The sequence below is a fragment of the Mesorhizobium sp. P170090 genome, from assembly GCF_057786115.1.
This window is the reverse complement of record NZ_JBYNWH010000001.1, coordinates 63,397-118,090: the sequence shown is the minus strand read 5'-3', so window position 1 is coordinate 118,090 and position 54,694 is coordinate 63,397. Positions and strand designations below refer to the sequence as shown.

Annotated in this window: 55 protein-coding genes and 1 riboswitch (2 of these 56 running past the window's edge); of the genes, 29 read left to right on the top strand and 26 right to left on the bottom strand. The window is 64.0% G+C overall.

All coding sequences use genetic code 11. From position 1 onward, the window contains the following. The 3 genes in view from cobS to AC3EML_RS00570 are tightly spaced (at most 11 nt apart) and all read left to right on the top strand, a layout consistent with a single transcriptional unit that may run on beyond the window. Nucleotides 1-548 carry the 3' portion of a cobaltochelatase subunit CobS gene (gene cobS / locus AC3EML_RS00580; RefSeq protein ID WP_023670677.1) on the top strand. It extends 439 nt beyond the left edge of the window, so 548 of the gene's 987 nt are visible here — the last part of the coding sequence; its start codon lies beyond the left edge, outside the window; its stop codon occupies nt 546-548. Between the two features lie 11 nt (nt 549-559). Continuing rightward, nucleotides 560-2,458: a cobaltochelatase subunit CobT gene (gene cobT, locus AC3EML_RS00575; protein WP_023706318.1), complete on the top strand. Its 1,899-nt coding sequence runs from the start codon at nt 560-562 to the stop codon at nt 2,456-2,458. Continuing rightward, complete coding sequence (locus tag AC3EML_RS00570) at nt 2,455-3,480, top strand: esterase-like activity of phytase family protein (RefSeq protein ID WP_023685362.1); 1,026 nt, start codon at nt 2,455-2,457, stop codon at nt 3,478-3,480. The genes cobT and AC3EML_RS00570 overlap by 4 nt, the downstream gene beginning before the upstream one ends. Nucleotides 3,481-3,485: 5 nt before the next feature. Here AC3EML_RS00570 and AC3EML_RS00565 read toward each other — a convergent pair whose 3' ends face one another. From AC3EML_RS00565 to rpmB, 3 genes are all read right to left on the bottom strand, one after another. Next, a complete protein-coding gene (locus AC3EML_RS00565) occupies nt 3,486-4,157 on the bottom strand; it encodes a polyamine aminopropyltransferase (protein WP_352521783.1) in 672 nt (223 codons plus the stop codon). 3 nt (nt 4,158-4,160) lie between these two features. After that, nucleotides 4,161-4,841: a queuosine precursor transporter gene (locus AC3EML_RS00560; protein WP_023694048.1), complete on the bottom strand. Its 681-nt coding sequence runs from the start codon at nt 4,839-4,841 to the stop codon at nt 4,161-4,163. 162 nt (nt 4,842-5,003) lie between these two features. After that, a complete protein-coding gene (gene rpmB / locus AC3EML_RS00555; RefSeq protein WP_023670682.1) occupies nt 5,004-5,300 on the bottom strand; it encodes a 50S ribosomal protein L28 in 297 nt (98 codons plus the stop codon). A gap of 259 nt (nt 5,301-5,559) precedes the next feature. Here rpmB and AC3EML_RS00550 point away from each other — a divergent pair, with 259 nt between their 5' ends. From AC3EML_RS00550 to AC3EML_RS00540, 3 genes are read left to right on the top strand one after another with little or no spacing between them, the layout of a single operon-like run. Then, the gene (locus AC3EML_RS00550; protein WP_023685359.1) at nt 5,560-6,360 is read left to right on the top strand and encodes a DUF3108 domain-containing protein; all 801 of its coding nucleotides are present in this window, start codon (nt 5,560-5,562) and stop codon (nt 6,358-6,360) included. A gap of 44 nt (nt 6,361-6,404) precedes the next feature. Further along, nucleotides 6,405-7,292: an aromatic amino acid exporter YddG gene (gene yddG / locus AC3EML_RS00545; RefSeq protein WP_023824974.1), complete on the top strand. Its 888-nt coding sequence runs from the start codon at nt 6,405-6,407 to the stop codon at nt 7,290-7,292. Next, a complete protein-coding gene (locus tag AC3EML_RS00540) occupies nt 7,289-7,963 on the top strand; it encodes a lysoplasmalogenase (protein WP_023824973.1) in 675 nt (224 codons plus the stop codon). The genes yddG and AC3EML_RS00540 overlap by 4 nt, the downstream gene beginning before the upstream one ends. Here the strand turns inward: AC3EML_RS00540 and AC3EML_RS00535 are convergent. Together AC3EML_RS00535 and gloB are read right to left on the bottom strand one after the other, a co-directional pair. Further along, on the bottom strand, nt 7,960-8,385 hold the full coding sequence (locus AC3EML_RS00535) for a cupin domain-containing protein (protein WP_023701384.1): 426 nt from the start codon (nt 8,383-8,385) through the stop codon (nt 7,960-7,962). The genes AC3EML_RS00540 and AC3EML_RS00535 overlap by 4 nt on opposite strands. Before the next feature lie 20 nt (nt 8,386-8,405). Then, on the bottom strand, nt 8,406-9,173 hold the full coding sequence (gloB, locus tag AC3EML_RS00530; RefSeq protein ID WP_023694044.1) for a hydroxyacylglutathione hydrolase: 768 nt from the start codon (nt 9,171-9,173) through the stop codon (nt 8,406-8,408). Nucleotides 9,174-9,291: 118 nt separating this feature from the next. Here gloB and AC3EML_RS00525 point away from each other — a divergent pair, with 118 nt between their 5' ends. The 3 genes from AC3EML_RS00525 (at nt 9,292) to AC3EML_RS00515 (ending at nt 12,885) form a co-directional block, all read left to right on the top strand. After that, nucleotides 9,292-10,074 carry a class I SAM-dependent methyltransferase gene (locus AC3EML_RS00525; RefSeq protein ID WP_023670688.1) on the top strand — a complete coding sequence of 261 codons (783 nt, stop codon included), beginning with the start codon at nt 9,292-9,294 and terminating at the stop codon, nt 10,072-10,074. Between the two features lie 137 nt (nt 10,075-10,211). Continuing rightward, entirely contained in the window at nt 10,212-12,032 is a 1,821-nt protein-coding gene (locus tag AC3EML_RS00520) for an ABC transporter ATP-binding protein/permease (RefSeq protein WP_023731080.1), read from the top strand. A gap of 64 nt (nt 12,033-12,096) precedes the next feature. Continuing rightward, on the top strand, nt 12,097-12,885 hold the full coding sequence (locus AC3EML_RS00515) for a DUF1194 domain-containing protein (protein ID WP_023673296.1): 789 nt from the start codon (nt 12,097-12,099) through the stop codon (nt 12,883-12,885). A 51-nt stretch (nt 12,886-12,936) separates the two neighbouring features. Here the strand turns inward: AC3EML_RS00515 and AC3EML_RS00510 are convergent, their stop codons facing one another. Then, entirely contained in the window at nt 12,937-13,872 is a 936-nt protein-coding gene (locus AC3EML_RS00510; RefSeq protein WP_023673297.1) for a glycosyltransferase family 2 protein, read from the bottom strand. Between the two features lie 247 nt (nt 13,873-14,119). On the opposite strand from AC3EML_RS00510, the gene AC3EML_RS00505 reads away from it, so the two are divergent. Further along, a complete protein-coding gene (locus tag AC3EML_RS00505; RefSeq protein WP_023694041.1) occupies nt 14,120-14,440 on the top strand; it encodes a DUF1330 domain-containing protein in 321 nt (106 codons plus the stop codon). Nucleotides 14,441-14,447: 7 nt separating this feature from the next. Here AC3EML_RS00505 and metW read toward each other — a convergent pair whose 3' ends face one another. Together metW and metX are read right to left on the bottom strand one after the other, a co-directional pair. Further along, entirely contained in the window at nt 14,448-15,062 is a 615-nt protein-coding gene (gene metW / locus AC3EML_RS00500) for a methionine biosynthesis protein MetW (RefSeq protein WP_023685353.1), read from the bottom strand. 58 nt (nt 15,063-15,120) lie between these two features. Then, a complete protein-coding gene (gene metX / locus AC3EML_RS00495; protein WP_027050738.1) occupies nt 15,121-16,290 on the bottom strand; it encodes a homoserine O-acetyltransferase MetX in 1,170 nt (389 codons plus the stop codon). A 60-nt stretch (nt 16,291-16,350) separates the two neighbouring features. Next, nucleotides 16,351-16,428, bottom strand: a riboswitch (SAM riboswitch). Nucleotides 16,429-16,554: 126 nt separating this feature from the next. Here metX and hisC point away from each other — a divergent pair. Both hisC and AC3EML_RS00485 read left to right on the top strand, forming a co-directional pair. Next, the gene (gene hisC / locus AC3EML_RS00490) at nt 16,555-17,664 is read left to right on the top strand and encodes a histidinol-phosphate transaminase (protein ID WP_023686716.1); all 1,110 of its coding nucleotides are present in this window, start codon (nt 16,555-16,557) and stop codon (nt 17,662-17,664) included. Nucleotides 17,665-17,668: 4 nt separating this feature from the next. Then, on the top strand, nt 17,669-18,604 hold the full coding sequence (locus AC3EML_RS00485; protein ID WP_352521784.1) for a prephenate/arogenate dehydrogenase family protein: 936 nt from the start codon (nt 17,669-17,671) through the stop codon (nt 18,602-18,604). A 7-nt stretch (nt 18,605-18,611) separates the two neighbouring features. On the opposite strand, the gene AC3EML_RS00480 is transcribed toward AC3EML_RS00485, so the two are convergent. Both AC3EML_RS00480 and AC3EML_RS00475 read right to left on the bottom strand, forming a co-directional pair. Further along, on the bottom strand, nt 18,612-19,535 hold the full coding sequence (locus tag AC3EML_RS00480; protein WP_023731075.1) for a sugar kinase: 924 nt from the start codon (nt 19,533-19,535) through the stop codon (nt 18,612-18,614). Nucleotides 19,536-19,659: 124 nt separating this feature from the next. Continuing rightward, the gene (locus AC3EML_RS00475) at nt 19,660-20,658 is read right to left on the bottom strand and encodes a DUF2125 domain-containing protein (protein WP_023832505.1); all 999 of its coding nucleotides are present in this window, start codon (nt 20,656-20,658) and stop codon (nt 19,660-19,662) included. 124 nt (nt 20,659-20,782) lie between these two features. Here AC3EML_RS00475 and AC3EML_RS00470 point away from each other — a divergent pair, with 124 nt between their 5' ends. The 3 genes from AC3EML_RS00470 (at nt 20,783) to AC3EML_RS00460 (ending at nt 23,137) form a co-directional block, all read left to right on the top strand. Continuing rightward, entirely contained in the window at nt 20,783-21,316 is a 534-nt protein-coding gene (locus AC3EML_RS00470; protein ID WP_023673305.1) for a gamma-glutamylcyclotransferase, read from the top strand. Nucleotides 21,317-21,480: 164 nt separating this feature from the next. After that, on the top strand, nt 21,481-22,428 hold the full coding sequence (locus tag AC3EML_RS00465; protein ID WP_023731073.1) for an aldo/keto reductase: 948 nt from the start codon (nt 21,481-21,483) through the stop codon (nt 22,426-22,428). Nucleotides 22,429-22,510: 82 nt separating this feature from the next. Next, complete coding sequence (locus tag AC3EML_RS00460; protein ID WP_352521785.1) at nt 22,511-23,137, top strand: LysE family translocator; 627 nt, start codon at nt 22,511-22,513, stop codon at nt 23,135-23,137. A 69-nt stretch (nt 23,138-23,206) separates the two neighbouring features. Here AC3EML_RS00460 and AC3EML_RS00455 read toward each other — a convergent pair whose 3' ends face one another. Next, nucleotides 23,207-24,016, bottom strand: coding sequence for a lysophospholipid acyltransferase family protein (locus AC3EML_RS00455; protein WP_352521786.1), 810 nt, complete (start codon nt 24,014-24,016; stop codon nt 23,207-23,209). Nucleotides 24,017-24,131: 115 nt separating this feature from the next. Then, the gene (locus AC3EML_RS00450; protein ID WP_023673309.1) at nt 24,132-25,037 is read right to left on the bottom strand and encodes a LysR family transcriptional regulator; all 906 of its coding nucleotides are present in this window, start codon (nt 25,035-25,037) and stop codon (nt 24,132-24,134) included. Nucleotides 25,038-25,151: 114 nt separating this feature from the next. Between AC3EML_RS00450 and AC3EML_RS00445 the strand changes: the two genes are divergently transcribed. After that, on the top strand, nt 25,152-25,784 hold the full coding sequence (locus tag AC3EML_RS00445; RefSeq protein WP_023673310.1) for a pyridoxamine 5'-phosphate oxidase family protein: 633 nt from the start codon (nt 25,152-25,154) through the stop codon (nt 25,782-25,784). Nucleotides 25,785-25,789: 5 nt separating this feature from the next. Here the strand turns inward: AC3EML_RS00445 and AC3EML_RS00440 are convergent, their stop codons facing one another. From AC3EML_RS00440 to ftsE, 3 genes are all read right to left on the bottom strand, one after another. Then, entirely contained in the window at nt 25,790-26,470 is a 681-nt protein-coding gene (locus AC3EML_RS00440) for a YdcF family protein (RefSeq protein ID WP_352521810.1), read from the bottom strand. A gap of 172 nt (nt 26,471-26,642) precedes the next feature. Further along, on the bottom strand, nt 26,643-27,632 hold the full coding sequence (locus AC3EML_RS00435) for a cell division protein FtsX (RefSeq protein WP_023701396.1): 990 nt from the start codon (nt 27,630-27,632) through the stop codon (nt 26,643-26,645). Beyond that, nucleotides 27,625-28,284, bottom strand: coding sequence for a cell division ATP-binding protein FtsE (ftsE, locus tag AC3EML_RS00430; protein ID WP_023685344.1), 660 nt, complete (start codon nt 28,282-28,284; stop codon nt 27,625-27,627). Before ftsE ends, AC3EML_RS00435 begins: the two co-directional genes overlap by 8 nt. Before the next feature lie 180 nt (nt 28,285-28,464). On the opposite strand from ftsE, the gene AC3EML_RS00425 reads away from it, so the two are divergent. The 3 genes from AC3EML_RS00425 to AC3EML_RS00415 all read left to right on the top strand — a co-directional run bounded on the left by AC3EML_RS00425 (nt 28,465) and on the right by AC3EML_RS00415 (nt 30,101). Further along, nucleotides 28,465-29,100 (top strand): hypothetical protein, encoded by a 636-nt coding sequence (locus tag AC3EML_RS00425; protein ID WP_023685343.1) that lies wholly within the window; start codon nt 28,465-28,467, stop codon nt 29,098-29,100. A gap of 23 nt (nt 29,101-29,123) precedes the next feature. Further along, nucleotides 29,124-29,666, top strand: a complete 543-nt coding sequence (hpt, locus tag AC3EML_RS00420) for a hypoxanthine phosphoribosyltransferase (RefSeq protein ID WP_023673315.1) — start codon at nt 29,124-29,126, stop codon at nt 29,664-29,666. Nucleotides 29,667-29,729: 63 nt separating this feature from the next. Then, nucleotides 29,730-30,101 carry a response regulator gene (locus tag AC3EML_RS00415; RefSeq protein WP_023673316.1) on the top strand — a complete coding sequence of 124 codons (372 nt, stop codon included), beginning with the start codon at nt 29,730-29,732 and terminating at the stop codon, nt 30,099-30,101. A 6-nt stretch (nt 30,102-30,107) separates the two neighbouring features. Here the strand turns inward: AC3EML_RS00415 and AC3EML_RS00410 are convergent, their stop codons facing one another. Beyond that, on the bottom strand, nt 30,108-31,058 hold the full coding sequence (locus AC3EML_RS00410; protein ID WP_352521787.1) for a DMT family transporter: 951 nt from the start codon (nt 31,056-31,058) through the stop codon (nt 30,108-30,110). A gap of 214 nt (nt 31,059-31,272) precedes the next feature. Here AC3EML_RS00410 and AC3EML_RS00405 point away from each other — a divergent pair, with 214 nt between their 5' ends. Continuing rightward, nucleotides 31,273-32,148: a LysR family transcriptional regulator gene (locus tag AC3EML_RS00405; RefSeq protein ID WP_488505131.1), complete on the top strand. Its 876-nt coding sequence runs from the start codon at nt 31,273-31,275 to the stop codon at nt 32,146-32,148. Here the strand turns inward: AC3EML_RS00405 and AC3EML_RS00400 are convergent. The 3 genes from AC3EML_RS00400 to AC3EML_RS00390 all read right to left on the bottom strand — a co-directional run bounded on the left by AC3EML_RS00400 (nt 32,145) and on the right by AC3EML_RS00390 (nt 36,224). Further along, nucleotides 32,145-32,516 carry a glyoxalase superfamily protein gene (locus AC3EML_RS00400; RefSeq protein WP_023685340.1) on the bottom strand — a complete coding sequence of 124 codons (372 nt, stop codon included), beginning with the start codon at nt 32,514-32,516 and terminating at the stop codon, nt 32,145-32,147. The two genes, AC3EML_RS00405 and AC3EML_RS00400, sit on opposite strands and share 4 nt — an antisense overlap. Nucleotides 32,517-32,557: 41 nt before the next feature. Beyond that, the gene (locus AC3EML_RS00395; protein ID WP_352521789.1) at nt 32,558-35,146 is read right to left on the bottom strand and encodes a TIGR02302 family protein; all 2,589 of its coding nucleotides are present in this window, start codon (nt 35,144-35,146) and stop codon (nt 32,558-32,560) included. A gap of 136 nt (nt 35,147-35,282) precedes the next feature. After that, on the bottom strand, nt 35,283-36,224 hold the full coding sequence (locus tag AC3EML_RS00390) for a threonine/serine dehydratase (RefSeq protein ID WP_352521790.1): 942 nt from the start codon (nt 36,222-36,224) through the stop codon (nt 35,283-35,285). Between the two features lie 50 nt (nt 36,225-36,274). On the opposite strand from AC3EML_RS00390, the gene AC3EML_RS00385 reads away from it, so the two are divergent. After that, entirely contained in the window at nt 36,275-36,577 is a 303-nt protein-coding gene (locus AC3EML_RS00385; protein WP_023694025.1) for an ArsR/SmtB family transcription factor, read from the top strand. Between the two features lie 20 nt (nt 36,578-36,597). On the opposite strand, the gene lysA is transcribed toward AC3EML_RS00385, so the two are convergent. The 3 genes from lysA to argH all read right to left on the bottom strand — a co-directional run bounded on the left by lysA (nt 36,598) and on the right by argH (nt 39,606). Then, nucleotides 36,598-37,866, bottom strand: coding sequence for a diaminopimelate decarboxylase (lysA, locus tag AC3EML_RS00380; protein WP_023751696.1), 1,269 nt, complete (start codon nt 37,864-37,866; stop codon nt 36,598-36,600). Nucleotides 37,867-37,930: 64 nt separating this feature from the next. Then, entirely contained in the window at nt 37,931-38,137 is a 207-nt protein-coding gene (locus tag AC3EML_RS00375; protein ID WP_023673325.1) for a hypothetical protein, read from the bottom strand. A 68-nt stretch (nt 38,138-38,205) separates the two neighbouring features. Further along, on the bottom strand, nt 38,206-39,606 hold the full coding sequence (gene argH, locus AC3EML_RS00370; RefSeq protein ID WP_352521791.1) for an argininosuccinate lyase: 1,401 nt from the start codon (nt 39,604-39,606) through the stop codon (nt 38,206-38,208). Nucleotides 39,607-39,640: 34 nt separating this feature from the next. On the opposite strand from argH, the gene tlpA reads away from it, so the two are divergent. Then, a complete protein-coding gene (gene tlpA, locus AC3EML_RS00365; RefSeq protein WP_023804537.1) occupies nt 39,641-40,333 on the top strand; it encodes a thiol:disulfide interchange protein TlpA in 693 nt (230 codons plus the stop codon). Here tlpA and AC3EML_RS00360 read toward each other — a convergent pair. Beyond that, nucleotides 40,330-42,777: a bifunctional diguanylate cyclase/phosphodiesterase gene (locus AC3EML_RS00360; protein WP_352521792.1), complete on the bottom strand. Its 2,448-nt coding sequence runs from the start codon at nt 42,775-42,777 to the stop codon at nt 40,330-40,332. The two genes, tlpA and AC3EML_RS00360, sit on opposite strands and share 4 nt — an antisense overlap. Before the next feature lie 474 nt (nt 42,778-43,251). Between AC3EML_RS00360 and ugpB the strand changes: the two genes are divergently transcribed. The 4 genes from ugpB to AC3EML_RS00340 all read left to right on the top strand — a co-directional run bounded on the left by ugpB (nt 43,252) and on the right by AC3EML_RS00340 (nt 47,445). Next, nucleotides 43,252-44,562 carry a sn-glycerol-3-phosphate ABC transporter substrate-binding protein UgpB gene (ugpB, locus tag AC3EML_RS00355; protein WP_023685331.1) on the top strand — a complete coding sequence of 437 codons (1,311 nt, stop codon included), beginning with the start codon at nt 43,252-43,254 and terminating at the stop codon, nt 44,560-44,562. Between the two features lie 71 nt (nt 44,563-44,633). Beyond that, complete coding sequence (gene ugpA / locus AC3EML_RS00350) at nt 44,634-45,518, top strand: sn-glycerol-3-phosphate ABC transporter permease UgpA (RefSeq protein ID WP_023685330.1); 885 nt, start codon at nt 44,634-44,636, stop codon at nt 45,516-45,518. 9 nt (nt 45,519-45,527) lie between these two features. Beyond that, entirely contained in the window at nt 45,528-46,376 is an 849-nt protein-coding gene (gene ugpE / locus AC3EML_RS00345; protein ID WP_023698704.1) for a sn-glycerol-3-phosphate ABC transporter permease UgpE, read from the top strand. Between the two features lie 7 nt (nt 46,377-46,383). Beyond that, nucleotides 46,384-47,445, top strand: a complete 1,062-nt coding sequence (locus AC3EML_RS00340) for a sn-glycerol-3-phosphate import ATP-binding protein UgpC (protein ID WP_352521793.1) — start codon at nt 46,384-46,386, stop codon at nt 47,443-47,445. A 35-nt stretch (nt 47,446-47,480) separates the two neighbouring features. Here AC3EML_RS00340 and AC3EML_RS00335 read toward each other — a convergent pair whose 3' ends face one another. From AC3EML_RS00335 to AC3EML_RS00325, 3 genes are all read right to left on the bottom strand, one after another. Further along, nucleotides 47,481-48,563, bottom strand: coding sequence for an ABC transporter ATP-binding protein (locus AC3EML_RS00335; RefSeq protein ID WP_352521794.1), 1,083 nt, complete (start codon nt 48,561-48,563; stop codon nt 47,481-47,483). Then, on the bottom strand, nt 48,560-50,131 hold the full coding sequence (locus AC3EML_RS00330) for an ABC transporter permease (RefSeq protein ID WP_023748490.1): 1,572 nt from the start codon (nt 50,129-50,131) through the stop codon (nt 48,560-48,562). The genes AC3EML_RS00335 and AC3EML_RS00330 overlap by 4 nt, the downstream gene beginning before the upstream one ends. A gap of 154 nt (nt 50,132-50,285) precedes the next feature. Continuing rightward, nucleotides 50,286-51,293: an iron ABC transporter substrate-binding protein gene (locus AC3EML_RS00325; RefSeq protein ID WP_023748489.1), complete on the bottom strand. Its 1,008-nt coding sequence runs from the start codon at nt 51,291-51,293 to the stop codon at nt 50,286-50,288. 204 nt (nt 51,294-51,497) lie between these two features. On the opposite strand from AC3EML_RS00325, the gene AC3EML_RS00320 reads away from it, so the two are divergent. From AC3EML_RS00320 to AC3EML_RS00310, 3 genes are all read left to right on the top strand, one after another. Then, nucleotides 51,498-52,049, top strand: coding sequence for a sigma-70 family RNA polymerase sigma factor (locus AC3EML_RS00320; RefSeq protein WP_023671665.1), 552 nt, complete (start codon nt 51,498-51,500; stop codon nt 52,047-52,049). 1 nt (nt 52,050) lies between these two features. Further along, a complete protein-coding gene (locus AC3EML_RS00315) occupies nt 52,051-52,689 on the top strand; it encodes an NrsF family protein (RefSeq protein WP_352521795.1) in 639 nt (212 codons plus the stop codon). Nucleotides 52,690-52,891: 202 nt separating this feature from the next. Beyond that, nucleotides 52,892-54,694, top strand: the 5' portion of a protein-coding gene (locus tag AC3EML_RS00310) for a PAS domain S-box protein (protein WP_352521796.1). 144 nt of this gene lie beyond the right edge of the window; only the first 1,803 of its 1,947 coding nucleotides appear in the window; it begins with the start codon at nt 52,892-52,894; its stop codon lies beyond the right edge, outside the window.

Below are 54,694 nucleotides of genomic sequence, written 5' to 3'. Positions count from 1 at the left end.
GTCCGGACGTGATGTTCGTCATCCAGCGCGTGCTGGAATCGTCGGGCCGCCTGACGCTGCTCGACCAGAGCCGGGTCATCCGACCGCATCCGGCGTTCCGGCTGTTTTCGACCGCCAACACGGTCGGCCTCGGCGACACTACCGGCCTCTATCACGGCACGCAGCAGATCAACCAGGCGCAGATGGATCGCTGGTCGATCGTCACCACGCTGAACTACCTGCCGCACGACAATGAGGTGAACATCGTGCTGGCCAAGGCCAAGCACTATCGCGACGGCAAGGGCAAGGACATCGTCAACAAGATGGTGCGGGTCGCCGACATGACGCGCTCGGCCTTCATCAATGGCGATCTGTCGACCGTGATGAGCCCGCGTACCGTCATCACCTGGGCCGAAAATGCCGAGATCTTCGGCAATATCGGCATGGCGTTCCGGCTGACCTTCCTCAACAAGTGCGACGAGCTGGAGCGTTCGGTGGTGGCCGAGTTCTACCAGCGCGCCTTCGGCGAGGACCTGCCCGAGAGCGCCGCCAACGTGGTGCTGGGCTGAGCAGAGCCTCGATGGCGGGTCCGGGCGACAACACGCGCAACAAGTCGAAGACGGGGTCTGAAGCCGACAGCTTCAAGCGTGCCGTCACCGTCTGCATGCGCGCCATCGCCGGCGACAAGGAGCTCGAAGTCGGTTTCGCCAAGGACCGCCCGGCGCTCGCCGGCAGCCGCGCCCGTCTGCCCGAACTGCCGAAGAAAGCGTCCAAGACAGACATCGCGATTACTCGTGGCCTGGGCGATTCCATGGCGCTGAAGCGCGCCTGCCACGATCAGCGCATCCACACCAAACTGGCGCCGGAAGGCAAGCTGGCGCGCTCGATCTATGACGCCGTGGAACAGGCCCGCGTCGAGGCGATCGGCAGCCGCGCCATGCAAGGCGTCGCCGACAATATCGGCTCGATGCTGGAGGACAAATACGCCAAGGCCAACCTTGTCGACGTCAAGGACAAGGCCGACGCGCCGATCGAGGAAGCGCTGGCGCTGATGGTGCGCGAGAAGCTGACCGGGCGGCCGATCCCGAAGAGCGGCGAGCGTCTGGTCGACCTCTGGCGGCCCTGGGTCGAGGAAAAAGCCAAGGCCGATCTCGACGGACTGTCGGCCAAGCTTGGCGACCAGCAGGCCTTTGCCCGCGTCGTGCGCGAGATGCTTGCGTCCATGGAGATGGCCGAGGAACTCGGCGACGACCAGGAAACTGAAGACTCCGAGGACAATGACGACAACCAGCCGCAAGGCGAGGAGCAGAGCGAGGAGGGCGGTGAAGACGATTCCGGCTCCGAGCAGTCGCAGTCCGAGGATGCCGAGGCCTCGGCTGATGACGAACAGTCGTCCGAGACGGAGGCGTCCGACGCCACCGCCGACGATCTTTCCGACGATGACGATGCGGACGCCGAGACGCCGGGCGAGGCGCGCCGTAACGACAACCCCTTCGCCAACCTGCCGAAAGAGATCGACTACAAGGTTTTCACCACCGCCTTCGACGAGACGGTCGGTGCGGAAGAGCTGTGCGAGGAGGAAGAACTCGACCGGCTGCGCGCCTTCCTCGACAAGCAGTTGGCCAATCTCTCCGGCGTCGTCGGCCGGCTCGCCAACCGGCTGCAGCGCCGCCTGATGGCGCAGCAGAACCGTTCCTGGGATTTCGACCTCGAAGAGGGTTATCTCGATCCGGCACGCCTGGTTCGTGTCGTCATCGACCCGATGCAGCCGTTGTCGTTCAAGCAGGAGCGCGACACCAAATTCCGCGACACGGTGGTGACGCTGGTGCTCGACAATTCGGGCTCGATGCGCGGTCGGCCGATCACGGTTGCCGCCACCTGTGCCGACATTCTGGCGCGCACGCTGGAGCGCTGCGGCGTCTCGGTCGAGATCCTCGGCTTCACCACGCGGGCGTGGAAGGGCGGACAGGCTCGCGAGAAGTGGCTGAAGGACGGCAAGCCGCCGAACCCCGGCCGGCTCAACGATCTGCGCCACATCATCTACAAATCCGCCGATCATCCGTGGCGTCGCGCCCGGCGCAATCTCGGCCTGATGATGCGCGAGGGCCTGCTCAAGGAAAACATCGACGGCGAGGCGTTGTTATGGGCGCACAACCGGCTGATCGCCCGGCCCGAACAGCGCAAGATCCTGATGATGATCTCGGACGGCGCGCCGGTCGACGATTCGACGCTGTCGGTCAATCCTGGCAATTACCTCGAGCGGCATCTGCGCGCCGTCATCGAGCTGATCGAGACGCGCTCGCCGGTCGAGCTTCTGGCCATCGGCATCGGCCACGACGTCACCCGCTATTACAGGCGCGCCGTCACCATCGTCGATGCCGAGGAACTGGCCGGCGCCATGACCGAGCAGCTGGCCTCGCTGTTCGCCGAGGAAAACGTGCGCGACACACGCCGCGGCGGCTACCGGCGCGCCGGATGATTTTTTTGCGCGGCGGGTTTCGGCAGATGCTCTTCGCGGTCACTGCCTTGTCCGGCATGGCGTTTGCGCCGGCCATCGCCGCCGGCCCAAGCGCGGTCGAGCCGGTCGAAGTCTCGGCGCGGCCGATCACCACCTTCCATATCGGCAGCGCCGACAAGCAGTTTGGGCCGCTGGAATTCGTCGGCGGTCTTGAGATGAACTCGACGACGCGCGATTTCGGCGCGCTGTCGGCATTTCGGTTCGTCAAACCCGGCAGCGATTTCATCGGCGTCGCCGATACGGGCTTCTGGTTCTTCGGCTCGATCACCCATGATGCCGACAAGCGGCCGTCCGGCATCCAGAATTTCCGCATGCAGCAGATGGTCGATGAGAAGGGCCGGCCGATCGACAGGAAATGGGAAGTCGATGCCGAGGGCCTTGCAGTCAAGGACGGCATCGCCACCGTCGGCTTCGAGCGCGATCACCGCGTCGCCCAGTTCAAGATTGACCCCAGCAACATGACGGCGCCGTTCAAGCAACTGAACTTTCTGGTTCCAGCCCGCGAACTGCGACAGAACCGCGGTTTCGAGACCGTCACCCACGCCAATCCCAACGGCCAGCACGAGGGCGGCCTCGTCGTGGTCTCGGAAAAGAGCTTGGACAAGGCTGGCAACATCTATGCCGCCATCATCGAAGGGCCGCACAAGGGCGTCTTCACGGTCAAGCGCAACGGTGATTTCGACATCACTGACGGCGCTTTCCTGCCGGATGGCGACCTGCTGCTTTTGGAGCGCAGTTTCTCGATGGCCGGCGGTGTCAGGATGCGGCTAAGGCGCATCTATGGCGAAAGCGTCGAGAAGGGCGCGGTTGCCGACGGGCCGGTGCTGATGGAAGCCGACATGGGCTACCAGATCGACAATATGGAAGGACTCGACGTCTGGACCCGCGATGACGGAGCGCTGATGGTGTCGCTGATCTCGGACGACAACCACTCGATCCTGCAGCGCAACCTCTATCTGGAATTCATCCTGCACCAGGATTGAGAGCCCTAAGGCTTGGTGGCGATCCAGATGACGTGGCGCGCGCCGCGCTTGCCATTGGCGCGCGTCTTCACCTCGTCCACGACAAAGCCCGCCTGCTTGAGCCTAAGTGTGAAGCCGGCATCGGGGCCTTGCGACCAAACAGCCAGCACGCCCCCGGGCCCGAGCGCTGCACGCGCCGCGCCGAGGCCGGCAGCGCCATAGAGGGCGTCGTTGCCCTTGTAGACGATGCCTTCGGGGCCATTGTCGACATCGAGCAGGATGGCGTCCCAGGCTGCCTTGTCGGATCTTATGATGTGCCCGACGTCGGCTTCGCGAACCGTCACACGGGGATCGTCGAGACAGCCGGCGAAGACCGCCTCCATGGGGCCGCGCGCCCAGGCGATGACGGCGGGGACAAGCTCGGCAACGGTGATGCCTGCGTCGGCGCCCATTTGGGCAAGCGCAGCGCGCAGTGTAAAACCCATGCCGAGGCCGCCGATCAGGATTTTCGGTTGGGCGCGGCCGCCGATCTTTTCACAGGAGAGCTTGGCCAGCGCTTCCTCGGAGCCGCTGAGGCGGCTGTTCATCAGCTCATTGGTGCCGAGCATGATCGAGAATTCGCTGCCGCGCTGCTTGAGGCGCAGTTCCTGTCCGCCGTCAGGCGTTTTGGCCGAGCCGAGCTGGACCCAAGGGATCACGGCCTAGACAGCCACGGTCGGCTGGCTCCAGTGGGCGGCGAGCAGCCGGTAGGGGATCAGGGCCACAACAGCGATGATCAGCTTCACCGAAAGGTCGCCCAGCGCCCAGGAGACCCAGCGCATGGTCTCGACCGGCAGCACGCCCATCAGCGGCGCCGTCTCCAGCGCAAAACCGTCGTTCGGGCCGGCAAAAGCGAAGGCGGCCGAAAAGGCGATGCTGAAGAACACCAGGGTGTCGAACACCGAGCCGACCAGCGTGCCGACGATCGGCGCGCGCCACCAGCTCTGCCGGCGCAACCGGTTGAACACGGTGACGTCGAGCAATTGCGCGCAAAGGAAGGCCGCGCCGGAAGCTGCGGCGATGCGCACCAGCCGGTCGGCTGATGTCTCGAACTCGATCAGGCCGTGGCGAAACAGGAAGGGCGGGACGAGGATCGAGCAGACCACAGCGGTCATGAAGCCGACAAGGACGATGCGGCGCGCAACGGTCGGCCCGTAGCGGCGGTTGGCAAGGTCGGTGACCAGGAAGGAGAAGGGATAGGTGAAGGCGCCCCAGGTCAGGATGTCGCCCAGCGACAGACCGCCGGCCTGGCCCTGCATCGGGAACTGCACGAGGATGTTCGATGCCACGACGACAAGCGCCATGGCGGCCACAAAGGGCAGATATCGCGAGAAGGAAGTCATTTTTTTATCCTGGGTAATGGAACCAGCCAGGCGCTAGCCGAAATCCGGATCGCGCTGCCTTGCAAGTTTTGAGCATCGGATTGCTCCGATGCTGCTGCCTTAGAAGTTTTGAGCATCGGATTGCTCCGATGCTCAGGGCGGTCGTCCCCCGCCTTGATATCGTTAAGCGGCGGGCTGGTCGGCCAGCTTCTTGGCGATCTGCTTCTTCAACAGGCGCGCGCGCTGCGACAGTTCCTTGGCGTCGGCCTTGGCCAGGAAGGCGTCGAGGCCGCCGCGATGCTCGACCGAACGCAGCGCGTTGGCCGAAATGCGCAGGCGCACATTCTGGTTCAGCGCTTCCGAAATCAGCGTCACATTGACGAGGTTCGGCAGGAAGCGGCGCTTGGTCTTGTTGTTGGCGTGGCTCACATTGTTGCCGGTCTGGACTGCCTTGGCAGTGAGTTCGCAGGTGCGGGACATGGTTCTAACCTTCAGTTCTGTCTAGCCTGCCAAACCTTGTTCGCCCGCGCCGGGTGGCGCGCGGTTTCAGTCAGGCGGCCTTATGGAAAAGTTGGCGTTCCTTAGTTGCATTTCGCCAATGCGTCAAGCTCCGGCTTGCCCACGACTGTGACGGGCGTTTCACATAAAGGCCGGAATTCAGCCTATAAGCGGTCGGACAGGGACATTTCAAGCCGGAGTCGCCCGCCTCCGGTTAAAAAAATCAAGGACCGAGCCCGCCATGCTTCGCCCGTCACATGCCGTTGTCGCCATATTTGTCGCCGCCTTGCCAACATCAACCCTTGCCGCCGCGCCCGCAGCCACCGCACAGTCCTTCAAGGGCGAATACACGGTGTCGTTCCTGGGCCTTTCCGTGGCCAAGGCGACATTTTCCAGCCACTACGAAGGCGATAGCTATTCCATAGACGGCACCGTCTCCAGCGCGGGTCTCGCCACCTTGTTCGACGACACGAGCGGCACGATCTCGTCAAAGGGCAAGATCCTGGGCAAGCAGATGCAGCCGCAGGTATTTCGCGCCGATTATAAGTCCGGCAAGAAGGCTTCCATGGTCGATATCCGCTTTGCCAATGGCGCGGTGACCGCCACCCAGATCATTCCCGAGCCGAAAAAGCGCAATCCCAAAAACTGGATACCGCTGGGCAGCAACGATCTGGCATCGGTGCTCGATCCGATGGCGGCTACCGTCATCCATGCTGACAGCCTCGACCAGGTCTGTGGGCGCAAGGTGAAATTCTATGACGGCGAGATGCGCGCCGACCTGACGCTGACCTACGCCTCGAAAGGATCGATCTCGGTCAAGGGCTACAAGGGTGACACCGTTACCTGCAAGATGAGCTTCGAGCCGGTGGCAGGCTACCGCAAGGGCCGCAAGGCGCTGAATTACCTGAAGAAGAAGAGCCAGATGATGGTGACGTTTGCACCGCTCGGCCAAACCGGCATATATGCGCCGATCCACGCCACGGTCGGGACGCAGATCGGCACCTTGACTGTCAGCGCGGGGCGGTTCGAAGCTACTGAATAGACGCGCCCACCCGAATAGAATGGGGCGAGTCGCCGGAGACGGGCATGGGGCGCGCAACACTGATCGGTTTCTCGGCGGTCGCCATGTGGGCGCTGCTGGCGTTGCTCACCGATGCGTCGGGCGCCGTGCCGCCATTCTTGCTCTCGGCCATCACCTTCACCATCGGCACCGCGGTCGGGATGGCTGCCCGGCTGTTCATGCCGGCGGCCGATAAAAGCCTGAAGATCCCACGCCAGGTCTGGGTGATCGGCATTGCCGGACTGTTCGGCTACCATTTCTTCTATTTCACCGCGCTGCGCAACGCGCCGGCGGTGGAGGCAAGCCTGATCGCCTATCTGTGGCCGCTGCTGATCGTGCTGGGATCAGCGCTGATGCCGGGCGAGAAGCTGGCCTGGAACCATGTCGTCGGCGCGCTGCTCGGGCTCGCCGGGACCGTGCTGATCGTCACCAAGGGTGGCGGCCTCGCCTTCGATGCTCGCTACACCTTCGGCTATGCGATGGCGGCCGTCTGTGCGCTGCTGTGGTCGTCCTATTCGCTGCTGTCGCGGCGCTTTCCGGCGGTGCCGACCTCGATCGTCACCTGGTTCTGCGCCGCCACGGCAGCCCTGTCCCTCATCTGCCATCTTCTGCTGGAAAAGACGGTGCTGCCCGATGGCCCCGGCCAGTGGCTGTCGGTGGTTGGTTTGGGGTTGATGCCGGTGGGTGCCGCCTTCTACGCCTGGGATATCGGCGTCAAACGAGGCAACATCCAGGTGCTCGGCGCGGCAAGCTATGCGGCGCCACTGCTGTCGACATTGGTGCTGATCGCGGCGGGCGTTGCCGAGCCGTCGCTGCGTATCCTGGCGGCCTGCGTGCTGATCACCGGCGGCGCGGCGCTGGCGGCGAAATCGTTGTTCCTGCGCAAGGCGGCAACGGGTGGAGCAAGCGCATGACGATGCCGTTTGCCGGCGGCATCGACGCCAATGCCAACGCCACATTGATTTTTTCGCTGGTGGCGGCGGTGATCTACGCCCTCACCCTGGATATGCGGCCGACGCTGGCCCGCTCGGCGGCAAAGACGCTGTCCGTGGCCATGCTTGCGGCGCTGGCCTTCATGCAAGGTGGGCAGTTGTTGCTCGTCGCGGCGCTGGCGCTCAGCGCCGTCGGCGACGCCTTCCTGTCGCGTGACGGCGAAAAGGCCTTCCTCGGCGGGCTGGCCAGCTTCCTTGCGGCGCATGTCCTCTATGTGCCGCTCTTCCTGCGCGGCGGCGGCGGGCTGGATGTGCTCAGCACCGAGACATGGCGCGGCGCCATCGCGCTTGCCATGGCGGCCTTCGCAGTCGTCATGCTGGCGGCGCTCTGGCGCCGTGTCAGTCCCGGCCTGCGGGTGCCGGTCGCCGTCTATATCGCGGCCATTCTGGCGATGGGCATCTCGGCGTTGACGCTCGACAATCCGTGGGTCATCGGCGGCGCTGTTATGTTCATGGCATCGGACGGGCTGCTTGCCGCGGAGAAATTCCTGGTTCCGGCAATAGCACCCTATCGCGCCGGCATCCGTTATGCGGTCTGGGTGCTGTACTATGCCGCCCAGCTCTGCATAACTCTTGGTTTTCTTCTGGCCTAAGGCTGCCAGCCCGGCTCGGCCATTTCAAACGCGGCGAAGTCGAAGCCCGGCGCCACGGTGCAGCCGACCAACGTCCATTCGCCGAGGCTGCGCGCTGATTGCCACCAGCCGGCCGGCACGACGATCTGCGGCCGCTCGCCCGCCGCAAGTTCAATGCCGAGCACCTGCTCGATCACCTGGTTAACCTTTGGACTGCCTTCCTCGCACATCGACAGCGCCAGCGGCGCCCCGGCATGGAAATGCCAGACCTCGGCCGCGTCCTTGACCCGGTGCCAGGCCGAAATCTGGTCCTGTTCAAGGAGGAAATAGATCGCCGTCGAATGGCCCCGCCCGGCGCCGTCGCGAAAGGTCTCGGCATACCAGCCGCCTTCCGGATGCGGCTTGAGGCCGAGCGTGGCGATGATTTCAGCGGCGCTGGTCATGGCTGATCCCGGAACGATGCTCAGAAATTGTCCTTGCGCTTGCGGATTTCCGCGAACACTTCGGCGTCCGGGGCCGCCTCCATACCGAGATGCTTGCGGATCGCCGGGTCGTGCCAGCGCAGGAACGGATTGGTCGACAATTCCTCGCCGATCGTGGTCGGCAGCGTCGCCTTGTTGTCGGCGCGCAGGGTCTCGATCTTGGCGGCGCGTTCTTTCAGCGCCGAATTGGTCGGGTCGACGGTCAACGCAAAGCGGGCGTTCGAAAGCGTATACTCATGGCCGCAATAGATGACCGTGTCGGCCGGGAGTGCCGCCAGCTTCTTCAGCGACTCATACATCACCGGCGGCTTGCATTCGAACAGCCGGCCGCAGCCGAGCGCGAACAAAGTGTCGGCGGTGAACGCCACTTTCGAGGCCGGAAAATGATAGGAGACATGGCCCGCAGTGTGGCCGGGCGTGGCGATGACATCGATCCGCTCGCCGCCGAGATGGACGACCGAGCCTTGCCCGACGGTCTCGTCGATGCCGGGAATTTTTTCCTTTTCAGCCTCCGGTCCGACTATGCGCAGCTTGAAGCGCTCCTTCAGCGCCAGATTGGCCTCGACATGGTCGACATGGTGGTGGGTGGTCAGGATCATCGTCGGCTTCCAGCCGGTGCGCTCGATCGCGGCAATGATCGGCGCTTCTTCGGGCGCGTCGATAATGGCGGTCTCGCCGCTTTTCGGGTCATGCACCAGCACGCCGAAATTGTCGCTGCGGCACATGAACTGTTCGATTTCGACGGGCATTGGCATCTCTCCATCTGTTGGCGCAGACATAGGGCGCTTGGCCGCCGATGTCACTCTAGCTTTGCAGAACGTGGCGGCTTTGTTGAACTTGGGCGGCATCGCAGCTACCGTCCCGCGCATGCATTCCGATATCGTCGATCTCCGCTCCTTCTATTCGACCACGCTCGGCCGCCTGGCTGAACGCTCGATCACCATGGCGCTGTCCTCAATATGGGCAACAGTGCCGAATGAGCGGCTGGTCGGGCTCGGCTATACCTTGCCGTGGCTGGAGCGGTTCGGCACCGATGCCGAGCGGGTGTTTGCCTTCATGCCTGCTACGCAAGGCGCCGTCGTCTGGCCGGCGAACGGGCCGACGGCTACGGCGCTGGTCTTCGACGAGGAATTGCCGCTGGTCGATTCCTGCATCGACCGCATGCTGCTCGTGCATTCGCTCGAACATGTCGAAAACCCGCGCGAGACGCTGAACGAGATCTGGCGGGTGCTGTCGCCGGCAGGGCGCGTCGTCATCGTCGTGCCCAACCGGCGCGGTGTCTGGGCGCGGTTCGAGCACACGCCGTTCGGCAATGGCCGGCCGTTCTCGCGCGGCCAGCTGACAGAATTGCTGCGCGAGGCGAATTTCACGCCGGCTTCCTGGTCCGACGCGCTGTTCTTCCCGCCATCGCCGCGGCGCTTCATGATGCGGTTCCACAATGTGCTGGAGCGCGCCGGCCGGCGGTTCTGGCCGATCTTTTCCGGCGTCATCGTGGTCGAGGCGCAGAAGCGGCTCTATCAGGGCGTGCCGGTCGCGCAGCGCGCTTCGCGCCGTGTCTTCGTGCCGGTACTGTCACCGCACGGTGCGACGCGGCTTGGCCGCCGGGCGGAAGGGGTGACATCGACGACGCGTCAGGTGACACCTTCGTGATCATCATGAAAACTGGTGTTGCGTGGGTTTTTCCCACCTATCTGTCGCAGATGCATTCGCGGTCCGTTTGAGCGGCGGATGCCTTCAAGTCTCTCCATCTGGTTTCAGCAACGCTTCTGAACGCAAGGACCTCGTGCATGGCTGATCAACCGGACAAGTCCGCCACCGTTCAGCCGGTAACCGTCGAAGCCAGCAGCCTGCGCGATCAGGTAGCGACGATCAAACGGGCGCTGATAGGCTCACCGGTGCGCAAGTGGCTGGTCTGGACGTCGGTCGGCATTATGGCGGTCATCGTCGCGACGTCGATCGGCCAGGTTCTGCTCAACCGCTGGAACCAGCCTTTCTACGATGCGCTGGCGCGTCGCGACATGGCGGCCTTCCTGCATCAGCTGATGATCTTTGCCGTGATTGCCGGCACGCTGCTGCTGCTCAACATCGCTCAGACCTGGCTCAACCAGATGATCCGGCTGAAGCTGCGCGAGGCGCTGACGCTCGACCTGATCGACCAATGGATGCGGCCGGCGCGGGCCTTCCGGCTCGCCAATGCCGGCGCCATCGGCGTCAATCCCGACCAGCGCATGCAGCAGGATGCCGCGCATCTGTCCGATCTGTCGACGGACCTCGGCGTCGGCCTGCTGCAATCCTTCATCCTGCTGGTGTCGTTCGTCGGCGTGCTTTGGCAACTCTCGTCGGGCTTCGTCTTCCACATCAACGGCTGGTCGCTGGCGATACCGGGCTACATGGTCTGGGCCGCGTTCCTCTATGCCGGCATCGCCTCCTGGCTGAGCTGGCTGGTCGGGCGGCCGCTGATCCGCCTCAACAGCGACCGCTACACCCGCGAGGCCGAGCTGCGTTCCGGGATGGTGCGCGTCAACGAGAATGTAGACGCCATCGCGCTCTATCACGGCGAAGCCGATGCCAAGAGACGGCTCGAAATCGACCTTGGCACGGTGCTGGGCGCGATGCGAAACATCTACAAAGCGCAGATCAACCTTTCCTGGGTGACCGATACCTATGGCTGGATCACCGTGGTGGCGCCGATCCTGGTTGCATCGCCGGTCTATTTTTCAGGCGACATCAGCTTTGGCGGGTTGATGATGGCGGTCGGCGCCTTCAACCAGGTGCACTCGTCGCTGCGCTGGTTCATCAACAATATCGGCGGCATCGCCGACTGGCGCGCCACGCTGATGCGCGTTGCCGACTTCCGCATTGCGCTCGATGAAACCGATGTGTTGCACGACAAGGAAAAGCGCATCGAATTCGGCGATAACGCCAATGGCAGCCTGACCTTCGAGAAGCTCCAAGTGGCCTCGCCGGAGGGCTGCACCAAACTTTCAGGCAGCCATGTCGAGATCCATCCCGGTGAGCGCGTCATGATCACCGGCGACCCAGGCGCCGGCAAGACATTGTTCTTCCGCGCCATTGCCGGCCTTTGGCCCTGGGGCAGCGGGCGGATCGGCTTGCCGGCCGGAGAAACGCCGATTTTCGTGCCGCGTGTTCCGTATTTTCCTGCCGGCACGTTACGCGAAGTGCTGCATCCAAATGGCTCGGCGCCGGCTGGCGATGCTGATTTTGGGGCGGTGCTGGCCGAGGTCGGCCTCGAGCGGCTGTCATCCTCGCTCGACCGTTCCGCACGCTGGGAGCGTGAACTCAACGATGACGAACAGCGGTCGCTGGCCTTCGCCAGGCTGGCCTTGCGGCAGCCGAAATGGGTGATCATCGACGAAGCGATGGACGCGTTCGATGGTCCTTCGCTGCGAAGGGTACTGTCCATGCTGGAGAAACGCCTGCCGGAAACCGCGATCCTCAACATCGGGCGCGGACTGCACAATGGTCATTTCTTTCCACGCGCATTGAACATCGTGAAGGATACGGGTGCTGCGCCACTGAAACCCGCCCGAGTCAGGACCGGCGCCATCGACCCGCCGCCGAAAGCGGCCGTGCGGCGAAAGAAGTAGAAGGGGCTTTATTTCGCCGCGATCGCGGCGAAGATTCACGGGTCGAAACATCCGTGGTGCGGCCATGCTCGATGCGCTCAGCCTGCTTGCCTGCCTTGCCTGCACCACGCCCGTGGCTGCCCCGGCCGTTGCCGTGGATGTCGAACTGGTGCTGGCCGTCGACATCTCACAGTCGATGGACGAGAGGGAGTTCGCGCTGCAGCGCGCTGGCTATGTCGAGGCGCTCAGGCATCCCGATTTCATCAAGGCCGTGCGCTCGGGAACCACCGGGCGCATCGCGCTTGCCTATTTCGAATGGGCGGGCGTCGTGCGCGAGGATGGCGTCATCGCCTGGCAGGTGATCGACAGCGCAGAGAGCGCCAACGCCTTCGCCGACAGAATAGAAGCGCGGCCGTTCCGCAGCTTTCGCGGCACCTCGATTTCCGGTGCGCTTGCCTTCGGCGCCGGGCTGTTCGAGGGCACGGGGTTCGATGCGCCACGCAGCGTCATCGACATTTCCGGCGACGGTCCCAACAACACCGGGCTGCCCGTCGCCACGACACGCGATGCGGCGGTGGCCAAGGGCATCGTCATCAACGGCCTGCCGATCCTGATCAGCCCGTCGCCGACCTTCAGCCATCTCGACCAGTATTATGACGACTGCGTCACCGGTGGGCCCGGCTCCTTCGTTTTGCCGATCTATGTGGCCTCGGAATTCGCCACCGCCATACGCCGCAAGTTGATCCTGGAGGTGAGCGGCATCGCCGATGCGACCGTGGTCCCGATCGATGCCGCTGCACCCATGGACTGCCTGCAGGGCGAACGCGACCGGCGGCTATATTCCGACCCATATCTGCCGGAACTCGACAAATGAGGTTTGAGGCAGTTCGGAGGGGAAAGCCGCTGCGCGGCTTGTCGGCAAACTTCAGGCCGGCCGTGCACCGTATTTGTCGCGAAATTCGGCATAGAGATCGCGGCGCCAGCGCCGGCCGCCGACATAGCCACGCAACAGCTGCGGCAGCGAATAGCCAAGCGCCTTCGACGACCGGTTGGCCATATAGCCGGAGAACGCCTGCGAAACCCTGCCCTTGAGTGCATCGGCGATGAGCTGCCGGGCGATCATGTAAGGCGGAATGTAGGGGTAGCGGTCGGCGATATAGGGGTGCTTGTCGATCAAGCTCGCATAGGCTTCGACATAGCCGTCCCGGCGACCGGAGATCGAATTCTCCGAGTTGTACTTTTTCCAGTCGATCACTTCGGACAGCTGCGCGCCGCTGCGACGGGCAAAGCGCAGCAACAATTCGCGATCCTGCATGCGCGTGACGTCACTATCGTAGCCGCCGATGGCCAGCAGCGACTCGCGCCGGGCGGTGATTGCCGACCCGGCAATGAAGATGGTCTGCGCGACAAGGGCCCGCTCCAGCGAGTCGCGGCTCAGCAGCGCCTCGCGGTTGACGCAGTTGGTGCGGCGATTGCCCTTCAGCGACACGAAGGAACTGATCAGCACTTCGAGCGAGGGATTGTTGTCGAACTGCTCCAGCGTCCGCGCCAGGCGATCCGGCAAATAGACGTCGTCGGAATCGAGGAATGTCACCACCGGCGCCTGCGCCCGCTCGATGCCGGCATTGCGGGCGGCATTGGCGCCGCGCCATTTCGAGCCAACATAGATCAGCCGTGGATCGCGGATTTCGGCAAGTGCGGCTGCCGTACCGTCGGTCGAGCCGTCATCGACGACAATGTGTTCGAACCGGGGAAAATTCTGCGCCAGCACGCTCTCCACGGCGCGCACCACCTTGCTGCGGCGATTGTGCGTCGGTGTGATCACCGAGATCAGCGGAGCGAGGTCGGTTGCCTTGGACATGTTGCTTCGATTGTGCCCCGAAATGCCTGGAGGCCGGAGGTTTTGATGGTCGCCGTCCAAGCCTTACCCCGGGATGGCATTCGATTCGACGCTACAAAAAACCAGCGGCAATGTCATCACAAACTGTTGAGCCAGGACGCCGTAAGCCGGCCGATTACCCCAGACGTAATCGACCGATGGCCATCATGTCTGCAGATTGCGCCAACGAAGCCGGTCGTCGGGCTTCGATCTCACAGGGAGTTCAGCCGTGGCCGCCTACGCCGTCGCCCATATGCGTCAAGTCACAATGGGCCCGCAGATTGTCGAGTATCTGCAGAGGATCGACGCCACATTGGAGCCGTTCGGCGGCCGCTTCCTTGTCCACGGCGGCGACATGGACGTGGTCGAAAACGAATGGCCCGGGCATCTGATCGTCATCGAGTTTCCGGACAGGGCGCATGCGTGGGGCTGGTACGATTCATCAGCCTATCGGGAGATTCTGGCCTTGCGCACCGACAACTCCCACGCCGATGTGATCATCGCCGATGGCGTTCAGCACCCGCACAAGGCGACGGACGTGCTGGAATAGGGGCAAACTACCGCTTCAGCAAGAACACCGCTTGCTGGCCGAAGAAATTCCAGAACCACCATGGCATCGACAGGCCGATCTTCTGGCCGTTGCCGTCGAGCGCGGTGGCTTTCTCGACCGAAGCGCCGAGTTCCTCGACCAGATTGACGAAGTCGCGGATGGTGCAGAAATGGATGTTGGGCGTGTCGTACCAGGAATAGGGCAGGTCCGCGGTCACCGGCATCCGGCCCTTGACGAACAGCGACAGCCGCACCCGCCAATGGCCGAAATTGGGGAAGGAGACGATGGCGCGGTTGCCGATTCGCAGCAGTTCGTCGAGCACCAGCTTCGGGTTGCGGGTCGCCTGCAGCGTCTGTGACAGGACGACGAAGTCAAAACCCTTGTCCGGATAGAATTCGAGGTCGGTGTCGGCATCGCCCTGGATGACCGAGAGGCCGCGCGCAACGCATTCATTGACGCCGCGCTGTGACAACTCCAGCCCGCGGCCGTCGACCTGCTTGGTCTCCTGCAGGAGTTCGAGCAGCAGGCCGTCGCCGGAGCCGACATCGAGCACTCGCGACTGCGGGGGTATCAGGTTGGCCACGACTTCGAGGTCGACGCGCTGGCTGCCATTGACGCTCATGGCTTCGCCCCTTGCCTGGCGCATGATCCCTGTCCGAAAAGTCTGCAACTTTTCGGGGTCATGCGCGGAGCCCTCTCGCCCGCGCGGCCGAGCCGATGAAGCCCTTGATGGCGGCAAACAGTTCGGGTTCGTCGAGCAGGAAGGCATCATGGCCGCGGTCGGTGTCGATCTCGACGAAGGAGACCGATGCGCCGGCGGCGTTGAGCGCATGCACGATCGAGCGGCTCTCCTCGGTCGGGAACAGCCAGTCCGAGGTGAAGGACACCAGGCAGAAGCGGGTCTTGGTGCCGGCAAACGCGTCGGCCAACCGGCCGCCATGGTCGGCGGCGAGGTCGAAATAATCCATCGAACGGGTCATGTAGAGGTAGGAGTTGGCGTCGAAGCGGTCGACGAATGTCATGCCCTGGTGGCGCAGATAGCTTTCGATCTGGAAGTCGGCGTCGAAACCGAAGGTCAGCGCTTCGCGGTCCTGAAGATTGCGGCCGAATTTGCGGTGCAGGGCGGCTTCCGACAGATAGGTGATGTGGGCGGCCATGCGCGCCACGGCGAGCCCCTTTTCCGGGCGCTTGCCGTGCTCGAAATATTTGCCGCCATGCCAGTCCGGATCAGCCATGACAGCCTGGCGGCCGACCTCGTGGAAGGCGATGTTCTGCGAGGAATGGCGTGCGCCTGTGGCGATCGGCAGGGCCGAGAAGACGCGCTCGGAATAGCATGACGCCCATTCCAGCACCTGCATGCCGCCCATCGAGCCGCCGAGCACGCAAAACAGCTTTTCGATGCCGAAATGGTCGACCAGCATCAGTTGCGCCCGCACCATGTCGCGGATGGTGATGATTGGCAGGTCGAGGCCGTAGGGCTTGCCGGTGGCGGGATTGGTCGAGGCCGGACCGGTGGAGCCGAGGCAGCCGCCGATGACGTTGGAGCAAATGACGAAGAAGCGGTTGGTGTCGATGATCTTGCCGGGACCGATCAGCACTTCCCACCAGCCGGGCTTGCCGGTCACCGGATTGGTGCTGGCGACATGCTGGTCGCCGGTCAGCGCGTGGCAGACCAGGATGGCGTTGGTGCGGGCATCGTTGAGGTCGCCATATGTCTGGTAGGCGATCTGGAACGGCGACAAAAGCGTGCCGGCGTCGAGCTTCAGCGGCTTGTCAGGGCCAAAACGCAACACAGGGCTCGACGGGTTGTCGGCCTCGTTGTTGGTTTTTGTAGCGCGGAGCGCGGCCATGTGACTCTCCTTGCCCGCCGTCAGGCAATAAAAAACCGGCAATGCGATCGCAAAGCCGGTTACGTCACGCAAACGGCCCTTTAGCGAGTTGTTTAACGTGGCTGCAAGCCGACCGGCCAAATCACCACGGAACTGTTGCGTTCTTCTAGAACTCGTGCGGCCCGGCGTCAACGGCCAGCTATTGCCCGCCTCTCGACATTCGCGGCTACGGCTTGTATTTCCGCTGCGGCCTCCGGACGGAGGCATTCTCGATGGATTTGCGACATGGACAAGACAGCGGACAAGGCACGGCCGACTCCCCGCGCGGGCATTATGGACATCGACGCCTATGTGCCGGGCAAGAGCACGGCACCGGCCGGCGTCGCCAAGGTCCATAAATTGTCGTCGAACGAGAACCCGCTCGGCCCGTCGCCGAAGGCGATCGAGGCCGCGCGCGAAGTGGCCAGCAAGCTCGATGTCTATCCCGACGGCACCGCCCGCCGGCTGCGCGAGGCGATCGCCGAGGTGCATGGCCTCAACCCGGCAAACATCATCTGCTCCAACGGTTCCGACGAGATTTTGGGCCTGCTGGCGCAGACCTATCTGGCGGCCGGCGATGAGGCCATCATCACCGAACACGCCTTCATGATCTACAAGATCTACATCCAGTCGGCCGGCGGGACACCGGTGACGATCAAGGAAACCGAGGAACGCGCCGACGTCGACGCGATCCTGGCCGCGGTGACGCCGCGGACCAAAATCATCTTCCTCGCCAATCCCAACAATCCGACCGGAACCTATCTGCCGTTCCAGGAGGTCCGCCGCCTGCATTCCGCTCTCCCGGGCAACGTGCTTCTGGTGCTCGACGCGGCCTATGCCGAATATGTCAGGCGCAATGACTATGAGGCCGGCATCGAGCTGGCGGGCAGCGCACAGAATGTGGTCATGACCCGCACCTTCTCCAAGCTTGGCCTTGGCGGCGCGCGCATCGGCTGGATGTATGGCCCACTGCACATCGTCGATGCCATCAACCGCATCCGCGGCCCTTTCAACGTTAACGCAACAGCGATCGAGGCCGGCATTGCCGCCATCCGCGACCGCGCCCATGTCGAGCGCAGTTCGTTGCACAACGAGACCTGGCTTACCTGGCTGAATGAAGAACTGACGAAGCTTGGGCTGCGCGTGACGCCCAGCGTCGGCAATTTCGTCCTCATCCACTTTCCCGACGACAAGAGGCATTCGGCTGAGGCGGCGGACGATTACCTCACCCAGCGCGGCTATATATTGCGGCGCGTTACCGGCTATGGCTTTCCCAATGCGCTGCGCATGAGCGTCGGCACCGAAGAAGCCAATCGCGGCGTCATCGATGCCCTCACGACATTCCTGAAAAGCTGAAACAATGACAGCACCGATGTTTGAAAAGATCGCGCTGGTCGGCATCGGCCTGATTGGCTCGTCGCTGGCCCGCATCATCCGCCGCGAGGGCCTGGCCCGCCATGTCGCCATCGCGACGCGCAGCCCGGCCACGCTGGCACGGGCGAAGGAGCTCGGTCTTGGCGAGAGCTACACCACCGACGCCAGGGAAGCGGTCCGCGATGCCGACCTGATCATCGTCTCGGTGCCAGTGGGATCGTCGGGCGAGGTGGCGCAAGAGATCGCGCCGGCGCTGAAAAAGGGCGCCATCCTCACCGATGTCGGTTCGACCAAGGCCTCGGTCATTGCGCAAATGCAGCCCTATGTACCGGACGGCGTGCACTTTATTCCGGGGCACCCGCTGGCAGGTACGGAGAAATCGGGCCCGGATGCGGGTTTCGCCGAGCTGTTCGAAAACCGCTGGTGCATCTTCACGCCGCTGCCGGGAACCGATCCGGCCGCGCTGGAAAAGCTGTCGGAATTCTGGCGGCGCTGCGGCTCCAACATCGACACGATGGACCCGCAGCATCATGACATGACGCTGGCCATCGTTTCGCATCTTCCGCACATCATTGCCTACAACATCGTCGGCACGGCCGACGATCTGGAATCGGTGACCAAGTCGGAAGTGATCAAATATTCGGCTTCCGGTTTCCGCGACTTCACCCGTCTGGCCGCCTCCGACCCGACCATGTGGCGCGACGTGTGCCTGCACAACAAGGATGCCATCCTGGAAATGCTGGCGCGCTTTTCGGAGGACCTCGCCTCGCTGCAGCGGGCGATCCGCTGGGGCGACGGCGACAAGCTGTTCGACCTGTTCACCCGCACCCGGGCCGTTCGCCGTTCGATCATCGAGGCCGGCCAGGATATCGACGTGCCGGATTTCGGCCGGCAGGCGGTCGAGCACCCGGTGAAAAGTTAAATCTGTTTCAGACGGGCCAGGTCGCCGCGACCATGGCCATTGCCTCGTCCCTGTTTGGCGCCCCCAGCCGGCCGCCGAAGCGCTGGCATTTGAGCGCGGCCGCCGCGCTGGCAAAGCGCAACGCCTGCTCGATCGGCATGGTTTCCGCCAACGCGACAGCAAAGGCGCCGTGGAAAACGTCGCCGGCGGCCAGCGTGTCGACCGCCTTGATCTTCGGCGCCGCGATGTGGCGCACGCATCCGGCGGACCGGTCATGCCACCAGCTTCCCGCGGCGCCGCCGGTCACCGCGACAAAGGCGTCTGTGCGGCTGGCGAGGTCGGCGCAGGCGGTTTCGGGATCCAGCGCGTGGTCGCAGATAATGCGTGCAGCCGTCTCCGAAGCGACGATGTGCGAAGCCAGCGGCAACAGACGCTCCAGCACCTCCAGCGGCGCCGTGTCGGCGTCGAGGATTGCCGGGCAACCGGCGTCGCGCGCGGCGGTCAAGGCAAGAGCGGCGGCGCCCGGCCAGCGCACATCGACCAGCACGGCATCGAAGCCGGAAAGATCGGCGACAGGCACCGCCTCGGGGTCGGCCTGCGCCTTTGGGTCGTAGAAGGGCACGATGATGCGCTCGCCATGAGCGTCGACCAGGATCGCGGCCAGCGCCGAGCGGGCGCCTTCGACGCGGCGGACAAAGCGGCAATCGACGCCCTCGGCCTCGATGCCGGCCAGCAATTGGTCGCCGACGGCATCGTCACCTGCACTTGCCCACAGGAACACCTCGGCGCCGAGACGGCGGGCGGCGCAGGCAGCACTTGTCGCCATGCCCGAGGCGATCTGGATGCCGTCCGAGGCGATGAACTTGCCCTGATGCGTGGGCAGGGTTTCGACGCGCAGGATGGTATCCAGCGTCAGCGCGCCAACGCTCAGCAGTTTCACCGGTCGGTTCATGCGTCGGCTTGCTCGAGCATGATCTCTCCCCAAAAGCCGTTCCCGCTCTTTGCGATCATGCTCTATCTCTTTGTTTTAACGCAATTCCGGACGGAAAACCGCTCACACTTTTCCTGGAATTGCTCTAATCGAGCGGCTTGATCTTGCCCAGCGGAATGAAGCCGAGCGAGACCTTGCCCTTCACCACCTTGAGCGGCATCGACGGTTCGTTGCCGAGCAGCGCCAGACCGGCAAAGCCTTGCTCGATCTGGCTCTTCTGCTCGGGGATTGCGGTGGCGAGAATTGCCGCCACGGCTTTGGGATCCTGCAGCTTGATCGTCAGGTCGGCATTGACCTGGCCGTTGGCGTCGACCGACACCGGGCCGGAGACGGTGATGCGCGCGGTTCGCGACGACAGATCGAGCTTGTGGATGTCGACCGCCTGGCCGCGCAGGCTCCTGGCCTGCGTCTTCATCAGCGCGACGCCGTTCTTCAGCGTCGCGTCGCCGCTGCCGTCGAGCGGCGGCAGCACGCGCCCGCCGATCGCGTCGGCGTCGATCTCAAGATCGGTGAAGCTGCCGACGTAGCCGATGTCCTGGCCGTCGGGTCGCAACTCGCCCGCCGCGGTTCCGGCGCTGAACAGTGAAACCGGATCAGTGTCGTCGGCCGGATCCGTCTGGCCGGACAAGCTCTCCGCCTGCAGCGAAATGCTCCGGGGCAGGGGCCAGGAGAGCTTGGCATTGGCCTGCAGATTGTCCCAATCGATCCATAGCGGCGCCATCCCGGGCACCGAGGTCCGCAGTGGCCCACGCAACTCGGCGGCAGGCGACAAAGGCCGGATGAGTTCTGCAACGAAGTTGAAGCTGCCTGCCGAGGCGGCAACGTTCCTGGCGTCGTCCTCGTAAGCCAGATTGTCACAGGAGATGGCAAAACTCAGGGGGTAGCCGCTGACGGTGAGGTTGGCGCAGCCGGCCTCGATGCCTTTGTCCTTGAGCGAGGCCACCGCCTTGTCGGCTTCGCTGCTGACGCGACCGGCGACATAGAACCAGACCGCGCTGTAGACGCCGAACAGCATAACGACCAAGGCAGCGAGCCACATCAGCCGGCGGCGAAACTTCGACGGACGCTCGTCACTTGACGTCATGCTGCGGCTTTCATTAACGCGGGCGTGTTGCGGGTGGACTGTGGCTTACGCAACAAGCAAAAAGAACAGAAGAGCACCGATTCCGATGCGGCGGCGTCACTCTCGTGCAATCAGGCTTGGCGATATGGGCGATTTTTGGGTTTTTGGCTACGGCTCGCTGATCTGGCGACCGGGATTCGCCCATGTCGAGACACGGCGCGCGCGGCTTTACGGCTACCGCCGGTCGCTCTGCGTCTATTCCTTCGTGCATCGCGGCACGCGCCAGCGGCCGGGCCTGGTGCTAGGCCTCGACCGTGGCGGCTCCTGCATCGGGCTGGCGTTTCGCGTGCCCGGCGAGCTGCGCGATGAGGTGCTGACCTATCTGCGCGAGCGCGAATTGGTGACCAGCGTCTATCTCGAGCGTGTGCTCGATATCAGCCTCGACGGGAATGGGGCGGCCGCGGGAGAGAGAGTGAAAGCGGTCGCCTATATCGTCGACCGCCAGCATGAGCAGTATGCCGGCGGGCTCGACCCCGCGCATGCGGCAGGTGTTATCCGTGGCGCCGTCGGCCAGTCCGGAAACAACGAGGACTATGTGCTCAACACGCTGCAGCATCTCGCGGCGCTGGGTATCAGCGACCACTGGCTGGAAGAGGTGGCGAAGCGGATCGCCTCGTGAGCCGGTAGACCACGGCGAGCCTGCAGGCGAAGCGCTCGCGCCTTTGTGAAGCGCTGGCCCGCTGGAAAAATTGGCTGAGGCCTTTGACCTCGGCGCGGCGAGACCTAGCTTAGCTGCGGCCCGAAGCATTCGGGCCGCCCGCCGCCAGCCCACGGAGCCCCGTCTTGCAAAAACGCCGTCTCGGTCAAACCGACCTTTCCATCGCGCCGCTGGTCCTGGGCGGCAATGTCTTCGGCTGGACCGCGGACGAGAAGACCTCCTTCGACCTGCTCGACCGGTTCGGCGACGCCGGCCTCAACGCTATCGATACGGCCGATGCCTATTCGCGCTGGGTGCCGGGCCACGCGGGCGGCGAGTCCGAGACCATCATCGGCAAATGGATGAAAAGCCGCGGCAACCGTGACAAGATCATCGTCATCACCAAAGTCGGCTCGGATATGGGACAAGGCAAGAAGGATCTGTCCGCTGCCCATATCGAAAGGGCGGTCGAGGCGTCGCTTGAGCGGCTGCAGACCGATGTGATCGACCTCTATTTGTCGCACTGGCCGGACCCGACCACGCCTTACGAAGAGACGCTCGGCGCCTACCAGAAGCTGCTCGCTGCCGGCAAGGTCCGCCATATCGGCGCCTCGAATCTTGACGCCGGCCAGCTGCGCGCCGCGCTCGATGTTGCCAGCCTGCGCGGGCTGCCGCGCTACAGCGTGCTGCAGCCGGAATACAATCTCTACGACCGCTCATCCTTCGACGGGCCGCTGCATGATCTGTGCGTGGCCGAGGATATCGGCGTCATCACCTATTTCAGCCTCGCCAAGGGGTTTTTGAGCGGCAAATACCGTAGCGAGGCCGATCTCGGCAAAAGTGAACGCGGCGGCGGCGTGAAGGCTTATCTCAATGCGCGCGGCATGCGCATTCTGGCCGCACTCGACACTGTGGCGGCGCGCCATTCGGCCAAGCAGGCGGAAGTAGCACTCGCCTGGGTGATGGCGCAGCCCGGCATCACCGCGCCGATCGCCAGCGCCACGACGCTGGACCAGGTCGACAGCCTGGTGCGCGCCGCATCGCTGAAGCTCAGCGCGGAGGATCTCGTGGCGCTGGACAAGGCCAGCGCCTAGCCGCGCAGGTTCGGCACGATCGTCCAAGACGACGGCTGTCCGCCTTGCCACACTGTTCTCCATTATTGGGAGAAGAGGCAGCATGGCCGCAGACATTCTTTCGCAGGCGCAGCCCTGGCAGCAATTGCTGGCGCTGGTGCTGGCGGCAACCGTCGTCATGGGCAGTCCTGGCCCGGCGACGATCAGCGTCACGGCGATAGGGGCCGCCTTCGGCCTGCGCAATTCGCTTCACTACACATCGGGGATGATTTTAGGCACGGTCGCGGTGCTGCTGGTAGTGGCCACCGGCATCAAGGCTATCCTCACCTCGATGCCGGGCGTAGCGCCAGTGCTGGCGGTCGCTTCCGCCGCCTATATTCTCTACCTCGCCTACAGAATAGCGACAGCGCCGCCGCTGGCCGCGCGTGACAGCAGCGCGGTTCTGCCGACCTTCCTCGGCGGCTTCCTGCTCGCCGTTGCCAACCCGAAAGCCTATGTGGCGATTGCTGCGGTCCTTGCTGGCTCCGCGACCGCAGCCGGCGCCGATGCTCTCGGCATCCCGGCCAGGCTGGCGGTTCTCACCCTGATGATCGTAGCCATCCATATGCTGTGGCTGCTGGCCGGCGCGGCCTTCGCCCGCACCCTGCGCCAGCCGCTGGCGTCGCGGATCATCAATCTGGCCTTCGCGGCGACGCTGGTGCTGACCACGGCGCTGGCGGCGTGGCCTTGAGCCGGCCCGCAGAAGAGATCAAGCTTTGGTCTTTTTTGTTTTGGCGCAATTCAGGACGGAAAAAACCGCTCACACTTTTCCTGGAATTGCTTTGGCGGCCGCGGCGAGTTCGGCCAGCCGCTTGATCGCCGTCGGCGGCATTTGCGGCGGGTTAGGAGCCTGCGATGCCTCGATCAGCAGCTGGTCGCAGGCGACTTCCGTATCGCCGATCAGCCGGTCCATGAATTCGTCCTTGCCGAGCCCGGGCGGAATCGGCGGCAGGAAGCGGGCCTTGATGGTGCCGGGAAAGCGCAAGAATTTGCGGCGAGGCCAATAGAGGCCGGCGACATGGGCGACCGGTACCACCGGGACGCCAAGCTGCGTATAGAGCTCGACAATGCCGTATTTGTAAGCCGGCTCGTCGCCTGGCGCTCGGCGCGTGCCTTCGGGGTAGATAATCAGCTGGCGCGGATTGCGCCCCATCTCCTGCTTTGTCGATGCAACGACCTGCTTCAACGCCTTGGAGCGGCTGCCGCGGTGAACCGGGATCATCCGCATCTTCAGGATGTACCAGCCGAAGAAGGGGATCCAGGTCAGCTCGCGCTTCAGGATATAAAGCGGATCGTGGAGGAAGGGAAAGAAAGCGATCGCGTCCCAAAACGACTGGTGTTTCGGCGCCAGGATGAAAGAGCCCTCCGGCAGGTTCTCGACGCCGGTGATGTCGCTCCTGGTGCCGGCGATCTTGTCGTAGAGCCACAGGCTGGTGCGCGACCAGAATTTCGGCACGAACCAGGCGCGATGGCGTGGCGAGAGGAAGTAGTAAGGGGTCCAGAGGACCATCTGGACGATCAGATTGACATAGAAGACGAAGTTGAACGCCAGCGAGCGGATATAGAGCATGCGGGGAAGGGCCCGTTGAGGAGGTGTGCGTTGGTTACACCAAGCGCGGGCAAAAAGGAAACGCCGCAATGGCCTGACATAGGCCGGCTCGCCACTGACTCAAGCCAGTCTCAACTCACCACGTCGCCTGCAATAGCCGCTGCTTCAGCCGCGGAGCGGCGAAATCGAGGAACGCCCTTAGTTTCACCGCCAGCAGGCCTTGGCCGGCATGGACGAGGCTCACCGGCCACGGCTGCGGCTCGAAGGGTCGCAAGACCGGGACGAGCACGCCGGAACGTACTGCGTCCGCGATCTGGTAGGAGAGCACCCGCGTCATCCCGGCGCCTGCAATCGCGGCATCGATTGCAGCTTCCGCCGTGTTGACGCGCAGCCGTGAGTGGATCGGCACGATCAGTTCGCCCTTGTCGCCGGCAAAGCTCCAGCTGGCGAGCGCTGCAGGCCCTTCGAAACTGATGCATTCATGCGCGGCCAGATCGTCCGGCGTCCGCGGCATGCCATGCGCGGCGATATAGGCGGGGCTGGCGCACACGACGCGACGGATCGCGCCGACGCGGATGGCAATGAGGCTCGAAGGCGCAAGCTCGCCGATGCGGATGGCAAGGTCGAGATGTTCCTCCGCCAGTTGGGTTATCCGGTCAGCCAGCGCCAGGCGAATGTTGACTTGAGGATAAGCCGCCAGGAATTCGGTGACGACAGGCAGCACGTGCAGGCGACCAAAGACGACCGGCGCGGTGATGAACAGGTCGCCGGTCGGCGTGCTGTATTCGCCGGCAGCGGTGCGTTCGGCTTCGCCGACCTCGCCGAGGATGCGGCGGCAGGCGGCGAGATAGGCCTGGCCGGCATCGGTCAGCGTGAGCTGCCGGGTCGAACGGTTCAGCAGGCGCGCCTGAAGGTGCTTTTCGAGGTCGGAAACCTTGCGGCTGACCGTTGCCAGTGGAATGCCGAAATGGCGGCCGGCAGCGGAAAGGCTGCCCGCTTCCACCGCGGCGACGAACAGCGACATGGCTTCGAGACGATCCATACTTTCTTCCGGAAATTGGAAGGATAGCTTGCAACTATGCCATCTACATCCAAAACATGGAAGGATCTACCTCTTCGCGTACAATGGCCGTGTTTCGGCCTCGCGGAGGCTTCCATGAATGCTCATACTTTCACCAGCGATGTCGCCTTCACGCCGACGGTCAAGGCGATCCAGACCCGCAAAGGTTCGCGCAAGGGCTATGCCAGCGCCGAGGAGCGCGGCGGATGGCGCGCCCATATGACGCCCGACCTCGCCGACTTCATCGCGGCGCAGACCAGCGTCTTCCTGTCGACGGCAAATGGCGAGGGTCAGCCCTATATCCAGCATCGCGGCGGGCCAGCCGGCTTCCTCAAGGTGCTGGACGAAAAGACCATCGGCTTTGCCGATTTCTCCGGGAACAGGCAGTTCATCACGCAAGGGAATCTCGCCGACAACAACCAGGCATTCCTGTTCCTGATCGACTATGCGCATCGCCAGCGCGTCAAGATCTGGGGCACGGCGCGGGTCGTCGAGGACGATGCCGAGCTTCTGGCAAGGCTGATGCCGCAGGACTACAAGGCGCGCCCCGAGCAGGTCATCTTGTTCACCGTCTCGGCTTGGGATGCCAATTGCCCGCAACACATTCCGCAGCGATTCGAGGCCGCCGATGTCGCGGCCGCACTCGCCGAACGCGACAAGCGGATTGAAAGCCTCGAACAGGAGATTGCGCGGCTGCGTGGCGCGGAAGACGGCACGGCCAAGGGGTAATCGACTCAGTCCTTGGCGGTCGAAACCTCGGCCAGAGCGACGCTGTCGGCGGTCTGGCGGACCGGGACGACGCCGCGCGCCAGCGCCAGCAGGTATTTGCTGTATTCGGTCAGAAGCACGCGTAGCGCTTCTGGCTTGGTCAGCCAGTCGCCATTGTCCAGATTGGTGTTGACCACCGGATAGGGTTCAAGCCTGGCGCCATGCAGCAGGCGGCCCATCTCGAGCAGGCTGCGCGGCATGTGGTAATTGTTGGTGACGAGGATGACGCTGCCATAGGCGTGGCTCTCCATCCATTTAGCGCTTTCCTCGGCATTGCCGATCGTGTCGAGCGCGGCGCGGTCGATGTCGACACAGCAGGAAAACAGCGCCTTGTCGCCGCCGGTAGCAGCCTGCAATTGGCGGCGGCTGGCAGAGGGATGCACGCCTGAGATCAGCAGCCGCTCGCCCTTGCCGGAGGCAAGCAGATCGAGTGCTGCGTCGAGGCGGGCCTGACCGCCGGTCAAGACGATGATCGCATCGGCCTTGGCCGGGTTGGCCGGAGTCGTCATGTGGCTGACCTTGCTGGCGAACCAGCCGAAGCCACCGGCAAACAGGGCCACCAGCAGCAGTAGACAGAGGAAGGCGAGACGCAGGGCGGTGCGCAAACGGCCCAGCCCAGTGCGCACACGCGAACGCACCACTGGCATCTGTCCAGCCGTTCCGGTCGACTCCCGCGCGTTCATCGTCCTATGGTTAATCCTGAAATGCCTTTTTGGTAAGGAAAAAAGCGCACATTGCGTTACGTCGGTTTTCGATCCGTGATCGTCCCTTCCATTCCTGTCCTTGCCCCCGAACTGTTTTCGCTTCTGCCCTCACGGTTCACCCCGCATCCGGCTGGCGGACATCGATGTCGCTGAGGTAGGCGACGACGGTTGCGTGCGAGGTCGCCGCCGTCAGTCCGCCGATCACCAGCACCATCAGCCCGACGCCGAGATAGCCGGCCGATCCGATGGCGAAATTGCCGAACAAAGCGGTGGCCTGGTCGGCCTGCGGCGTTGCCATGTTGCGCGACGACCACCAGGAAAAGACGATGAAAACCAGGATCGCGGCTGCGCCGCCGGCGGCCGCGCCCTTCATCCCGGTGACCAGGAAATGCCAGCGGAATTCGCGCGCGATGAAGCGCGCCTCGGCGCCGACGAAATGCAGCACTTCGATGATATGGCCGTTACCCGCCATAGCGCCGCGCGTCGCAAACACTACGGTCAGCACCGTCGCCGACAGCATCAGGACCAGCACGGCGATGCCGATGGTGACCGTGGTGCGGGCCATGGCGACCAGCCGGTCGACCCATGTACGGTGATCGTCGAGCGAAGCACTCGGCAGCTTGGGCGTGAGCGCCGCACGGATGGCGCTAAAGTCGGGCGGACTGGTCTCGTCGATGGTGACGATGATCAGGCGCGGCACCGGCAATTCGTCGATATTCAGGCCCGAGCCCAGCCATGGCTCCAACAGACGCGCGGTGGCGTCGCGATCGATGATCCGGGTTTCCTTCACGCCGGGGAATTCGCCGACGATCTGCGAGGCCTGGGCAAGGGCTGCCTCCATGTCGAGGCCGTCGACCGGTTTGATCTGAATCGTCGCCTCGCGCGAGATCTGGTTTTCCCAGACCGAGGCAGTGTCGCGCACCAGCGTGACGGCGCCGAAAGTCAGGCAGGACAGGAAGGTCATGATGGCGATGACCAGCACCAAGGCGCGGCCGGCAATATTCTGCGCCGGCACGATCGGCGCCATGCGGCGCTGGACGCGCTGCGTCGTCGTCGCGGGCTCGGCGGCGTCTTCATGCAGCTGTTCGGCCGATACTTCAGTCATAAATATCCAGCCTTCCGCCGGCCAGGATCATGCGGCGCGCGTCGACCTGTTCCATCAGGCCGAGATCGTGAGTGGCGATCACCACCGCGGTGCCGAGCCGGTTGAGCTCGATGAACAGCCTGAGCAGCCGGCGTGCCAGCGGCGGGTCGACATTGCCGGTCGGCTCGTCGGCAAGCAGGATTTCGGGCTGTTCGATCAAGGCCCGGGCGATTGCCGCGCGCTGCTTTTCGCCACCCGAAAGGACCGGCGGCAGCACATGCATGCGCTCGCCCAGGCCAACCCATTTCAAAAGTTCGGTGACGTCGGTGCGGTAGCTCGCTTCCTCGCGGCCGCGCACGCGCAGCGGCAGAGCGACATTCTCATAGGTGGTCATGTGGTCGAGCAGGCGGAAATCCTGGAACACCACGCCGATGCGGCGCCTGAGATGCGGCAGTTCAGCGCGCGAGATGCGCGAGCGGTCCTTGCCGAAGATGGTGATCAGCCCGCGTGTCGGCTTCAGCGACATGAACAGAAGGCGCAGCAGCGTCGTCTTGCCGGCGCCGGAGGGCCCGCTCAGGAACTGGAAGGAGCTCTCCGGAATGTGCAGGGAGATGTCGCGGAGGATTTCCGGACCCATGCCATAGCGGAGGCCGACATTTTCGAAGCGGATCACGTGCGACGACCTGAGGTGTGTGGCGGCGGCGTGCCAGCCCTTTCTGTCCAACGACCATCGGCCGCCATGGTTAACCGTCGGTTAATTTTCGCTGTTTTTGAGTGCGTCACAAGGGTTCCGGTGGGGAAGCGTTAACCATTTCCATTTACGCAAAAGAAACGAAGAGGCAACAGCGGGGCCATGATGGCTGAGCAACGAACCGCGCGCCCGGTTTCCGGCGAAATCATGACCGGGACAAGTGTCGCACCGGAATCGCGGCCTGTGGCGACCGACATCGTCGATGCGGATTATGAGGTGCTGCCGCAGCTGATCCCACTGATAGAAGCCATGCCGACGCCGGCGCGCGACATCGCGACGCCGTCGATGGAAGGCATGGAGATGCTGCGCAAATCAGATGCGTCAGCCGGGCGGCCGGCATCGCGTGGCGGGCCGATCTTCTGGATTGCCGGCATCGGTGCGGCGCTTGCCGCCTTCTGGGTCTCGGGTGGCCACGCGCTGGTGCGCCAGACGCCGTTCTGGTCAGTCGAACAGCCGGAGGGCGCCGTACTCAGCATTGCCGGCGTCACGTCGCGTGTCGACGCCTCAGGACCCGCCCCGGTGCTGTTCGTGGATGGCGAGGCCGTCAATGACGGTTTGAAGGCGGGACAATTGCCGCCGCTGGAGATACGTGTCACCGGCAATGACAGCCGCATCACCCGTTATACTCTGGGGACATCCAACCGTTCTCTGGCGCCCGGCGAAAGATTCGGCTTTTCCAGCCGCCTCGATGTGCCTAGAAACGGCGTCAAGGCCGTGGCGGTCACCTTCGCCGGCTAGTCGGTTCTCTGGAAAGGTTGTTGATGCCAGTTGTGCGCGGCAAGGACATCGAGGTCCTGTTTTCGGCGTCCGCGATCGCGCGGCGCAATCTCGAACTCGCCAAGGAGATCGCCGAGCACGACTATCACGACCTGCTGGTGATTTCGGTGCTGAAGGGCTCGTTCATCTTCGCCGCCGATCTGATCCGCGCCATGCACGATGTCGGGCTGTCGCCGGAGGTCGAGTTCATCTTCATTTCCAGCTATGGCGCCGGCACCACCAGCGGCGAGGTGAGGGTGCTGCGCGACATCGACAATGAGGTCGCCGGCCGCGACGTGCTGCTGATCGACGATATCCTGGAGTCGGGCAAGACGCTCTCCTTCACCCGCAACCTGATGCTGTCGCGCGGCGCCAAAAGCTGCGCCATCGCGGTGCTGTTGGACAAGCGCATGCGCCGCCAGACGGAGCTGAACGCCGACTATGTCGGCTTCGACTGTCCCGATTACTTCGTCGTCGGCTACGGCATGGACGTCGCTCACGCTTTTCGCGAACTGCCGTTTGTCGGTGTGGTCAAAGGCGATGCCTGAGAAAAGGGCCCGACGCTTCAAATTTTCAGAAAAAGTCAACTTTTGCCCGCCAAATTCCGGCCCATGGCAAAGCTTCTGATCGTCGAGGACGATGAGTCCGTCCGCACCCTCGCCGCCCGCGCGCTCGAACGCGCCGGGCACTCGATCGATATCGCCGCCGACGGCGCGCAGGGGCTGGCGATGGTCAGTGCTGCAGGCGGCGGTTACGACCTCGTCGTCTCCGATATCCGCATGCCGGAAATGGATGGCATCGAGATGGCGATCGCCGCAGCCAGGCTTTTCCCTGACATGAAGATCCTGCTGATGACCGGCTATGCCGACCAGCGCGAGCGCGCCGAGGAATTGAACGGCATCATTATCGACGTCGTGCAAAAGCCTTTCACGCTGGCCGAAATCCGCTCGCGGGTCGACCAGGCGCTCGCCTGCTTCGCCTGACACGCTTCAGGCGGCATCCTGAGACGCGGCGAGGACAGGCGCAGCGCTCCGGCGCCGTTCGGTGTTGAGCGCCAGCAGACCGGCGCCGATGATCAGCGCCGCACCGATGGCGGTGGTCGAGCGCGGCACCTCGTCGAAGAACAGGAAGCCCCACAGCGGCGACCAGATAATCCCGGTGTATTCGAATGTGGCGACGCGGTTGGCGGGCGCCAGCCTGTAGGCCTGCGACAGCAGAATCATGCCGGCCGAAGCGACGAAGCCGCAGGCCGCCATCTTGAGGAAATCCGGGGTCGTCGGCCAGACCCACGGCCGCACCAGGAATTCGAGGCTGGGGTGGACAGCATGGGTTATGGCGGCAAGCCAGAATGTGCCGGCAACCGCAGCGGCGCCGACCAGATAGGCGCCGTTCTGGTAGAAGGCCATGACGGTGGAGGATTCGGTGTCGCCGATCTTGCGCGCCATCAGCTGTGAAAAGCCGTAGAGCAAAGCCGAGCCCAACGAAAGCAGCGCCGCCCAGTCGAACAGGCCGGCGCCCGGGCGCAGCATCACGACCACGCCCAGCATGCCGATCAGCACGGTGGCGAGAGCCTGCCAGGATACCCGCTCGCCGAGATAGGGCCCGGCTATCGCCATGATGAACAGGGGCGCCATGAAATAGAGCGCCACCGCGTCGGCGAGCGGCAAGGCAGCGATCGCCAGATAGTAGACCGTATAGGAGGAGAACTGGACGAAGGCCCGTATCGTCAGCAGGCCGAACCGCTTCGAGACAATGGCCCGCAGGCCGACATCGGCGCGAACGAGAACGACCAGGATCGGCAAAGCGACGATCGAGCGGATCCACATCACCTCGGTCACGGGATAGCCGGCCGACACCGCCTTGACCAGCGGGTCCTGGAGCGAGAACACCAGCACGCCAAGGCACAGGCTGATGATGCCGAGAACGATCCGGTTGCGCATGTTGTTCTGCCGGCCCTTGCCTTGACTGCCCGCAGCCGCCCGGCCATGGGGTAAAAAGAGCCCGCCACCGTTTCGGGCAGCGGGTATGAGTGAGGACTCTTTGATTGGTCCGCAGCCGGTTTCGCGGCGGCATATCCAATGGGTGAGCGGACTATGCTGCGGCGTTTGACATGTTGCAAACGAATTGGAATGATACCAGCGATCAAATTTGCTTATGACGGATTCGATGCGGCCAGCCCTCGACAGCGATCTCCTGCGCACCTTCGTCGCCATTGCCGAAGCGGGCAATTTCACCCGGGCGGCGGAGCAGGCCGGGCGCACCCAGTCGGCGGTGTCGATGCAGATGAAGAAGCTCGAGGAGCTGGTCGGCGACAGCCTGTTCGAACGCGGCTCGCGCGGCGTGGCGCTGACGCGCCGTGGCGGCGAGCTGATCGTCAATGCCCGCCGCATCGTCTCGCTGCTCGACGAGACGGCGGCGTGGATGGCGGCGGCACCGCTTGGCGGGCCGGTGCGCATCGGCATTCCCGAGGAATATGGTCACGCCATCCTGTCGCGCGCGCTCGGCGCCTTCTCGAAGCGTCACACCAAGGTCGAGGTCACCGTGCGCTATGCACATTCGGGCGCCCAGCTGGCGGCGTTGGCGGCCGGTGAACTCGACCTCGCCGTGGTGTTCGAATGGCAGGATCCTTCCGGCGGCGAGGTGCTGATGCACGATCCGACCGTGTGGGTGACATCGAGCCTGCATCACATGCATGAGGAGCGGCCGGTGCCGATCGCGCTCTACAACAGAGCCGGCTGGTGCAAGGACTTCGCCATCAAATCGCTGGAGCAGCGTGGGCTGGCCTACCGTGTCGCCTATACCAGCGACACCACCGGCGGCCTGAAGCTCGCCGTCACCTCCGGCCTGGCGATCGCGCCGATCTCGCACAGCAATATTCCGGATGGCTGTCGTGAACTCACCGCCGCTGACGGGTTCGGCCATATCGATTCCTCGAATGTGGTGATGCACCGCAGCCCAAATGCCTCAGGCGAAGCTATCGACGGCATGCAGGAGGCGATCCGCGAGGCGTTCGTCAACCGGCCGGCTTAGTCTGTTGCATCCTCGTAGAAATGCAGGCGATTGCCGAAGGGGTCGCCGACCGACACTTCACGGGTCTGCCACGACGTGGTTTCGAGGCCCGGCCGGGCGTAGCGGTATCTCTTGCCGATCAGTTCGCGGTGCAATGCCGCGATGTCCTCGACCTTGATGCGCATGGCTATACCCGGCGCGCCGTCGCCATGATGTTCGCTCAGATGCAGGACACAGCCGTCGCGGATTACACCCATGTAGAGCGGCGCATTGTCGTCGAAGCGGTGCTCGAACTCGACCTTGAAGCCGAGAAAGTCGACATAGAATTCGCGTGCCTTGGCGATGTCGAAGATGCGCAGGATGGGCGTGACGGCACCGAGTTTCGGCATGGCGCTGATACCATTCAGTTCGACGGATGTTGCCTTGGAGGCTACTTCAGCTCCAGCAGCCGCTCGAGGTAGCTGCGCTCGATGTCGGGGCTGAGCGCGTTGCCGAGCCGCTTGCGAATCGCCTCGAGAATCTGGCGGGCGCGCTGCACGTCGATCTCGTCGGGCACTTTCACCGAATCGCCGAAATCGGGTCCGCGGCTGGCGCGCGGTCGGCCCAGCGGATCGCGGCCGGCGTCCTGTTGGCGGCCGCCTTCCTGGCTGCCACCCTGGTCGCCCTGCATCGCCTGCAGCTGCTTCATCATCTCCTTGGCGCCCTTGCGCAGCGCTTCCAGCGCGCGACCCTGGTGGCCGACTGCCTGGTCGCCTTCGCCTTCGCCAAGCGACTTTTCGGCATTGCCCATGGATTTGCCAGCGTCGCCAAACCCCTCATTGGGCTGCATGCCCATGCCTTCCAGGCCCTTCTTCAGCTTGTCGAGTTCGCTCTGCAACTGGCCCTGGCCTTCCTGCAGCTGCTTCATCGCATCGGCGAATTCCTGCGGTGTCATCGACTTCGGCCGGGCGAGGGGATCGCGATCCTTGCCGACGCCCGGCTGGTCCGGGTCGTCGCCATTGCCTTCGCCGGGCTGCTGATTATCTCCGCGCTGCATCTGGTCCATGCGGTAGGTGTCGTTCATCATCTCCTGCTGGCGGCGCATGATCTCGCCCAGCTTGTCCATCTGCTGGCGCATCTCGCTGTCCTGCTCGCCGCCCTGCTGCTGACGGCCGGCCTGCAGGTTGTTCATCATGTTTTCCAGCTGCGACAGCAGCTCCTGCGCCTTGTCGCGGTCGCCCGACTTCGCCAGGTTCTCGATCTGGTCCATCATGCGGTCGATATCACTGTGACGCAGCTCGCGACCATTCTGCTGCATCTGCGGCGCGTTCGGGTTCTGCTTGGCGCGCTCGGCGAATTCCTGCAGGAATTCGTTCATCGCCTCGCGCAGTTCCTTCATCGCCTTTTCGATCTCTTCGTCGCTGGCGCCGCGCTTGATGGCGTCCTGCAGCGCCTGCTGGGCCTGGCGGAGCCGCTTTTCGGCGGACGAGAGATTGCCTTCCTCGATGCCGAGCGCGATTTCCCAGAGATAGGCAACCTCGTTGCGCAACTGATCGTCGCTGTCCGACATCTTCAGCCGGCTGCGGGCGCTCATGATGGCGAGGTAATGCGACATGTTGTTGAACGTGTCCTCGGGCCGCAGCGTGATGGCGTCCATCAGGTCGAGCACGCGCGGCTTGGCATTGGCGTCGAGCGCCAGCAGGCGGCGCTGCTCGACCACCGCCCGCGCCAGCGGGTTGGCGAAGGGCCGCTCCGGCATCACAATAGTCTTGGTCTCGCTGGTCGCGGTGTGTCCGGCATCGTCGGTGGCGACAAGCGACAGCTTGATGCTGGCGCCGGCCCAGACGTGCTCGGTGAGGTCCTTGGTGGTCTTGGCGGCGTTCGCCTTGCCGCCGCGGCGCGGCAGCGCCAGCGGCAGGTCAGGCGGACCGTAGAGCGGATGCGCATCGGGCGCCGCCGGATCGGCCAGCGCGAAAACCGCCTTGGCGGTGGCCGCGCCATAGTCGTCGTCGATCTGGTAGTTGAGCTCGAAGGCGCCGTTGACGGCGCGCTTGGGCTCGCCGACGAAGCGGATCGTCGGCGGCTTGTCGGGGATCACCGCGAAGGCCCAGCGACCGAGATCGGCTTCGCCCGACTTCAGCGTCAGCGTGCCGTCGGCGGTCAGCTTGCCGGTGAACTGGCGCAGCTTGGGGGTCGCGGGGTTGACCGCCGCTGCCTTGACGGCCGCCACCTGTGGTCCCGACGGGTTCATGGCGCGAGCATTGCCGCCCTTGTCGGCAAAGCTTAGCGTTTCCTCGCCGGAGCCGCCGGTCACGCGCAGCGAGACGTCGCTGCCTTGCGGCACGGTGAAGGTGGCAACCGCCTGCTTGGCGTTGCCATCGATGACTGGCGCGGTCAAGAAGATGGGCGGCTTGCCGGTATAGGCCGGCGGGGTCACCCAGGCATCTATGCGCGGCGGTACGATGTCGCGCGCCGCATGGGCACTGAAACCATCGGACAGCCTGCCGCCGGACGGTCCGAAGGAAAAGGCAAAAGCGGTGACCAACAGCAGCGCCGCCACGGCACGCAATGCCCACGGATCGCGCTCCGGCACGCGGGTACGCGGCAGGTCGGCGCCAAGGCTGCCGAGCTTGTCGGCCATGCGCTTTTGGTGTTCGCGCCACAACGCCTGGGAAAAGATGCTTTCCTTGCCGCTGGGACGGTCGGTCTGCACCAGCACCGGGCTGTGCTGCAGCTGGTTGGCGGCCTCGATACGGCGGTCGATTTCAGCGGAGGATGGAAGCTTGAAGAAACGCAGCGGATAGAGCGCCGCCAGCGTGGCAATACCGAACGCAGTGACCAGGATAATGCGCGCAATGTCAGGCAGCCGGGGGAAAAGGCCGAGCCAGGAGAGGCTGAGAAACAGGCTGGCGATGATGAGCAGCGGCAGAAGCAGCGGCCAGCCGCGCTCGACCGTCATCGAGACCCGTGTCGCCAGCCGGCTCAGGGCAAGCCGCCCGGCCAGGCTGCGATCGCCACTGGAAATGGGGCGTTCCGTCATCGGCCCTTCCTGCCCGGGCGGGATAGCCCGGACTCAACAAGCAGAAGTTTACCAGCAAACACGGCAAAGGCGAGGCGGTTCCGGAAAACTTGAAAAGCTTTGACGGGTTTGCGTCCCACTTCAGTCGAAGCAAGGTTTAGAATTTCGCCGGATCGGTATTCGAGCCGCAGACAAGGACGGCGATCCGCTCGCCCGGCGCCGGCGTGTAGCGGCCGGACAGCAGCGCTGCGAAGGCCGCTGCGCCGCCCGGCTCGGCGATGATCCGCACCCGCTCCCACAGCGCCTTTTGCGCGGCGATGATGGCGTCGTCGGTGACCAGGATGGAGCGTTCGACGAAGGCCTCGGCGATCGGGAACATCATCTCGCCGACGCGTTTGGGCGCCAGCGAATCGGCGGCGACGCTTTCGGCCGGCGCATCGACGGGGTGGCCGGCTTCGAAGGCGTGATGCAGCGTCGGCGCGCCTTCGGGCTCGATGGCGATGATCCTGATGCGGCCGGAAAACCAGGCGGCGATGCCGCCGATCAGGCCGCCGCCGCCGACAGCGACCAGCAGCGTGTCGATGTCGGGCAGATCGTTTTCGATTTCGAGGCCGAGCGTGCCTTGGCCGACCAATGTTTCCTCCTGGTTGAAGGCATGGATCTGCAGCGCGCCGGTCTTTTCGGCAAAAGCCTCGCTGGCGGCCAGCGCCTCGGCATAGCGGGCGCCGCCGACGATCAGTTCGGCGCCGTAGCCGCGGATGCGCTGCAGCTTGGCCGCCGGGCTGACTTCGGGAACGAAGATCGTCGCCTTGTGGCCAAGCCGCATGGCGGCATAGGCGACCGCGGCGCCATGATTGCCGCCCGATGCGGCGACGACGCCGGCCGCAGGCACCGGCCGTTCGAGCAGATTGGTGAAGGCGCCGCGCGCTTTGAACGAACCGGAATGCTGCAGGCATTCGAGCTTGAGGTCGACCGCCAGCGGCGGCCGGTCGAAATCGGCCATGTCGACGCGCAGCACCGGCGTGTGCCTGATATAGCGGCGGATGCGCGGTTCCATCGCGGCAATGCGTTCGCGCGTGACGGTGTTGCCGTTCGTCATGACCATCTCCTTGGGATTGACAGCAATTAGTAACTTGGCAAAATGGCTAAATGCAAGAGGTTGATGTCTTCAAGGCGATCGCCAACGAACGCAGGCTGCAGATCCTCGACTGGCTGAAGGATCCGCAGGCGCATTTCCCGGCCCAGGCAGACGGCGATCTGGTCGAGGACGGCGTTTGCGCGCTGCTGATCGCGGAGAAGCTCGGCATTACGCAGGCGACGCTCTCCGAACATATGCGCGTGCTTACCCAGGCCGGCCTGCTGCGCCCCAAGCGCATCAAGCAATGGACGTTCTACCGCCGCGACGAGGACAGGATCGCCGACACAAGGATGCTCATCCAGAACCGGCTGTAGCGCAGCCGGCGCTGCGGCTTCTATTTCAGCCAGTCGGGCACCGAATCCAGGCCGATCAGCTCGTCATAGGTCTGGCGCCGGCGCACGACGTGGAAACGGTCGCCGTCGACCAGAACCTCAGGCACAAGTAGGCGGGTGTTGTAGGTGCCGGATTGCACCGCGCCATAGGCGCCGGCGGTGGTGACGGCAATTAGGTCGCCAGACTTGAGCCGGGGCAGGTCACGGTCGAGGCCGAGATAGTCGCCTGTCTCGCAGACCGGGCCGACGACATCGACCGCCATGCGCGGCGTGTCGGCCGGCGGCTGCACCACCGGCTTGATGTCGTGGAAGGCATCGTAGAGCGTCGGCCGGATCAGATCGTTCATGGCGGCGTCGACGACGAGGAAGTTCTTGGCGTCGCCTTCCTTCACGAAGATCACTTCCGAGACCAGGATGCCGGCATTGCCGACGATCAGCCGGCCCGGCTCGAACATCACCTTCACTCCAAGCTTTGTCAGATGCTTCCTGACGATCTCGGCATAGGCATCGGGCAAAGGCGGCGGGCTGTTGTCGGTGCGGTAGGGGATGCCGAGGCCGCCGCCGAGATCGACATGCTCGACGGCATGGCCATCGGCGCGCAGCGCGCCGACCAGTTCCGCCAGAAGCGCGAAAGCATCGTCAAAGGGCTGCAACTCGGTGATCTGGCTGCCGATATGGGTATCGATGCCGATGGGCTTGGTGCCCGGCAGCCCGGCCGCGCGGGCATAGACCTGGCGCGCCCGTTGCCAGGGAATGCCGAACTTGTTCTCGGCCTTGCCGGTGGAGATCTTCCTGTGCGTCCTGGCGTCGACATCCGGGTTGATGCGCAGCGAGACCGGCGCCACCTTGCCGAGCGCGGTGGCGCGGGCCGACAGCAATTCAAGCTCCGGCTCGGATTCGACATTGAAGCAGAGAATGCCGGCCTCGAGCGCAAAATCCATTTCGCGCGCGGTCTTGCCGACGCCCGAGAATACGATCTTGCTGGCCGGGATGCCGGCGGCGAGCGCGCGGCGCATTTCGCCTTCCGAGACGGTATCGGCGCCGGCGCCGAGCTTTGCCAGCGTCCGCAGCACCGCCTGGTTGGAATTCGCCTTCAAGGCGTAACAGACCAGCGTGTCGAGACCGGCAAAAGCCCCGGCGAACACCCGGTAGTGCCTCGTCAAGGTTGCCGTCGAATAACAATAGAACGGCGTGCCGACGCTTGCGGCGATGTCTGGTATCGCCACGTCCTCGGCATGGAGCACGCCGTCGCGGTAGTCGAAATGGTTCACGAGAGTGTTTCCGGAAGTTGGAGCACGAGACCAGGCCAGAAAGACCAAGCCGGTCTCATCGGCTCTAGATCAGCGGGTCCAGGATGAACTTCTTGTCCACGACCGGTTTTTCCGGCTCTGGCGGCACCGGCTGTTTGGCGCGCTCGGCGTCCTTGCGGGCCTGGACGGCCGCTTCATAGGGCGTGTCGAGACCAGCCTTACGGCCGCAAGCGGTCACGGCAGCCATCGCCGTCAGCAGCGTCAGCGTCACCAAAATCCTGCTCGCGGTCATCGATACATCCGTCCGAAACTTTATGTGCTGCGCTTTTAACCGAGTTTTAGGCGCATTGCACCCCGGCATCATGCCTTGGCGATGCGCTTTTTCCAGCTGCGGATCTGCTTCCTGACCTCCGATGGCGCGGTGCCGCCGAAACTGGTGCGGCTCTTGACCGAATTCTGCACCGCCAGAACCGAGAAGATGTCTGCCGTGATGCCGGGGTTGATCGACTGCAGATCCTCCAGCGACAGCTTTTCAAGGCTCACCTTCTTCTCTTCGGCCAACGCCACCGCGCCGCCGGTGACATGGTGTGCCTCACGGAAGGGCAGGCCCAGCGCGCGCACCAGCCAGTCGGCGAGGTCGGTCGCGGTCGCGTGGCCCGAGCCGGCGGCTTTTTTCATGGCGGCGGCATTGACCGTCATGTCGCGCACCATGCCCGTCATCGCAGCCAGCATCAAATCGAGTGTTTCGGCAGCGTCGAAGACCGATTCCTTGTCTTCCTGCATGTCCTTGCCGTAGGTCAGCGGCATGCCCTTCATCACGGTCAGCAGCCCGACGAGATGGCCGGTGACGCGGCCGGTCTTGCCGCGCACCAGTTCGGCGGCGTCCGGGTTCTTCTTCTGCGGCATGATCGAGGAGCCGGTGGAGAAACTGTCCGACAGCCTAACGAAGCCGAATTGAGGCGTCGACCAGATGATGATTTCTTCGGCGAGCCGCGACAGATGCGTGGCGCAGATCGCCGCCAGGCTCAAAAACTCCAGCGCGAAATCGCGGTCGGAGACGCTGTCCAGGGAATTGCGCATCGGCTCGCGGAAGCCGAGCGCCTTGGCGGTCTTGTGGCGATCGATCGGAAAACTGGTGCCGGCAAGCGCTGCCGCGCCGAGCGGGCTTTCATCCAGCCGCTCGATGGCGTCGCGGACGCGCGACAGGTCGCGCGAAAACATCTCGACATAGGCCATGCAATGGTGGCCGAAGGTCACCGGCTGCGCCGCCTGCATGTGGGTGAAGCCGGGCATCACGGTCGCCGCATGCTCCTCGGCGCGGTCGAGCAAGGCTGAGATCAGCCCCTTCAGCGCCTCGGCGACGCGAAAGCACTCGTCCTTGACCCAGAGCCGGAGATCCACCGCCACCTGGTCGTTGCGTGACCGCGCCGTGTGCAGGCGGCCGGCGGCCGGGCCGATCAGATCGGCAAGGCGGGCCTCGATGTTCATGTGAATGTCTTCCAGCCGGGTCGAGAACTCGAACGTGCCGGCCTCGATCTCTTTCAGGATCGTGTTCAGCCCGTGAGCGATTTTTTCTTGATCGGCCACCGAAATAATGCCCGTTTCAGCCAACATCTCGCTGTGGGCGACCGAACCTCTTATGTCTTGGGCATAGAGTTTGCGGTCGAACGAAATCGACGCGTTGATCGCTTCCATGATCGCGGCCGGACCCGAGGCAAAACGTCCGCCCCACATCTGGTTGCTGGCCTTCTTGTCGCTCATCGCTATAACCCGTGCTCCGGAGCAGTCTTAGAAAATGGCAGACGGTAGCAGATACTTCCCGGCCCCGCGCCTGATCCTCGCCGCTTTGCTGGCGGGCGTGCTGGCCGGCGTGGTCGCGGTATATGTCAGCGAGAGCGGGTCTGGCAACAACGCAGCCACCGGCAGCGCACCTGCGGCCGGCGCGGGCAACAGCAAGGACGACGTCGCCTGCGCCGCCAAGAGCGACCGCGCCAAAAAGGTTGCCGCCGCGGCCACCGGCCAGGTGGCGGCATTGCTGCCCGCCGATCCGCCGCAATCGCTGAAAAGTCTCGCCTTCAACGGTCCCGACGGCAAGCCGATGACGATCGCCGATCATGCCGGCAAGACCGTGCTGCTCAATTTGTGGGCGACGTGGTGCGCGCCCTGCCGCGCCGAAATGCCGGCTCTCGACGCCTTGCAGAAGGAAAAGGGCAGCGATGCCTTCGAAGTGGTCGCGGTCAATGTCGATGCCGGCGACGATGTGAAGCCGAAGAAGTTCCTAGCCGATATCGGCATCGGGTCGCTCGGCTACTACCGCGATTCGACGCTGGCGCTGTTCAACGACGTCAAGACGCGTGGCTTGGCGCTAGGCCTCCCCGTCACCATGCTGATCGACGGCGAAGGCTGCCTGATCGCGCATATGAACGGACCGGCCGAATGGTCGGGACCGGATGCCAAGCGCCTGGTCGAGGCCGCACTCGCCCCTTAGGATGAGCGCAGGGCCGCCGCCGGCGGCAGCATCAAGATGCTGCCGCCGCGTTGTTTGACGCTGGCGTCGTCGTGTGCCGCCGGCGCCGCGACGCTGGTCAGTTCGCTGAACGCCTCGATCGGGCTCGGCCGGCCTAGATAGTAGCCCTGGCCGATCTCGCAGGCCTCGGCGTCGAGGAATTTCAGCTCGCCCAGCGTCTCGACGCCCTCGGCCAGAACCGGCAGGCCGAGACCGCGGCCAAGCCCCAGAACGGCGCGCACGATGGCTGCCACCTGGCCGTTGCTGTCGACTGATTTGATGAATGAGCCGTCGATCTTGATCTTGTCGAATGGGAAGGCGCGGAGATTGGACAGCGAGGAGTAGCCGGTGCCGAAATCGTCCATCGCCACACGCACGCCAAGCGCCTTCACCTGGCGCAAGGTCGCCAGCGCGCGCGGCATGTCCTTGACCAGCGCCGTTTCGGTGATCTCGAGTTCGAGCCTGCCGGGCGTCAGGCCGGAGCCGAGCAGGACTTCATGCACCTTGCGGCTGAAATTCGGATTGTGGAGCTGCACCGCCGAGACATTGACCGCGACGGTGAGAGGGTTCTTCCAGCGCGCTGCCTCGGCGCAGGCCGTCGCCAGCACCCATTCGCCGATCTGGATGATGACGCCGCTGTCTTCGGCCACCGGGATGAAGGTCGCCGGCGACACGTCGCCGCGCTGCGGATGGCGCCAGCGGATCAGCGCTTCGAACCCAACCATCCGCCCGCTGCTGATCTCCTTTTGTGGCTGGTAGACGAGGCGAAACTCATCGCGCGCCATGGCCTGGCGCAGTTCGTGCTCCATCACGCGCCGGTCTCGCGCCTCGGCGCCCATCGAGGCCTCGAAGTAACGGTAAGTGTCCTTGCCCTCGGCCTTGGCGCGGTAGAGCGCGGTGTCGGCGTGGCTGACCAGGAGTGTCGGCTCATCGGCGTCGAGCGGATAAAGTGCAATGCCGATGCTGGCCGACACCAGCCCGCCACCGACCGACAGCCGGTTTTCCTCGCGCATGGCCGCCAGCACCGCCTCGGCGATGCGGCCGGCCGCCTGCGGATCGGGAAGGTTTGGAGCGATGATGGCGAACTCGTCGCCGCCGAGACGCGCCAGCATCTGTCCGTGGCGGAGCACGGCGGAGGCGCATAGCGCCACCTTCTGCAGCATGGCATCGCCGGCGCCATGCCCGAACAGGTCGTTCACTTCCTTGAAGCGGTCGAGGTCGAGCAGCAGCAGCGCAAGATGCCCGCCCTTGCCGCCGCGGTCCATTGCGGCAATTTCGGCCTCGAGCCGGCCGGAGAAACTGCGGCGGTTGGGGAGCCCGGTCAGCGGGTCGAAATGGGCGAGGCGCAGTATCTCCTGCTCGGCCTTCCTGCGTTCGCGGATGTCGCGCACGGCGACCACGCTGTGCCGCTTGCCGCAATAGTCGATGCTCCTGGCGATAAGTTCGACGGGGATGGTGGCGCCGTCATGGGCTCTGAGCTCCGCTTCCTGTGCCTGTCCGCTGCAGTCGGACATGCCGGCCGCGGTGCGTTCGCCGAAGAGGTCGCCAAGCAGCATCGCGTTCAGCACTTCCGGCGCAATGCCAGTTAGCGCGGCGATGCTGTCATTGGCGCTGACGATGCGGGCGCCGTCGCATACGATCAGGCCCTCGACGGCGGCGTTGGCGAGGCCGTGCATGCGCTCGGCCTCGATCTTGTGACGACGGAAGCGCAGGTCGATCCACAATGCTGCGGCTGAAAGCACCAGGATAGCCAGGCTGACAGCAGCGGCGGCGAAGGCCTGCGACATCGGTTCGACCGTGAACTGCGATATCTCGATGGAGGAGTCCGGGAAGATCGACACCGCGCCCATCGCGATGAAGTGCAGGCTGCAGATCGCCAGCGTCAACAGGATGGCGGCGGCGATTGTGGCCTGCATGGACGGCCGTCGCAACACGACCAGCAGCGCCAGCGCGGCGAGGGTGACGCCTGTCAGCACCGAGACGCCGACCAGCAGCGGGTTCCAGACGATGCGCCCTTCGACCTCGAAGGCGGCCATGCCGATATAGTGCATGGCGGCGATACCGGCGCCGAGGACGGCGCCGCCGACCAGAGGGTAGTCGATGCCCCGGCGCAAGGTGGCGATCCACATGCCCGCGGCGGTCAGGGCGACGGAACCGGCGAGCGAAAGCGCCGACATTTCCGCATTGTAGGCGTTGGGGATTCCGGGAGAAAAGGCAAGCATTGCGATGAAATGCGTCGCCCAGATACCGAAGCCGGTGGAAGTGGCTGCTATCATCAGCCAGGTATAGCGGTTGCGCTCGCTCGAGCGGTCGACATGGCGAAGCAGGTTGACCGCCGAGAAGGAAGAAATACCGCAAATGAGCGCTGCCAGTGCGACCAGTCTCAGATCGTGCTCATGCACGATACAATTATAGACCGTCAGCATCTCGCCCCACCTGCTCTCCCACAGCAATCAAGCCGTCCACTTGATTAGTATGTCGCGCTTGACGAAGAATCGGTTATGCGAACTACAACTACAGCGGGTTTTTCGGGTTGTACCTTGCGGCGATCCTGTCTCATTCCAGACAGGGTCACAGCAGCGCTTGGCGCGATGCCGCTCTACCGATCTCGATCTGGCCGAGCGCCGGTATGGCGGCCGCATGGTACAGGTGCGTGGCGCTGTCACGGGGGCCCTTCATGCATCGCCGGCGGTCGGCGATCGTCGCAGGCCCACCGCGCCCATGTATCGCTGAGCCGGCTTGGCATTTCTCTCTGTCCTCGTTGCAGAGCGAGGGGGCGCGAAGTTAGCCGGGTATGAAATTCACGAAACAGCAACAAATCCGTTGTCCGATTGTCATCAGCGACACATATTGCCTTTGCGGGAGTGCCCCTTTCGCCAATGACAAACGGGAGATGAAACATGAAGTTGTTCGGCTTTGCGGCCGGTGTTGCCGCCACCTTGACCCTGCTTTCCACCACCTCCGCCTTCGCCGCCACCCAGATCAGTTGGTGGCATGCAATGACCGGCGCCAATGCCGAGGTGGTCGACAAGATCGCCAAGGATTTCAATGCCAGCCAGAGCGACTATGAAATTCTCCCTGTTTTCAAGGGCACCTATCCCGAAACGCTGAATGCCGGCATCGCTGCCTTTCGTGCGGGGCAAGCGCCCGATATCATCCAGGTGTTCGACGTGGGTACCGGCGTCATGATGGCCGCCGAAGGTGCGATCAAGCCGGTGGCCGATGTGCTGACCAGCGCCGGCGTGACCTTCGACAAGAGCCAGTATTTGCCCGGCATCGTCGGCTACTATTCGAAGCCGGACGGGACCATGCTGTCCTTCCCCTATAATTCCTCGTCGCCCATCCTCTACTACAACAAGGATATCTTCCAGAAGGCCGGGCTTGATGTGAACAATCCGCCAAAGACCTGGAACGAGGTGTGGGAAGCCGCCAAGAAGATCAAGGCGAGCGGCGCCGCTTCCTGCGGCTATACCTCGACCTGGTTGACCTGGATCCACCTTGAGGCCTTCGCTGCCTGGAACGACGTTTCCTATGGCACCAACCAGAACGGACTTGCCGGAACCGACGTCGAGCTCAAGATCAATGCGCCGATCTTCGTCAATCATTTCCAGGCCCTCGCCGACCTGGCCAAGGACGGCACCTTCAAATATGGCGGCCGTACATCCGAAGCCAAGCAGATCTTCCTTGCCGGAGAATGCGGCATCTTCACCGAATCGTCGGGGGGTCTCGGTGACATCGTCAAGTCGGGCATGAACTACGGCATCGGCCAGCTTCCCTATGATAGTGACGCCAAGGGCGCGCCCCAGAACACCACGCCGGGCGGCGCCAGCCTGTGGGTGTTCGGCAACAAATCGGACGAGGAATACAAGGGCGTCGCGGCGTTCTTCTCCTACCTGTCCAAGACCGAAGTGCAGGAGTATCTGCACCAGAAGTCGGGTTATCTGCCGGTGACGCTCGCTGCCTATGAGGCGACGAAGAAGTCCGGCTTCTATGACAAGAATCCGGGCCGTGAGACGCCGATCCTGCAGATGCTGGGCAAGGCGCCGACCGAGAACTCGAAGGGCGTGCGCCTCGTCAACCTGCCGCAGGTGCGCGACATCGAGAACGAGGAGTTCGAGAAGATGCTGGCCGGCCAGCAGACTGCGCAGCAGGCGCTCGACAACGCGGTCGCACGCGGCAACAAGGCGATTCAGGAAGCGATCGGAAATTGAAGCGATTTGTCAGTTGAACCTCGTCCACGCGGACCCGCGTGGACGACTTCCTGAACAGCGAGGGAACCACACTGTCTCCACGCGTCGTCTTTCCCAACAAGACCCTGCCTTACCTGCTGGTGGCGCCGCAACTCGCCATTACGCTGATCTTTTTCTACTGGCCGACGGGGCAGGCGCTCTACCAGTCGATGCTTAGGGAAGACCCGTTCGGGCTGAAGAGCAAGTTCGTCGGGCTCGCCAATTTTCGCAAGGTGCTGGCCGACCCGGCCTACCTCAACTCGATCAAAGTTACGCTGGTGTTCTCTCTGGCGACCGCGATGGTCGCCATGGGTGTGGCCCTGTTGCTTGCCGTCATGGCCGAGAAGGTGGTGCGCGGCAAAGGCCTTTATCGCACGCTGCTGATCTGGCCGTATGCGGTGGCGCCGGCGATTGCCGGCATGTTGTGGCTGTTTCTGTTCAACCCCTCGATCGGTTCGCTGGCCTACGCCTTGAGAGGTCTCGGCATTGCCTGGGATCCTTTGCTTAACGGCAACCAAGCCATGATCCTGCTGGTGTCTGCGGCTGCCTGGAAGCAGATCAGCTACAATTTCCTGTTCTTCGTCGCCGGGCTGCAGGCGGTGCCGAAGACGTTGATAGAGGCGGCGGCCATGGACGGCGCCGGGGAGACGAAGCGCTTCTGGACCATCGTCTTCCCGCTGCTCGCGCCGACGACCTTCTTCCTGCTGGTCGTCAACACGGTCTATGCGCTGTTCGACACTTTCGGTATCGTCCATGCCGTCACCGGCGGCGGGCCGGGCAAGGCCACCGAGACGCTGGTCTACAAGGTCTACAATGACGGTTTCGTCAATTTGATCCTCGGCGATTCGGCCGCGCAGTCGGTCATCCTGATGGTCATCGTCATCTCACTCACGGCCATCCAGTTCCGCTATGTGGAACGCAAAGTCCACTACGGTTGAGCGCGAGCGATGATTGGTCAGTCCCCGCTTCGCGCCCTCATCGCCCACGCCGTGCTCATCCTGGGCATCCTGATCGTCGCTTTCCCGATCTACTACACCTTCGTTGCCTCCACGCAGACGCTGCAGACCATCCTCAAGCCGCCATTGCCTCTTTTGCCCGGCGACCAGGTCTGGAACAATTACAGCGAGGCGCTGTTCGGCGGTGTCGGCCGCATCGGCGGCGTCAGTGTCGGCCGATTGCTGCTCAACACCACGATCATGGCGCTCGGCATCGCGGTGGGGAAGATTTTCATCTCGATCCTTTCGGCCTATGCGATCGTGTTCTTCCGTTTTCCGCTTCGGATGGTCTTCTTCTGGCTGATCTTCATCACACTGATGCTTCCCGTCGAGGTGCGCATCCTGCCGACCTACAAGGTGATGGTCGATCTCGGCATGATCGACACCTATGCCGGCCTGATCATTCCGCTGATCGCCTCGGCCACCGCCACGCTTCTGTTTCGCCAGTTCTTCATGACCATCCCAGGTGAGTTGGTGGAAGCGGCGCGTGTCGACGGCGCCGGACCATGGCGCTTCTTTTTCGACATCCTGCTGCCGCTGTCGCGCACCAACATCGCAGCACTGTTCGTCATCCTCTTCATCTATGGCTGGACGCAGTACCTGTGGCCGCTGCTCGTCACCAACAGCAACGACATGAACACCATCGTCATCGCACTTAGAAAGATGGTCTCCTTCGCCGATGCCGATACCCAATGGCATCTGGTCATGGTCACCGCGATGCTGGCCATACTGCCGCCGATCCTGATCGTGGTGCTGATGCAACGCTGGTTCGTGCGCGGACTTGTCGATTCCGAAAAGTGAGAAGCCGATGGCGACCGTCGATCTGAAGGATGTGAAGAAGGTCTATCCCGGCGGCGTCGAGGCGGTGAGGGGTGTCTCGATCGCCATTCCCGACAAGGAGCTTTGCGTGCTGGTTGGGCCGTCCGGCTGCGGCAAGTCCACGCTGCTGCGGATGATCGCCGGGCTTGAGACCATTTCTTCCGGCACCGTCGCCATCGACGGCAAGATCGTCAACACGATCGGTCCGACCGAGCGCGACATCGCCATGGTGTTCCAGAACTATGCGCTCTATCCACATATGAAGGTCTACGACAACATGGCCTACGGGTTGCGCAACCGGGGTACTCCCAAGGACGAGATCGACAGCAGGGTTCGCTCGACCGCCAAGGTGCTGGAGCTCACGGCGCTGCTCGACCGGCGCCCGCGCGAGCTTTCCGGCGGCCAGCGCCAGCGCGTGGCCATGGGTCGCGCAATCGTGCGCAATCCGAAAGTCTTCCTGTTCGACGAGCCGCTTTCCAACCTCGACGCCAAACTGCGCGGCCAGATGCGGGTTGAAATCAAGAATTTGCAGCGCTCGCTCGGTGTCACCTCGGTCTACGTCACCCATGACCAGCTTGAGGCGATGACGCTGGCCGATACTCTCGTCGTCATGAATGGCGGATTGGTCGAGCAGACGGGCGCGCCGCTCGACATCTACGAGAAGCCGGCATCGACCTTCGTCGCCTCCTTCATCGGAGCGCCGCCAATGAACCTTCTGCCTCTTTCGCAAGGACCGGCTGGTCCGGCGCTGACCGACGGCAAGACGGTTGACTTCGCGCCTACGAACGCCGCCACGCTTGGCTTCCGCCCTGAGGATGCCGACGTCACCTTCAGTGCCGAGGCATCATCCGGCGCGCTTATTCTGCCTGCGGCGGTCGAGGCGGTCGAACCTGTGGGAGCCGAAAGCTTTCTTCACTGTGCCGCCGGCGGCAACCGCATCGTCGTGCGTGTGGCCGGCCGCGCCACGGCCAAACCCGGCGATCAACTGCGCGTCGTGGCCAGGGCCGAGAAGCTGCATTGGTTCGACAATGCTGGGAAACGAGTCGATTGACGCAGCCGCTCGCGCCAATCCGACGCATCGGCAGTTCAGGCGAAGACATGCGCCTTGCCGGAAACTGTCAGACGCACGATCTCGCCGACGGCAGGTGCGTCGATTCCCGGCTTGCGTAAGGTCAGCGGTGTGCTGCCGATCGCCGCGGCGTCCGGCGGATCGGGGTTGTTCAACAGCCGCACGGCAATGGTGCACATCGAGCCTGCGAATTCCGAGTCCGTCACCTCGGCGAATATCGTGCCCGCAGGACCCGACATGCCTTCGCGCGACGTGCGCTTCACCTGCACCTGCTCCGGTCGCAGCATGATGCGGGCGATGTCGCGCCGCTCCTTCGAGTCGACGGCTATGCGACCAAGCGAGGAGGTGGCGAAGCCGCCTGAAATCTTTGCCGGCAAGATGATGGCGTCGCCAAGAAACTCGGCAACCATGCGGTCTTTCGGCTGCAGATAGAGTTCTCGCGGTGTGCCGATCTGAGAGAACTTTCCGTCGCGCATGACCGCCACCTGGCTGGCGAAGGACAGCGCCTCGGCCTGGTCGTGGGTGACCAGGATGGTGGTGATGCCGGCGGCTTCGAGTAGTTCGGCGACCGCCTTGCGCATCGAGGCGCGCAGACCGGTGTCGAGCGCCGAGAACGGTTCGTCGAGAAGCATCAGCCTGGGCTTCATCGCCATGGCGCGGGCCAGCGCCACGCGCTGCTGCTGGCCGCCGGAGAGCTGGTGCGGGCGGCGCTTGAGGATCGCCTTGTCCAGCCCGACGGTATAGGCGAGCTCGGCGATGCGCTCGGCGCGCTGGTCCTCGCCGCGGGCCATGCCAAAGCCGATATTGTCGCCGATGCTGAGATGCGGGAACAGGGCGCCGTCCTGCGCCACCAGGCCGATGCCGCGGCGGTGCGCCGGCACCGCTTGGCCGCCATTGGCCAGCACCTCGCCGTCGAGCACGACGCGGCCCTGGTCGGGCGCCTCGAAGCCGGCGATCAGCCGCAGCAACGTCGTCTTGCCGCAGCCGGACGGGCCGACGATCGCGGTGCGACTGCCGCTTGCGGCGCTGAGCTCGATGCCGGCAAGGGCTGCGACCGGGCCGTAGTGCTTGGTGAGGCCACTGATTTCGAGAAAGCTCATCGCCCGGCCATCCGTTTCGACTGGACATAGAGCAGCCAGGTCAGCGGCAGCGACATCGTCACCATGATGAAGGCGTAAGGGGCGGCCGACGCATAGTCGATCTCGCCGCTATAGGACCAGAACGCCATGGCCAGCGTGCGCGTGCCGTTGGGCGCCAGCATCTGGGTGGCGGTCAGCTCGTTCATGATGCCGAGCGCGACCAGCGCCATGCCGGCCGCAGCCCCCGGCGCCGACAGGCGAATCGTTGTCGACCAAAGCGCCTTCAGCGGCGGCCGGCCAAGGCTGGCGGCGGCGCGTTCGAGCTCGACCGGCGCCTGTGCGATCGAGGCTCTGAGGCTGATCAAGGCGCGCGGCAGGAACATCAGGGCATAGGCGACCAGGATTGTGAACAGCGTCTGGTAGAGCGGCATGGCGATGCGCACGGTAATGGTGACCAAGGCCAGCGCGATGACCACGCCGGGCAGCGAACCGACAATGTAGTTGCAGCCTTCGAGCAGCCGCTGCAGCGGTCCCGGCGCGCGGATCGAGATCCAGGCCATCGGCATGGCGGCGATGGTCGCAAGCAAGGCGCCGGCCAGCGCCAGGAACAGCGTCTGGCCCAGCGCCAGGCCGATCTCGTCCAAACGCCAGACATCGGCCCCGCCGGCGACCAGCCAGCGGCCGACGGTTACGAAGGGCACGCCGATGGCGAGCAGCGTGGTGACGGTAGGCAGAGCTAGGCAAGCCAGCGTGGCGCGCCCGAGCCTCGAGCGCTGCCGGTGGCGCGCCGCGCCTGAGCCGACGCGGGCATAGCGCTCTTCGCCGCGCACCAGCACCTCCAGAGCGAGCAGCACGAAGCAGCATGTCACCAGGACACCGGCCAGCATGTTGGCGGCTGGGCCGTTGAAGGTCGACTGGAACTGGTCGACGATCGCGGTGGTGAAAGTGTCGAAGCGGATGAAGACATAGAGGCCGTATTCGGCCAGCAGATGAAGTCCAACCAGCAGCGCACCGCCGCAAATGGCGAGCCTGAGCTGCGGCAGCACGACGCGCCAAAACACGCGCCATGGTCCGAGGCCAAGCGCTGCGGCCGCATCTTCCAGGGCGGGATCCAGCCGGCGCAATGCGGCCGCTAGTGGCAGATAGAGGAACGGGAAATAGGCAAGGACCGACACCAGCACGCCGGCCCACAGGCCGTGCAGCCCCGGCACCAGGGTAATCCAGGCATAAGAGTGCACGAAGGCGGGGATGGCGAGCGGCGCGACCGACAGCCAGGCCCAGAGGCGGGCGCCGGGCAGGTCGCTGCGTTCGGTCAGCCAGGCCAGCGCTATCGACAGCACAGCGGCAATCGGTACGGTGAGCGCCACCAGAAGCACGGTGTTGACCAGGAGTTCACCGACGCGCGGCCGAAAGATCAGAGCCGAGACGGTGTCCCAGCCCGTCTGCACACCGATCCAGATGATGAACGCCAGCGGCAGCAGCGACAGCAGCGAGACGATTATGGCGGCAAGCGCGATCCAGGACATGGGCTTCCGGCGGGACCGCCCGACTGTCTGGCCTGAACGTGCGAGATCGACCGCAGTTTGCATCAGCTCGACCGCGCCACTGCCGCCGGGGCGGGGGCGCCGCAGGCGCGGCCGGAAACGCAATGTGTCGTCATGGACAATGCCATCTCGAAAACAGAGCGCTCCTGCGGAAAGTCCGGCAGGAGCGCAATCGTTGCCCTTTTAGGACGAACCCAGCCTAAAGCAAGCCGGCTGCCGTCATCAGGTCCGTCACCTTTTTGGAATTCAGTGTCGCCGGATCGACCTTCGGCGCCTGCAGGTCGGCCAGCGGCACCAGCCTGGGATTGGACTGCGCGCCCTTGCCGATAGCGTATTCGAAGGATGTGCCGGTCTTCAGCACGTCCTGGCCGCCTTTGCCGGTCACCCATTTGAGAAACGCCCGGGCTTCCTTCGGGTGCTTGCTCGAGGCCAGCACGCCGCCGCCGGAGATCGAGACGAAAGCGCCGGGATCCTGGTTCTTGAAATAATGCAGTTCGACGTTCTTGCTGTTTTCGCCGGTCTTTGCCTGATCGCCGAAATAGTAATAGTGGTAGATGATTCCGCCTTCGATCTCGCCGGCATTGACCGCCTTCATCACCGTGCCGTTGCCCTTGTAGGCGGTGAAATTCTCCTTCATGGCCTTCAGCCAGTCGGCGGTTGCGGCTTCGCCCTTGAGCTCGAGCAGCGCGCTGACGATGGCCTGAAAATCGGCGCCGGAAGGCGAGGCTGCCCAGCGGCCTTTCCAGGCGGGATCGGCGAGATCGAGCATCGATTTGGGCAGCTTTTCGGCCGTGAGCTTGGTCTTGTTGTAGGCAAAGACGGTGCTGCGCGCCGCGACACCCACCCATTTGCCGCTGCTCGGCTGGAATTCGGCCGGGACTTGCGCCAGCGTGTCGGCGTCGACCGGCGCGAAAAGGCCCGCCGCTTCGACCAGAGTCATGGCCGGCGAGTTCTCGGTCAGGAACACGTCGGCCGGCGAAGAAGCGCCCTCGGCGACGATCTGGTTGGAGAAATCGCTGTCGCCGCCATTGCGCAGCGTGACCTTGATGCCGGTTTCCTTGGTGAAACCTTCGACCCATTCCTTGGCCAGGCTCTCATGCTGGGCGTTGTAGACGATGATGCCGGCATCCGCGGCCATCGCCGGCCCGGCGATCATGCTAACGGCCAGCGCTGTGGCCCCCGCTAGGGTGGAGAGCGTGTATCTCATGGCGTCATCCTCAATCTCGGTGGTTCTGGTTTCGCAGGCTGCACCTATCGATACCTGACAGCAGTAGTCAACATTGCTCGGCTGCTTCAATCGGTCGCCGCTCCCGCAAACTTTCGTGATTTTGCGGCACTTTGGCTTGGACATTATTTCGCCGGACACGTAACAAATCGGTGCCGAGGCGCGAAGATCGGGGAGTGAACTCTTGTGAGCGGCAAGGATGAGGCCGAGCTTTCCCGGCTGATGCGGGCCGCGATCGCGGGAGATGAAAGGGCCTACGCCGACTTTTTGCACCGGATCGCCGCGCTGGTTCGCGGCTTTGCGAGGCGCAAGATCGTACAGGGCGGGGTCGATCCCGAGGATGTCGTGCAGGAAACCTTGCTGGCCATTCATGTGAAACGGCATACCTGGCGCCAGGACGCGCCGGTGTTGCCGTGGATCTATGCGATAGCCCGCTTCAAGCTGATCGATGCTTTCCGGCGGCGCGGACGGCGCATCGAAATCGAGATCGACGAGATCGCCGAGACCTTTGCCGAGCCGGAAACCGAGACCGTCAGCGAACGCGACATCAACCGGGCGCTGGACGGACTGCCGGCTGCGCAGCGTTCCGTCGTTTCTTCGATCTCGGTCGACGGCCGCTCCATCGGCGAGACGGCGGCCAGGCTCGGCGTCAGCGAGACGGCGGTGCGGGTGTCGCTGCATCGCGGGCTTGCCGCGATCGCCAAGCGATTTGGGCAGGGGCGCTTCGGGCGGCAGTGACATGAGGACGGAGGATCTCATCAAGGCACTCGACGCCGACACAAGCAGCAAGGCGATGCCGCTGCGCTCGGCCTGGTTGATGGCGGCGGCAGCCGCGGCGGTGATCGCGGCTCTGGTCTTCTTTCTCACCATCGGCCCGCGTCCCGACATCATGACCGCCATGCACACGATGCGGTTCCTGGCGAAGTTCGTGTTCACCATCGTGCTCGCCGTCACCGCCTTTGGCCTGGTCCGGGCGTTGTCGACGCCGGGCGCTTCGACGGCAAGAGCCGCGGCCTGGGTGCTGGCGGCGCCGCTGATGGTGGCCGTGGCGGTGGCTCTCGAACTGTTCATGGTGCCGGAGCCGATGTGGAGCACGCGCATGGTCGGCTCCAACATGATGATCTGCATGGGCTTCATCCCGCTGATCGGAATCGGCCCGCTTGCCGTCTTCCTGTGGATGCTGCGCTATGGCGCGCCGACGCGGCCGGTGTTGGCCGGGGCGGTCGCGGGACTGCTCGCCGGCGGCCTGGCGGCGACCTTCTACGCCGCGCACTGCTTCGACGATTCGCCGCTTTTCGTCGCCACCTGGTACACGCTCGCCATCGCCGTCCTCGCCGGTCTGGGCGCGCTCGGGGGACGGTTCTTCGTGCGCTGGTGACCGGGCCGTCCAAGATCGCCCAATAATCACCGATCCTTAATCATGCCGGGAATTGTTTGCGGGTTCACCGTGTTGCCGGTGGCTCCGGCGCAACCTTTCCTTAAAATCGATCATCCAGTGTTTTTTGCAGAAATGTGTTGCGCATGGGGTGGCATGCACAGTGATGCGACGAGAGCGAAAAAGCCTGCGGGCTGACAGTCACGTGGCTTTGGTGCTTGCGGCCGGAGGGCTTTGCGCTGCCGTGGTCGCGCTCCTGCTGTCGCGGCTCGATGTCAGCGCCGAAGTGCTGAAACTCTGCCTGCAGATATCGGTGCCGGTCGCCGCCGTTGCGCTGATTCTCGCCGCCCTGTTCATTTACCGGATACTGGACGACCGCCGGCAGATCGCCGAAAGCGAGCAGCGTTTCCGCCGCGCCATGGAGGATTCGGCGATCGGCATCGCCATTGTCGGCCTCGACGGCCGCATCCATGAAACCAACCCGGCCTTCGCCGCCATGCTCGGCTATAGCAAGCAGGAGATCGAGGCGCTGACCTTCTTCCAGATCACCCATCCCGACGATGTGCAGATCGGCCGTGAGACGATGGACGGCATGCGGGCGGGCACCGTCAACGCCTTCCACTTCGAAAAGCGCTACCTCAGGAAGGACGGCACGCCGGTATGGGCCCATCTTGCCGGTTCCGTCATTCGCGACGAGAAGAGCGGCCGCCCGCTCTACCTGGTCTCCCAGATCGAGGATATCGATGCGCGCAAGCAATCCGAGGCGCGCATAGCCGAGGCCGAAACGCGCTGGAATTTTGCCCTGGCCAGCGCCGGACAAGGCGTCTGGGACCTCGACATGCGCAAGGGTGGCACCACCTACTCCGCCACCTGGGTGAAGATGCTGGGCTATGCCGATGGCGAGCTGGACGGCGACCCCGACCGCTGGCTGGCGATGATCCACCCCGACGATCGCGAAAACGTCGCCGAAGCTGATCGTGCCCATCTGGAGGGCAGGACACCGTTCTTCGAAGCCGAGTTCCGGATGCGCCACAAGGATGGCCACTGGGTCTGGATCCTCGACCGCGGCAAGACGCTCGAACGCGACAAGGACGGACGGCTGGTCAGGGCCATCGGCAGCCTGACCGACATCACCCAGCGCAAGCAAACCGAGGAAAGCCTCATCGTATCGGCGGCAATGCTGGCCGACGAGAAGGAGCGGCTGAGGGTGACGCTGCAGTCGATCGGCGACGCCGTCATCTGCACCGATGCCGCAAACCGCATCACCTTCATGAACCCTGTCGCCGAAAAGCTCACCGGCGTTGTTGGCGCAGAGGCGCTCGGCAAGACGCTTGGCCATGTCTACTGGGCGGTGGACGAAGAAACCGGGCAAAGGATCGGCATGACGCGGCCGGCGCTCGGCAGCGCCAGCCCTGCCGACCAGAACAGTCGCGCCGTCCTCATCCGTCGCGACGACACGCGCTGCAGCATCCGCCAGGTGGTGTCGCCGATCATGAACGACCGCCAGGAGTTCTGTGGCCTGGTCATCGTCTTCCAGGACTTCACAGATGCGCGCGCCTTGCAGCGCCAACTCGCCTATGCCGCCGCGCATGATGCGCTGACCGGCCTTGCCAACCGTTCGAGCTTTATCCGCACCATGGAGGAACTGGTCGACCGGAGCCGCAAGGCCGGCACGGCCAGGCCGGCGGGCGAGCATCATTTCATGTTCATCGATCTCGATCATTTCAAGCTGGTCAACGACACTGGCGGCCACGCCGCCGGCGACGCCTTGCTGAAGCGGGTTGCCGAGGCCATTCGCGGTGCGCTTGGGCCGGAGGATATCGTGGCCCGCCTCGGCGGCGACGAATTCGCGGTCGTCCTAAAAGCCGGCTCGAGCGCCGGCGCCAGGATTGCCGCGCGCTCGATCATTGAAGCGATCCGCGCCCTGCAGTTCACCTGGGACGGCCGGCCGCATGCGATAGACGCCAGCATCGGGCTGGCGCCGATCCACAGCAACAGCGGTGAAGTC

Excerpts from the sequence above, each read along its gene's own strand:
- AC3EML_RS00540 (WP_023824973.1), top strand. The coding sequence starts at position 7,289 with ATGACGATGCCGTTTGCCGGCGGCATCGACGCCAATGCCAACGCCACA.
- cobT (WP_023706318.1), top strand. The coding sequence starts at position 560 with ATGGCGGGTCCGGGCGACAACACGCGCAACAAGTCGAAGACGGGGTCT.
- AC3EML_RS00510 (WP_023673297.1), bottom strand. The coding sequence starts at position 13,872 with ATGTCCAAGGCAACCGACCTCGCTCCGCTGATCTCGGTGATCACACCG.
- rpmB (WP_023670682.1), bottom strand. The coding sequence starts at position 5,300 with ATGTCCCGCACCTGCGAACTCACTGCCAAGGCAGTCCAGACCGGCAAC.
- AC3EML_RS00515 (WP_023673296.1), top strand. The coding sequence starts at position 12,097 with ATGCTCGATGCGCTCAGCCTGCTTGCCTGCCTTGCCTGCACCACGCCC.
- argH (WP_352521791.1), bottom strand. The coding sequence starts at position 39,606 with ATGAGCGACAAGAAGGCCAGCAACCAGATGTGGGGCGGACGTTTTGCC.
- AC3EML_RS00520 (WP_023731080.1), top strand. The coding sequence starts at position 10,212 with ATGGCTGATCAACCGGACAAGTCCGCCACCGTTCAGCCGGTAACCGTC.
- AC3EML_RS00570 (WP_023685362.1), top strand. The coding sequence starts at position 2,455 with ATGATTTTTTTGCGCGGCGGGTTTCGGCAGATGCTCTTCGCGGTCACT.
- AC3EML_RS00405 (WP_488505131.1), top strand. The coding sequence starts at position 31,273 with ATGACGGATTCGATGCGGCCAGCCCTCGACAGCGATCTCCTGCGCACC.
- yddG (WP_023824974.1), top strand. The coding sequence starts at position 6,405 with ATGGGGCGCGCAACACTGATCGGTTTCTCGGCGGTCGCCATGTGGGCG.
- AC3EML_RS00550 (WP_023685359.1), top strand. The coding sequence starts at position 5,560 with ATGCTTCGCCCGTCACATGCCGTTGTCGCCATATTTGTCGCCGCCTTG.
- AC3EML_RS00425 (WP_023685343.1), top strand. The coding sequence starts at position 28,465 with ATGATGGCTGAGCAACGAACCGCGCGCCCGGTTTCCGGCGAAATCATG.
- AC3EML_RS00395 (WP_352521789.1), bottom strand. The coding sequence starts at position 35,146 with ATGACGGAACGCCCCATTTCCAGTGGCGATCGCAGCCTGGCCGGGCGG.
- AC3EML_RS00440 (WP_352521810.1), bottom strand. The coding sequence starts at position 26,470 with ATGCCAGTGGTGCGTTCGCGTGTGCGCACTGGGCTGGGCCGTTTGCGC.
- gloB (WP_023694044.1), bottom strand. The coding sequence starts at position 9,173 with ATGCCCGTCGAAATCGAACAGTTCATGTGCCGCAGCGACAATTTCGGC.
- AC3EML_RS00400 (WP_023685340.1), bottom strand. The coding sequence starts at position 32,516 with ATGCCGAAACTCGGTGCCGTCACGCCCATCCTGCGCATCTTCGACATC.
- ugpB (WP_023685331.1), top strand. The coding sequence starts at position 43,252 with ATGAAGTTGTTCGGCTTTGCGGCCGGTGTTGCCGCCACCTTGACCCTG.
- AC3EML_RS00335 (WP_352521794.1), bottom strand. The coding sequence starts at position 48,563 with ATGAGCTTTCTCGAAATCAGTGGCCTCACCAAGCACTACGGCCCGGTC.
- AC3EML_RS00435 (WP_023701396.1), bottom strand. The coding sequence starts at position 27,632 with ATGACTGAAGTATCGGCCGAACAGCTGCATGAAGACGCCGCCGAGCCC.
- AC3EML_RS00340 (WP_352521793.1), top strand. The coding sequence starts at position 46,384 with ATGGCGACCGTCGATCTGAAGGATGTGAAGAAGGTCTATCCCGGCGGC.
- AC3EML_RS00330 (WP_023748490.1), bottom strand. The coding sequence starts at position 50,131 with ATGCAAACTGCGGTCGATCTCGCACGTTCAGGCCAGACAGTCGGGCGG.
- AC3EML_RS00460 (WP_352521785.1), top strand. The coding sequence starts at position 22,511 with ATGGCCGCAGACATTCTTTCGCAGGCGCAGCCCTGGCAGCAATTGCTG.
- metX (WP_027050738.1), bottom strand. The coding sequence starts at position 16,290 with ATGGCCGCGCTCCGCGCTACAAAAACCAACAACGAGGCCGACAACCCG.
- AC3EML_RS00390 (WP_352521790.1), bottom strand. The coding sequence starts at position 36,224 with ATGACGAACGGCAACACCGTCACGCGCGAACGCATTGCCGCGATGGAA.
- AC3EML_RS00385 (WP_023694025.1), top strand. The coding sequence starts at position 36,275 with ATGCAAGAGGTTGATGTCTTCAAGGCGATCGCCAACGAACGCAGGCTG.
- ugpE (WP_023698704.1), top strand. The coding sequence starts at position 45,528 with ATGATTGGTCAGTCCCCGCTTCGCGCCCTCATCGCCCACGCCGTGCTC.
- AC3EML_RS00360 (WP_352521792.1), bottom strand. The coding sequence starts at position 42,777 with ATGCTGACGGTCTATAATTGTATCGTGCATGAGCACGATCTGAGACTG.
- AC3EML_RS00485 (WP_352521784.1), top strand. The coding sequence starts at position 17,669 with ATGACAGCACCGATGTTTGAAAAGATCGCGCTGGTCGGCATCGGCCTG.
- AC3EML_RS00450 (WP_023673309.1), bottom strand. The coding sequence starts at position 25,037 with ATGGATCGTCTCGAAGCCATGTCGCTGTTCGTCGCCGCGGTGGAAGCG.
- AC3EML_RS00455 (WP_352521786.1), bottom strand. The coding sequence starts at position 24,016 with ATGCTCTATATCCGCTCGCTGGCGTTCAACTTCGTCTTCTATGTCAAT.
- AC3EML_RS00475 (WP_023832505.1), bottom strand. The coding sequence starts at position 20,658 with ATGACGTCAAGTGACGAGCGTCCGTCGAAGTTTCGCCGCCGGCTGATG.
- AC3EML_RS00470 (WP_023673305.1), top strand. The coding sequence starts at position 20,783 with ATGGGCGATTTTTGGGTTTTTGGCTACGGCTCGCTGATCTGGCGACCG.
- AC3EML_RS00325 (WP_023748489.1), bottom strand. The coding sequence starts at position 51,293 with ATGAGATACACGCTCTCCACCCTAGCGGGGGCCACAGCGCTGGCCGTT.
- AC3EML_RS00410 (WP_352521787.1), bottom strand. The coding sequence starts at position 31,058 with ATGCGCAACCGGATCGTTCTCGGCATCATCAGCCTGTGCCTTGGCGTG.
- AC3EML_RS00535 (WP_023701384.1), bottom strand. The coding sequence starts at position 8,385 with ATGACCAGCGCCGCTGAAATCATCGCCACGCTCGGCCTCAAGCCGCAT.
- AC3EML_RS00560 (WP_023694048.1), bottom strand. The coding sequence starts at position 4,841 with ATGACTTCCTTCTCGCGATATCTGCCCTTTGTGGCCGCCATGGCGCTT.
- AC3EML_RS00445 (WP_023673310.1), top strand. The coding sequence starts at position 25,152 with ATGAATGCTCATACTTTCACCAGCGATGTCGCCTTCACGCCGACGGTC.
- AC3EML_RS00525 (WP_023670688.1), top strand. The coding sequence starts at position 9,292 with ATGCATTCCGATATCGTCGATCTCCGCTCCTTCTATTCGACCACGCTC.
- metW (WP_023685353.1), bottom strand. The coding sequence starts at position 15,062 with ATGAGCGTCAATGGCAGCCAGCGCGTCGACCTCGAAGTCGTGGCCAAC.
- AC3EML_RS00480 (WP_023731075.1), bottom strand. The coding sequence starts at position 19,535 with ATGAACCGACCGGTGAAACTGCTGAGCGTTGGCGCGCTGACGCTGGAT.
- hisC (WP_023686716.1), top strand. The coding sequence starts at position 16,555 with ATGGACAAGACAGCGGACAAGGCACGGCCGACTCCCCGCGCGGGCATT.
- hpt (WP_023673315.1), top strand. The coding sequence starts at position 29,124 with ATGCCAGTTGTGCGCGGCAAGGACATCGAGGTCCTGTTTTCGGCGTCC.
- AC3EML_RS00315 (WP_352521795.1), top strand. The coding sequence starts at position 52,051 with ATGAGGACGGAGGATCTCATCAAGGCACTCGACGCCGACACAAGCAGC.
- AC3EML_RS00415 (WP_023673316.1), top strand. The coding sequence starts at position 29,730 with ATGGCAAAGCTTCTGATCGTCGAGGACGATGAGTCCGTCCGCACCCTC.
- tlpA (WP_023804537.1), top strand. The coding sequence starts at position 39,641 with ATGGCAGACGGTAGCAGATACTTCCCGGCCCCGCGCCTGATCCTCGCC.
- AC3EML_RS00375 (WP_023673325.1), bottom strand. The coding sequence starts at position 38,137 with ATGACCGCGAGCAGGATTTTGGTGACGCTGACGCTGCTGACGGCGATG.